Source organism: Pseudundibacterium arcticum (assembly GCF_042646465.1).
GTDB classification, from domain to species: Bacteria; Pseudomonadota; Gammaproteobacteria; order Burkholderiales; family Burkholderiaceae_D; genus Undibacterium_A; species Undibacterium_A arcticum.
Window position 1 is genome coordinate 169,694 of record NZ_JBHRTP010000008.1, and the last position, 56,787, is coordinate 226,480.

Genomic DNA, 56,787 nt, shown 5'->3' on the forward strand with positions numbered 1-56,787 from the left:
AGACCGCGATCGACAGTAACAGCAGTAGCATCATCCACAATAACAGCGCACGCCACACCAGTCCCACCGTGCTTTGCAGGGCCCTGACCGTCGGCTCTTCGCCCGGCAATGCGTCGGTTTCGCCGTTGCTCGAACCCACCATGGAGTCGACCGTGGCAGCATCGGCGGGCAGCACGGCGATCGCCTTTTCGGCCGGATTACCCAGCCGAACACCCATCGCGCCGCCACCGGACGACAGGATGATGCCGACTGCCTCATCCTGCCAGCGGCTGGCAAAATTGCGCCAGGCGTAAATCGCATCCTCGAAATTGCCAACCACGGCGAACGCCGCCGCAGTCAGCCGCACTGGTATCCAGTCGATCCAATAAAACGCCTTCGCGGCAAAGCGGCCAAACGCCTCGTTTCGCATGTGCTCCGGTTCGTTCCATGCGCGCGACAGGTATTCAGCGACCCGGTACAGCACCGCACCGGCCGGGCCGAGCGGCATCAGGAACCAGAAAAACACGCCGAACACATGGCGGTGCGTCGTCACCAGTGCCTTTTCGACCGCGATGCGCGAGATTTCAGCGGCATCCATATCGACCGTATCGAGCTTGGTCCATTCGGCCAGCAGGGTGCGTGCAGTCACCTCGTCGCCCGAATTGAGTGCAATCTGGATTGACGTGAAGTAATGGCTGTAATGCCGGAAACCCAGGGTCAGGTAGACGATCAGGATGTTCCAGCCCAGCGCCAACAGCGGATTGATGCGGTTGCACAGCCAGTAGATCAGCATCGTCGGCAGTATCAGCGCGGCCATCATCAGCAGCCAGCCGAGCCGACCGTGCCGCGCGCGACCGGCATTGAACCATGCCTCCATGCGCGCCGCCAGCGCCTTGATCTCGCCATAAATTGGATTATCGGCGCGCAGCGGCTTGAGTTGCTCGATCAGCAACGCGCAAAGAATAGAGAGAAAAGTCATCCGTAACGCCCTTTAGTTCAGTCAAGCCATACGATAGCGCAGGCTGTTGCCGGAATCAAACATGGTCCGGCGATGCAGCGGCCGTGAGCGTGCTCAGGCGCGCAGAAAATGGAACAGGTTGCGCAGCATCGCAGCGGTTGCACCCCAGATAAAGTAGCGATCATACGGCATCGCATAATAGGTGCGGCGCCCGAGCCCGCTCGGGAAATCGGCGCTGCGGCGCTGATGGTGCGCACCGTCCATCAGGAACGTCAGCGGCACCTCGAAGATTTCGGCGACTTCAGACGGATCGGCCCGCATCCCGAACGGCGGCTGAACCAGCGCCACTACCGGCGATACCAGGTAGCCGGTGGCGGTGAGATAGAGCGGCAGGCTGCCGATCACCTCGATATGGCGGCGGTCCAGGCCGATTTCCTCCTCGGTCTCGCGCAGCGCGGTCGCGATCGGTGACACATCATGCGCTTCCGCGCGTCCGCCCGGGAAGCTGATCTGGCCCGCATGATCGGTCAGATGCGCGGTGCGCCGGGTCAGCAACATGCTGGCGCCTGACGCATGCACCACGATCGGCAGCAACACCGAGGCAGCCGTCGGCGCACCGGTCTGCCGGCGCAGGCTGTGCTCGTCGGTGATTTCTGGCGTCCACGAAGGCGGGCTGGCAAACCGCGTGCGCAGCGCCGCCGGCGTCAGTCGCTCCGGCGCGACAGCGGCCTCGCCGGCGATCGATTCAACCGGAATCGCTTCGGGATCAAAAACGGGGATGATCAATATGATTCCTGGTTTCCATATGCAAAAAACAGATGCAAAAAGGGGCACCATCGGGTGCCCCTTTTGTGTCTCAACGACCGGCTATTACGCAGGTTGTTTGACTGCAACACGGCGGTTCGGCAGTTTTTCCTTGATACGTGCCGATTTGCCCGAGCGCTCACGCAGATAGTACAGCTTGGCGCGACGGACATCGCCGCGACGCTTGACTTCGATCGACGCGATCAGGGGCGAATACAGCTGGAACGTACGCTCGACGCCTTCGCCGGAAGAAATTTTCCGGACGATGAAGTTGGAGTTCAGACCGCGGTTGCGACGCGAAATCACGACGCCTTCGTAAGCCTGGGCGCGCTTGCGTGTGCCTTCAACCACGTTGACGCTGACGATCACGGTGTCGCCAGGTGCGAAGTCAGGGATTTTCTTGCCGAGACGTGCAATCTCTTCTTGCTCTAGTTGCTGGATCAGATCCATTTTTAGCTCCAATTACCATCTTGCTGGCGCTGGCAGTTTGCACTGGTGCCCAGTAGAGGATGGGGTTAAACATGCGAACTTGCGTTCGCGCTTTACTACATGGTTCTTACTACATGGCTACTACCGAAAACGCATTACAGACTGCTTAAGAACTTTTCATCGGCTGCTGTCAGCAATCCGCTGGCGCGCGCCTGCAGGATCAGATCCGGACGCTTTTGCAGCGTTGCCAGCAACGCTCGCTCGCGCCGCCACTTCTCGATCTCGGCGTGATTACCGCCCAGTAGCACCGGCGGCACTGCACGGCCCTGATACTGTTCCGGTCGCGTGTAATGCGGGCAGTCGAGCAAGCCATTGACAAAACTGTCTTCGACTGCCGACGCATCGTCATGCAACACACCGGGCAACTGCCGGATCACGGCGTCCATCAAGGCCATCGCCGGCAATTCACCGCCGGACAGCACGAAATCGCCGAGGCTGATTTCTTCGTCGACGCAGGAGTCCAGCAAACGCTGGTCGACCGCTTCGTAGCGTCCACACAACAACACCAGGCCCGGTTCGGCAGTCAACTGCATCACGCGCTGGTGCGTCAGCGGTCGGCCTTGCGGCGACAGGTACACCACGCGCGGCTCGGCGGAACCGGTCAAACCCAGTTCACGCTGGCGCTGCTTGGCGGCGCCGATTGCAGCCTCCAGCGGCTTGGCCAGCATGACCATGCCCGGACCGCCACCATACGGGCGATCATCGACGGTGCGATGCCGGTCGCTGGTGAAATCACGTGGATTCCACAGCGCCAGCCCACATCGCTGCTGTTCGAACGCACGGCGGGTAACCCCCGATTGCGTCAACGCGGCAAACATTTCGGGAAAGAGCGTGACGACGTCAAATTGCATCGCAACAACTCCACTGTGCCGCACACCATCGCGGCAACCGCGGCTTAATAATCCAGCCCCCAGTCCACCGTTATTTTTTTAGCAGCCTGATCGACCGTCTTGACAAATTGATCAACGAACGGAATCAACAATTCCGGCGACGCCTTGTCAGCGTCCTCGACTGCCGGCAGCGCGACCCGCAAGATCGGATGGGCGCCGTTATCCATCAGACCAACTACGCGGCCCAACTGCTCGGCTTGCAGATTCTCAACTGCCAGTCCGATCAAGTCGAGCCAGTAAAATTCATTGTCCGACAGCGCCGGGAAGCGGCTGCGCGGGATCTGTACCGTCGCGCCCTTCAGCGCTTCGGCCGCATCGCGCCCGACCACACCGACCAGTTGCGCCACCACATCGCCCGAATGCATACGGGCCTGCAACATATCGACGTCGCGCACCTCGGGCTTGTCCAGCCACCAGGTCTTGGCGTGCAATAACGCGTCGGCATCGGCCGAATGCGGTCTGATCCGCACCCAGCCATTGATGCCGTATGCGCCGGCGACATAACCGACCTGCACCAGATCTTCAGGGATAGGCATCCCTGCTGTAGTCTTATTTACCAAAATCAGGCAACAACATCAGGCAATAATCACGGACCAGACTTAGGCGGCTTTTTTGCCAGCCTGATTGACCAGGCGTGCAACGGTTGGCGACAATTGGGCGCCAATGCCTTGCCAGTAGGTCAAACGATCCTGGGCGATACGGACTGGCTCTTCAGCACCGGCAGCGACCGGGTTATAAAAACCGATGCGCTCGATGAAGCGACCGTCGCGACGATTGCGCGAATCAGTTGCCACGATGTTGAAGAATGGGCGCTTCTTGGCGCCTCCACGAGCTAAACGAATAACGACCATAATGATTCCAATAAGTGTTCGAATACGGAAAAAGCCGTAAATTATAGCGCGCTTTGTAGTGCATCCGCAATCTTAATACAGTAATAAAAGAACCGCGGCCCTTTACGCTGAAGCAAAGGACGGCGGCGGGACGGTGCCAAAAAGCACCGGAATGCTGTGCAACACGCTGCATCACACTTGTAATATCTATTTTTTGGGCGCGTACAAATCGGTAATGATGCCCAGGCCGAGTTCGGCCGCAAACATCGACGTCTCAGACAGCGTCGGATGCGCATGCACGGTCAAGGCCAGATCTTCCAGGTCGGCACCCATTTCCATCGCCAGCACGGTTTCCGCCATCAGTTCGCCGGCATTCACGCCGACGATGCCGGCCCCGAGCAGGCGCTTGGTGACCGGATCCCAGATCAGCTTGGTGATGCCGTCTTCACGTCCCATCGCCAGCGCGCGGCCGGAAGCGGCCCACGGAAAGTTGGCTTTCTGGTAAGCAATTCCTTGCGCCTTGGCCTCGGTTTCGGTCAGGCCCATCCACGCGATTTCGGGATCGGTGTAGGCCACCGACGGAATTGTCATCGCATCGAACTGGACTTTGTGGCCGGCGATCACCTCGGCCGCGACCTTGGCTTCGTTGGTCGCCTTGTGCGCCAGCATCGGGTCGCTGCAGATGTCACCGATCGCGAAAATGTGCGCGACATTGGTGCGTTGCTGCTTGTCGACCGGGATGAAGCCGCGCTCGTTGACGATGACGCCGGCCTTGTCGGCCGCGATTTCCTTGCCATTCGGGCGGCGACCGACTGCCGTCAGCACCATGTCGTACAACTGCGGCTCTTTCGGTGCGCTGCTGTCGGCGCCGACGCCCTCGAATGTGGCCAGCAAACCCTCGGTTCGCGCCTCCAGCTTGGTGACCTTGGTCTTGAGGTAAATCGCTTCGTAGCGCTTTTCTATGCGTTTTTGCAATGGTTTCACGATGTCGCGGTCGGCCGCCGGGATCAGGCCGTCGGCGAATTCGACCACCGTCACTTTGGTGCCCAATGCGTCATAGACGCAGGCCATTTCGAGGCCGATGATGCCGCCGCCGATGACCAGCATTGTCTTCGGGATCTGGCGCAATTCGAGCGCACCGGTGGAGTCGATCAGGCGTGGATCACCGTATGGGAAACCGGGTATTTGGGCGACCGACGAGCCGGCAGCGATGATCGCATGCTTGAATGCAATCACCTGGTTGCCATCCTTGCCGGCCACCGTGATGGTATTGGCCGAACTGAAGGCTCCGGTGCCTTCGACCACCTGCACCTTGCGCACTTTGGCCAGACTGCCGACGCCGCCGGTCAGTTTCTTGACGATCTTGTCTTTCCAGCCGCGCAATGCGTCGATGTCGATCTCCGGCGCCGACATCTTGATCCCGAAATGCGACATTTCCTCGGCTTCGGTGACCACTTTGGCGGCATGCAGAAAGGCTTTGGACGGGATGCAGCCGACATTCAGGCAAACCCCGCCCAGCGATGGGTAACGCTCGATCAGCACCACTTTCTGGCCCAGGTCGGCGGCGCGGAAGGCGGCGGTATAGCCACCGGGGCCGGACCCGAGCACCACCGTATCGCATTCGATGTCGGCGCTGCCTGAAAAACTGGCGGCGGCCGGTGCCGTCGCTGCTGCAGGTGCTGCAGCCGGGGTCGGCGCGGCCGCCGCTGGTGCGGGCGCCGGCGCCGCAGCCGGCGCGGATTCGGCAGCGGCGCTGTCGGATGCTTCCAGCATCAACAGCAGTGAACCTTCGGCCACCTTGTCGCCGATCTTGACTTTCAATTCCTTGACCACACCGGCATGACTCGATGGAATTTCCATGCTGGCCTTGTCGGATTCGACCGTGATCAGCGACTGGTCGACCTTGATCGTGTCGCCGACCTTGACCAGCAATTCAATGACTTCGACTTCCTTGAAGTCGCCGATGTCCGGGACTTTGACTTCCATTAAACTCATAGTGTTAACTCCGTTCTCGCCTTCCCCTGCAGGGGGACGGCCGGGATGGGGGTGGGTTGCGGCCGCAAGGAACCGAACCCACCCTGGCCCTCCCCTTGACGAGGAGGGAGCTCGTATTTATCAATTATTTCATTGCAAAACTGATCACCCGGAACGGTGCCGCGGAACTCTTGTCGAATTCGGCGCCGGCCTCAACTCCGGCCTCGGCCACTTCGCGCGCGCTGTCGACTCGGGTATAGGCCGCGTGCATCGCACCCAACGCAAAGCTGCGGCCGCTGCCGATGCCCCAGAAGCGCTCGAAGCAGAACACTTCACGGTACGAATAGACGCCGAAAATGCCGTAGGGATTGGCGATCAGCGAGGTCAGCTGCGACGACTCGTACGGATCATCGTCGTCTTCCTTGGTGTTCAAAAAATATTTTTCCTTCAATATTTCATGCACCTTGGAGAAGGTTTCGAACACCTGTTCGCGATCTTCCAGCTTGCAATCTTCGGCCATGGCGCTCAGCAGTTTGCGCATCACCGGAAAGTGCGCGGCGGTGCCGGCCAACGCGATGTAGGACTCGCCGACCTGGAAGATCTTGTTGTTGGCCTCGTATTCATGCGACAGTCGGGTATCGCCGAAGGTCACCAGCGAATCCGAGGCGATCGCGATTTCCTTGTTTTTCCTAACGACAACACAAGTAGTCATGCCTGATCTCCGTCCTCCATCTGGCAGTTCAGCGCGGCCAATCTGACTATCGCCGCGCCGACATACTCCCATAGTCACAAGTAAAATACCGCCCATAACAAGCTGGAATTCACCGCATACTGGCCAATCAACCAATGCGACGCCCAGCTACGGTGCCGCATTGCGCAAGGCCGGATTACAACAGTGTCTTGCGCAAATCGGCCAGCACGTCGGCCAGATACACGGTGAACTTGGCCGCCATCGCGCCGTCGATCACGCGGTGATCGTAGGACAGGGACAGCGGCAGCATCAGGCGCGGCGCGAAGACCTTGCCGTCCCAGACCGGCTTCATGCCCGATTTCGACAGCCCCAGAATCGCCACTTCCGGCGCATTGATGATCGGCGTAAACGCAGTGCCGCCGATGCCGCCGAGCGACGAGATGGTGAACGTCGCACCCTGCATGTCGGTCGGTTTCAGCTTGCCTTCGCGCGCCTGCGCCGACAGTTCGCCCATTTCCTGGGCGATCTGGGCCAGACCTTTTTTGTCGGCATCCTTGAGCACCGGCACCACCAGTCCGTTCGGCGTGTCGGCCGCGAAACCGATGTGGTAGTACTGTTTCAGGATCAGGTTCTCGCCCTTGGCATCCAGCGACGAATTGAAGGCGGGGAATTTCTTCAATGCGGCAACGCTGGCCTTGATTACGAAGGCCAGCATGGTCAATTTCACACCGGACTTGGCCATCGCGTCATTCGACGATTTGCGGAAGCCTTCCAGGTCGGTAATGTCGGCCTCGTCGAATTGCGTGACGTGCGGGATCATCACCCAATTGCGATGCAGGTTCGGCCCGCTCAGTTTCTTGATGCGCGACAGTGGCAGCAATTCGGTCGCGCCAAATTTGCTGAAGTCGAGCGAAGGCCATGGCAACAGGTCGAGACCGACGCCGCTGCCCTTGCCGCCAGCGGCGCTGGCACTGCCGATCGCGCCGGACATCACGCCTTTGACGAACTGCTGCACGTCTTCATGCGTGATGCGGGCCTTGGGACCGGTGCCGGTCACGCGCATCAGGTCGACGCCAAGTTCGCGTGCGAACTTGCGGATCGACGGCGATGCGTGCGGTTTGGCACCGTCGGCGGTCGCGACGGGCACCGCAGCTGCGGTCGGTGTCGCAATTTGGGCTGGAGCAGATGCGGCAGCGGGCCCAGGCGCGGCGGCCGGTGCCGGCGCTGGAACCGGCGCCGCCGGCGCGGCTGCTGCCGCGGCAGGGGTTGGCGCTGCAGCGTCACCCGCCGCTTCGACCAGCAACAGCAGCGAACCTTCCGCCACCTTGTCGCCGACCTTGACCCGGATTTCCTTGACCACGCCGGCATGACTGGACGGGATTTCCATGCTGGCCTTGTCGGATTCGACCGTGATCAGCGACTGGTCAACCTTGATCGTGTCGCCGACCTTGACCATCAATTCGATGACTTCGACTTCCTTGAAGTCGCCGATATCCGGGACTTTGACTTCAATACTACTCATAGGCTTTAGCTCCGTTATCTGCTTCCCCTTCTAGGGGAAGATCGGGATGGGGATGGGTTTCGGTAAAACTTCTGGGTATGCGTTGGGTACCCATCCCCACCCTACCCCTCCCCTTGAAGGGGAGGGAATTTTTAGTGGGGTTTTTAGGTGATCAAATTAAACATTCACCGGATTCGGTTTATTCGGATTGATCCCGTACTTGGCGATCGCCTGCGCCACCACGGAAGCGGAAATCACGCCTTCGTCGGCCAGCGCCTTCAGCGCGGCAACCGTCACATAATAACGGTTTACCTCGAAGAATTCGCGCAGTTTGGCGCGGCTGTCGGAGCGGCCGAAACCGTCGGTACCGAGCACCTTGTAGCTGCGGTCCTTCGGAACGTAGCCACGTATCTGCTCGGCGAAGGTGCGCATGTAATCGGTGGTCGCGATGATCGGGCCGGACGATTGTTCCAGGCATTGCGTGACATACGGCACGCGCGGCGCATCGGTCGGATGCACCAGGTTCCAGCGCTCGGCATCCTGACCGTCGCGCGCCAACAGCGTGAACGATGGCGCGGACCAGACGTCGGCGGCGATGCCCCAATCGTTTTTCAGCAGCTCGGCGGCGAAGATCGATTCGCGCAGGATGGTGCCGCAACCGAGCAGCTGGACCCGCTGCTTGCTGTCCTTGTCGCCTGGCTGCAGCAGGTACAGTCCCTTGATGATGCCCTCTTCCTGGCCTGGCTTCAGACCCGGATGGCTGTAGTTCTCGTTCATCAGGGTGATGTAATAGAACACGTCTTCCTGATTGGTCACCATGCGGCGCAGACCGTCGTGCATGATGACCGCGACTTCGTGGGCGAAGGTCGGGTCGTACGGAACGCAATTCGGGATGGTCGACGCCAGCACGTGGCTGTGGCCGTCCTCATGTTGCAGGCCTTCGCCATTGAGCGTGGTGCGGCCGGCCGTGCCGCCGAGCAGGAAGCCGCGCGCGCGCATGTCGCCGGCGGCCCAGGCCAGGTCGCCGATGCGCTGCAGGCCGAACATCGAGTAATAGGTATAGAACGGAATCATCACACGGTTGTTGGTCGAGTACGAGGTCGCCGCCGCGATCCACGAGCTCATGCCGCCCGCTTCATTGATGCCTTCCTGCAGGATCTGGCCGGCCTTGTCTTCGCGGTAGTACATCACCTGGTCCTTGTCGACTGGCTCGTACAGCTGACCGACCTGGCTGAAGATGCCGATCTGGCGGAACAGGCCTTCCATCCCGAAGGTACGCGACTCGTCGACCATGATCGGCACCACGCGCTGACCGAGACTGGCGTCGCGCAGCAGCGTAGTGAGGATACGGACGTAGGCGGAGGTGGTCGAGATTTCACGGCCTTCCGCAGTCGGATCGAGCATCGCCTTGAAGGTCGACAGCTCGGGCACGATCAATTGCTCGTCCGCCTTCTGCCGGCGTTGCGGCAGGTAGCCGCCGAGCGCCGCGCGCCGTGCGTGCAGGTATTGCATTTCCGGCGTGTCGTCGGCTGGCTTGAAGAACGGGATCTCCGCCAGCTTTTCGTCGGCGATCGGCAATTGGAAGCGGTCGCGCATCGCCTTGATCGCTTCGTCGTCCAGTTTCTTGGTGTTGTGCGCGGTGTTGCGTCCCTCGCCGGATTTGCCGAAGCCATAACCCTTGATGCTCTTGACCAGCAGCACGGTTGGCTGGCCCTTGTGTTCCTGCGCCACCTTGAAGGCCGCATAAATCTTGTGCGGGTCGTGGCCGCCACGGGTCAGATGCCAGATGTCGTCGTCGGACATCTTGCTGACCATTTCCAGCAATTTCGGATGCTTGCCGAAGAAATTGGCACGCACGTAGGCGCCGTCCTTGGCCTTGTAATTCTGGTACTCGCCGTCGACAGTGTCCATCATCACTTGCTTCAGGATGCCGTCCTTGTCCTTGGCCAGCAATTCGTCCCAGCCAGCACCCCAGATCACCTTGACCACGTTCCAGCCGGCGCCGCGGAAATCGGATTCCAGCTCCTGGATGATCTTGCCGTTGCCGCGCACCGGACCGTCCAGGCGCTGCAGGTTGCAGTTGACCACCATCACCAGGTTGTCGAGCTTTTCACGGCCGGCCATGCCGATCGCGCCCATCGATTCCGGCTCGTCCATCTCGCCGTCGCCGCAGAAGGCCCAGACCTTGCGGTTGGCGGTATCGGCGATGCTGCGGGCATGCAGATATTTCAGGAAGCGCGCCTGGTAGATCGCCATCAGCGGGCCCAGACCCATCGAGACGGTCGGGAATTGCCAGAAGTCGGGCATCAGCTTCGGATGCGGGTAGGACGACAGGCCCTTGCCATCGACTTCGCGGCGGAAATGCAGCAATTGCTCTTCCGTCAGCCGCCCTTCGAGGAAGGCGCGGGCATAGATGCCGGGTGAAGAATGGCCCTGGATATACAGCAGGTCGCCGCCGTGCTCTGCGGTCGGGGCGTGCCAGAAATGGTTGAAGCCGATGCCCAGCATGTTGGCCAGCGACGCAAAGCTGGACAGGTGACCGCCCAGATCGCCATCCAGGCGATTAGCCTTGACCACCATCGCCATCGCGTTCCAGCGCATCCACGAGCGCAACCGCTCTTCAATTTCCAGATCGCCGGGGCAGTGTTCGCCGATGTCGGCCGGGATCGTATTGACGTAGGCGGTATTGCTGGAGAATGGAATCTGGGCGCCGCGGCGACGCGCCAGATCGGTCATGCGTTCCATCAAATAGTGGGCGCGCTCCGGACCTTCGTTGTCGATCACCGCTTCGAGCGCGTCGAGCCACTCCTGGGTTTCCATCACATCGGGGTCGGTGGCGGCCTGGACCAGGATCTGGTCGAGTTGAGCTGACATGGTGCGTCTCCTGTTGGTTGCCCCGCGGCGATCTGGGAGGCTGTCGGGCTTACGGAATCGACGCGAAAAATGCGCTGAACGAAGACAGATTTGCCGGATTTGCACTGTCAATAGCGCGCTATTGATCAACAAGCCGTGACACTGGACCGTTCAGATAATTTTGCAGCCGATTCCCCGTAAGCCCGACAGCCGCCTGGCGTCGCTGCCGGCGGCAATTTAAAAATTGTTGTTCGGGTTACCACATGCGTGTTGCCATGCCCACCGCGGGCGTAACAAGTCACTGCATGGTGTGGACATTCTAGCAGCAGTTTTCTGATTTTCCAAATTGCGATATCGTTTTTTATAATATGAAATTTTATTGCTGCGCAACATACCGCGCCCTGGGCCGCGCTTGATACGCGACGCGCCGGCAACAGTTCGTCCCCCATGTCTGCAGACCTTATAATCTCGGTTTCAATACACTCCAGATTGATGCAAATCATGCCCGCCCAACTCATCGACGGAAATCTTCTCTCCCAACAACTGCGCGCCGAGGTCGGCAAGCGCGCCGCGGCCCTCACCGCGCAAGGCAAACAACCGGGCCTGGTGGTCATCCTGGTCGGTGAAAATCCGGCCTCGCAAGTCTATGTCCGCAACAAGGTCAAGGCCTGCGAGGCCCATGGCCTGTATTCCGCGCTGGAGAAATACGATGCCGACCTGAGCGAAGAGGATCTGCTGGCGCGCATCGACGCGCTCAATCGCAACCCGAAGATTCACGGCATCCTGGTGCAGCTGCCGCTGCCGCCGCATATCGATGCGCACAAGGTGATCGAGGAGATCGACGCCGACAAGGACGTCGACGGCTTCCATGTCAGCAATGCCGGCCTGTTGATGACTGGTCAGCCGCTGTTTCGCCCCTGCACGCCGTATGGCGTGATGAAGATGCTGGAGTCGATCGATTACCCGGTGCGCGGCGCCAACGCGGTGATCGTCGGCGCCTCCAATATTGTCGGCAAGCCGCAGGCGATGCTGCTGTTGCAGGCCGGCGCCACCGTCACCATCTGTAATTCGAAGACCCGTGACCTGGGCGCCCACACCCGCAACGCCGACATCCTGGTGGTGGCGACTGGCAAGCGCAACATCGTCACCGCCGACATGGTCAAACCAGGAGCGGTGGTGATCGACGTCGGCATGAACCGCGATGACGAAGGCAAGTTGTGCGGCGACGTCGATTTTGCCAACGTCAAGCAAGTGGCCGGCTATATCTCGCCGGTACCGGGCGGCGTCGGCCCGATGACGATCACGATGCTGCTGGTGAATACGATAGAAGCGGCGGAACGCAGCTGAAGTGATTGGGCCGGGGCGCGACCCCAACATATACTCCCGCCATCAATGGCCTGTTCCGCATAATAATTATGGCAGTTACTAATATACTGGCAATAACTACAGCAAAGCGTGCGGTTGAGCGGTCGCAGACTCACGGCCCGCAGCATGGCCGACACGGCAGTATCAATACGCAGTAAATCTTTCCCAGCCCACCAATCAAGATCGGCCAACATGAACCCCCTACTCGACTTCTCCGACCTGCCGCGCTTCGACCTGATCAAGCCGGAACATGTGACCCCCGCCATCGACAGTGTGCTGGCGCAAAACCGCGCACTGGTGGCGCGACTGGAAGCGCCTGCGGATCCGCAGTCGATCAGCTGGGACAACTTCGTCGCGCCGCTGGAAGACGCGACCGAACAGCTGAGCCGGGCCTGGGGCGTGGTCAGCCATTTGAACGGGGTGGCCGATACGCCGGAACTGCGCGCCGCGTATAACGAGAACCAGCCGAAGGTGACTGAATTCTGGACCGCGCTGGGGCAAAATCTGGCGCTGTTCGACAAGTACAAGGCGCTGAAAGATGGGCCGGAATATGCCGGCTACTCTGCCGCCCGCAAGCGGATCATCGACAACGCGCTGCGCGATTTCCGCCTCGGCGGCGCCGAGTTGCCGGACGATAAAAAGCAGCGCTTCGCCGAGATCCAGGAACAACAGGCGGCGCTGTCGACCAAGTTCTCGGAGAACGTACTGGACGCGACCAATGATTACGCGCTGATCGTCGCGACCGAAGCCGAGCTGTCCGGCCTGCCGGACGATGCGATCGCGGCGGCGCGCGCGGCAGCAGAGGCAGCCCAGGACGGCAAGCCGGGCTACAAGTTCACGCTGCACTTCCCGTCGTATTTTCCGGTGCTGCAATATGCGGACAGCCGCGGCCTGCGCGAGACCATCTACCGCACCAACGCGACCAAGGCGTCGGAGCTGGGCACCGTTTTCAGCCAGTGTGCGGCCTGGGACAATACCCGCAACATCACCGAATTACTCAAGCTGCGGGCCGAGGAAGCCCGGCTGCTCGGCTACGCCAATTACGCGCAGGTGTCGCTGGTGCCGAAGATGGCCGACAGCCCGGATCAGGTGATTGGTTTTCTGGAGGATCTGGCCCGGCGCGCGCGACCGTTTGCGGAACAGGACCTGGCCGAATTGCGCCAGTTCGGCCAGGACCAGCTGGGCCTCGATACGCTGGAAGCGTGGGACCTCACCTATGCGTCCGAAAAGCTGCGCCAGCAGCGCTACGCGTTTTCCGAGCAGGAAGTGAAGCAATATTTTCCGGAACCAAAAGTAATCGACGGCCTGTTCCGCGTGGTGCAGAGCCTGTTTGCGGTGCAGATCAAGGCCGACACGGCACCGGTCTGGCAGCCGGACGTGAAGTTTTACCGGATCGAACGGGATGGCCGCCTGATCGGCCAGTTCTACCTCGACCTGTATGCGCGCACCGGCAAGCGTGGCGGCGCGTGGATGGACGATGCGCGCAACCGCCGCATTACTGGCCACGGCGTCCAGACCCCGGTGGCCTATCTGACCTGCAATTTCACCGAACCGGCCGTCGTCGACGGCGTCAAAAAGCCGGCGCTATTCACGCATGACGAGGTGATCACGCTGTTCCATGAATTCGGCCACGGCCTGCACCAGATGCTGACTGAAGTCGATGAACTGGGCGTGTCCGGCATCACCGGCGTCGAATGGGATGCGGTCGAGCTGCCATCGCAATTCATGGAAAATTTCTGCTGGGAGTGGGACGTGCAGCAGCACATGACGGCCCACGCCGACACCGGCGCCGCACTGCCGCGTGCACTGTACGACAAGATGGTCGCCGCCAAAAATTTCCAATCCGGCCTGCAGATGCTGCGCCAAGTCGAAATGTCGCTGATCGACATGCACCTGCATGACGATTTCGATCCCAACGGCGCCATCACGGTGCAGCAACTGGTCGACGATATCCGGCGCCGCTTCGCGGTGCTGACACCGCCGCCGTTCAACCGCTTCCTGCATTCGTTCGGCCATATTTTTGCCGGCGGCTACGCGGCAGGCTACTATAGCTACAAATGGGCGGAGGTGTTGTCGGCCGATGCCTATGGCGCATTCGAAGAAGCGGCCGCCAGCGGGTTGCCGCTGCAATCGGAACAGACCGGCAAGAAGTTCCTGGCCGAGATCCTGGCAGTCGGCGGTTCCCGCCCGGCCATCGATTCGTTCCAGGCCTTCCGCGGTCGCGCGCCGAGCATCGACGCGCTGCTGCGTCATAACGGCATGGCGGCCTGAACCGGCAGTCAACAACCAGCAAAAACGAGTTCCAAGGAGAGCAGATGAGCAATAAATCGACACGCCCTATCCTGATCATCGCCGGCCTGCTGTGCGCCGCCAGCGCCCACGCGCAATTGTACAAATCGGTCGGACCTGACGGCAGGATCACGTACAGCGATACGCCGCCGGCCGCGGCCAAGCGGGTCGAGCAGAAAGCGCTCGGCGGCAGCGGATCCGATACCGGCAATCTGCCGTATGCGCTGGCTGAAGCAGTCAAGACCAGTCCGGTCACGCTATTTAGCAGCGCCAAATGCCTGCCCTGCGACGACGGCCGCACCCTGCTGAAGAATCGCGGCATCCCGTTTGCCGAGAAAACCGTCAACAACAACGACGACCTGATCAAGCTGCGCCAGGCCGGCGGCGAAGGCCAGTTGCCGATGCTGCTGGTCGGTCGCAGCAAACTCAGCGGCTACGAGGCAGGCGCATGGAGCAGCGCGCTGACCGCGGCCGGCTACCCGGCGAGCAGTCAATTGCCGAATACCTATCAGAACCCGCGCGCAGAAGCAGCCGCACCGGTGGTGGCCGCCGACCCAACGAAAAGCGCCAATCCATCGGACCACCAGCCCGAGCGTCCGGCGGCCAGCCCAAAGACTGCCGAACCGGGTTTCCGGTTTTGAGGCCGGCCGCGTTCCGATCTCGCTTTCCACCCTATTTTAAGGGAGTATGCTGAAAAATCACGCCATCCCGCTGGATTTACAAGCAGCAATAAAAATACTGGAGCCAGTATATTTTAAGACTGGGGCTACCTTGCAATCCCGGCGCGCCGCTCCCGGCCCCCAGATACTATGACCCGCATCGACTTTCACACCAATATCGCCGACAAGATCGGCTACGCCTGCCGGCTGGTGCGCAAGGCGCGCGCCCGCAGCGCCAACTGCCAGATCGTGCTGCTGGCCGAACCGGCGCAACTGCAGGCGCTGGATCAGGCGCTCTGGACGTTTTCCGACACCGATTTCCTGCCGCACGTGGTCGCCGGCGACGCGCTGGCGTCGCAGACGCCGGTCATCCTGACCGATGATGACGCGGCCGATCTGCCGCATCACGAGATGCTGCTGAACCTGTCGAATCGTACGCCGGCGCATTTCGCCCGCTTCGAACGCATGTTTGAAATCATCTCGTCCGACCCGGCAGATACCGCGGCCGGCCGCGCGCGCTATGCGTTTTACAAGCAGCGCGGGTATCCGCTGACCCATTTTGTGGCAGACCAGGCATGAACCATCACACCATCGACACCTTCGACACCAGCATCCCGACCCTGACGGAAATCATCGCTCCCGCAGCCGCACCGGAGCCATCGCCGCAGCCATCACCGCAGCCAACACCGCGGCCGACGCTGGAACAGCTGCTGGAGCCGACCACCTGGTCGACCGATGGGCCAGATCCGGAGTCAGCGCCGGCACCGAAGACGGAATTGAAGCCCGCCGTGCGGCTTGAATCGGACTTTGCATCACGTTTCGAATCGCGCTTCATCCCGGCATCGGAGCTAGACGCTGAGGCGCCGCTGCTGACCGAGCAGATGGTTGCCACAACTGCCGCGCAACCGGCTGCAGAGCCTGTTGCAGAATCGACTGTCACGGAACCGACCATCGGCTGGAGCGCCGAACAGCGCGAAATCCTGGAACTGCAACTGAACGAACGCATCCTGCGCCAATTGCAGGGACGCATCGATTTCGTGCTGGAACAGCGGGTCCGCGACAGCTTGGCCGATGTGCTGCAGAGCGCGATCGAAGGGCTCACCAGTGAGATCCAGCGCGGCTTGCAGCAAACGCTGGAAGAAGTCGTCGGGCGCGCGGTAGCGCAGGAAATCGCGCGCTTGCAGACGCAAAAAAAATAAATTGCGCCAGTTTATTTTGCATAAATAAACACCCGGTTCTTTTCCACGTTGATTAATAAAATTTCCAACTGCGTCATTGAACACCTAAACGACCGCTAACTTCCTACAATCTCCGCTGTTAACTTTTGCATCAGCAATCAACACTTCGGAGATCGTCATGAAAGTCATCGTTTTGGGTTCAGGCATTATCGGCACGTCCTCCGCCTGGTTTTTGAAACAAGCCGGCCACGACGTTACCGTGATCGATCGCCAGCCTGGCGCGGCACAGGAAACCAGCTTCGCCAATGGTTGTCAGATCTCGGTCTCGCATGCTGAACCCTGGGCCAATCCGGCGGCCCCGATGAAGGTCCTGAAATGGCTGGGTCAGGAAGACGCGCCGTTGCTGTTCCGTCCGCGCGCAGAATGGCTGCAATGGATCTGGGGCCTGAGCTTCTTGCGCGAATGCACACCGGCCCGCACCGCCGACAACATCCGCCAGATCGTCGCGATCTGCGAATACAGCCGCCGGACGCTGCAACAAATACGCGCGGAAACCGACATCCAGTACGACTGCCTGACCAAGGGCATTCTGCACTTCTACACCGACCAAAAAGAATTCGACGATTCCCTGCCGGCCGCGAAACTGATGCGCGACCTCGGTTGCCCGCGCGAGTCGATCGGCGCCGATGAAGTCATCCGCATCGAGCCGGCGCTGGCCAGCAGCCGCGACAAGATTGTCGGCGGCGACTTTACCAAGACCGATGAATCGGGCGACGTCTACAAGCTGACCACCGGCTTGGCCAACAAGGCGGCCGATGCCGGCGTCGATTTCCAGTTCAACACCACCGTCACCCGTCTGTTGACCGAAGGCGCCGGGGTCGCCGCCAAGATCACCGGCGTCGAGATCATCGATGCCGCCGGCACCCACAAGGTACTGCGCGCCGATGCCTATGTGGTCGCCATGGGCAGTTTCTCGCAGCCACTGCTGAAGCCGCTCGGCGTCAATCTGATGATCTATCCGGGCAAGGGCTATTCGGCCACTTACCAGATCACCGATCCGGATCAAGCGCCGACCGTATCGCTGACCGACGATGGCTACAAGCTGGTGGTGTCGCGTCTGGGCGACCGTCTGCGCGTGGCCGGCACCTGCGAAGTGAACGGCTATGGCCGCGATCTGAACACCGCCCGTTGTGAAGCGATCACGCGCCGCACTCGCGAACTGTTCCCGGATGCCTGCGACTACGACAATCCGGTGTACTGGACCGGCCTGCGTCCACTGACGCCGTCCAACGTGCCCTACATCGGCAAGACCAAGATCAGCAACCTGTTCCTGAACACCGGCCACGGCACGCTGGGCTGGACCATGGGCGCAGGTTCGGGCCGCGCGATCGCCGAAATCATTTCCGGTCGCCAGCCGGAAGTCGATTTCGCATTCACCGGCATGCCGCGCCATCAGACCAACACATTGTCCGGCGCGCTCCCGGTCAAAGCCTGATCGAAGCCTGAACAAAGTCTGATCAGCGGCTGATTAGCGGCTGCTCAGCGGCTGCTCAGCGGCTCATTAACTGCGCACGCTAACCAGGGCCGGTGCGCCCCGCTACCCTGCCACTGGCCGGGATAACGGGGCGCACAGGTCCTGGTTGCAGTGAAGCGCGGTCTGCGGCAAAAATGGCGCGAATCGGATTGCAACGCTAGGGGAAACTACCTATCCGTTTGTGAGCGTCATTATTGACGCCGTCTGCAGCGCAAAAATGGCCGGAAACCCGCACCAAATCATGGTGCGCCATTTGTCATCCTGCATGTGCGACGACACGTTTATGCATTAGGTTGTGCTGATGGAGAGCGGTGATGAACCCAATTATTTCGCAATTCTGACCTGCAGTTCGGCGGCTTTTTCGTCGAATGCGATACGGGTCGCGAACTTGGCGCACTTCATTGGAAAACGGGACTGGAAATGGCGCACATTGCCCGATCCGGAAATGGCACGCCGCACAAACTGGTAGTAGGCGTCCATGTCGATCACGTGCACCACCAGGAAGTAATCGTAATCGCCGGAGACAAAATAGCATTGCATGACTTCCGCTTCCTTGGCCATGCGGGCCTCGAAATCCTGCATATGTTCGTCCGACTGGTTGGTCAGCGACACTTCGAGGAAGGCCAGCATGCCGTAACCGAGGGCGAAAGGATCGATCATCGCGACATCGGCGCTGATGATGCCGGTTTCACGCAAGTCGCGGATACGGCGCAGGCAGGTCGGCTGCGAAATATGGACTTTGTCGGCCAGCATCCGGGTCGGAGTCTGGTTGTCTTTCTGCAAGAGGTTCAGCAGCTTGCGATCGACCTTGTCTAGCGTATGGAATTTGGGCATATGAAAGTTATTTGAAAATCGGGAAAACCACATAAATTGCTTTGCTAACTATTTTTTATGTTGTACCTTTGACTTGTTCAGGACTCTGAATAGGTAGTGTTGCAGTAACCTTGTATTTTTTCAATCCTTAGGAGGTTGTATATGCAGTTCAAGACAAAAATGATTCCACTGGTGGGCGCAATTGCATTTGCATTTGCAGGTGCTGCTTCCGCACAGGAACAGGTCGTCAAGATCGGTCACGTCGGCCCAATCTCGGGCGCAATTGCTCACCTCGGCAAAGACAATGAAAACGGCGCCAAGATGGCGATCGAAGAACTGAACACAAAAGGCGTCACCATCGGTGGCAAAAAAATCAAGTTCGAACTGCTGGCTGAAGACGACGGCGCCGATCCGAAACAAGGTACTGCTGCAGCGCAGAAACTGGTCGACGCCAAGGTCAATGGCGTGATCGGTCACCTGAACTCGGGTACCACGATCCCAGCGTCGAAGATCTACAACGAAGCCGGTATTCCACAAATCTCGCCATCGGCAACCAACCCTAAATACACCCAGCAAGGCTTCAACACCGCGTTCCGCGTGGTGGCCAACGACGGCCAACTGGGCGGCACACTGGGCCGTTACGCTGTGCAAATCCTGAAGGGCAAGAAACTTGCCGTCATCGATGACCGTACCGCTTATGGCCAGGGCGTTGCTGAAGAGTTCATCAAAGGCGCGAAGGGCAAGGGCGGCGGCGTCGAAATCGTTGCGCAACAATACACCAACGACAAGGCGACCGACTTCAATGCGATTCTGACCGCAATCAAGTCCAAGAATCCTGACGTCATTTTCTTCGGCGGTATGGATGCAGTTGCAGGCCCGATGCTGCGCCAGATGAAGCAGCTCGGCATCAATGCCAAGTTCATGGGCGGCGATGGTATCTGTACTGAAGCGCTGGTTAACCTGGCTGGCGACGCCATCGGTGACGACAAGGTAGTGTGCGCCGAAGCCGGCGGTGTGGTCGAGGCCGACAGGAAAGGCATGGAAGACTTCAAGGCTGCCTACAAGAAGAAATTCGGCACCGACGTGCAGATCTATGCGCCGTATGTGTACGACGCTGTGATGACGATGGTCGACGCCATGAAAAAGGCTAACTCCGTTGAACCTGCGAAGTACCTGCCTGCTCTGGCCAAGATCAAGCACAAAGGCGTGACCGGCAATATCGAATTTGATGCCAAAGGCGACATCAAGGACGGTACGCTGACGCTGTACACCTACAAAGGTGGCAAGCGTCAACTGCTGGCTGTGACCAAGTAATTCGTCCAAGCCTGATAAAACGCCCGCTCTTTGGAGCGGGCGTTTTTTTGGTACCTATGGGTGTTATTGGATGCCATTCGCGCCTGCGGTTCAAAGAAACCCCAACCAAAGAGCTGCGAACAAACGAATAAGCATCAGCATTGGCGCCCTCAGAAGCAACAACAACAACAAAAAAAGCGCTCGATCGAGCGCTTTTTGCTATGGTGTCTTGCCGACTATTTCAGCGACAGGATCCATTTGACCAGGGTGCGCGCCTCCGCTTCCGACACTTGCGCATTGGCCGGCATCGGGACTGCGCCCCAGGCACCGCTGCCACCTTTGAGCACTTTTTGTGTCAGCTTGTCCTCAGCGTCTTTCTGCCCCGCGTATTTCGCGGCGACATCCTTGTATGCCGGACCGACCACCTTGTTACCCACCGCATGGCAGGCCATGCAATTCTTCGCTTTCGCCAAATCGGCATTTGCCATCGCGACGCCTGACGTCAGCGCCGAAACAGCCAGACAGACCAACAAAGAACGTTTCATTGTTTTCTCCAAAGGAATATGCATATCATTTTACAGCGCTTTTTCACGCGCCTTCGATGCCCTACGTTGTAAAACGCATGCAACACCGAATCCGTTGACCGCATTGATTGACGGCAATGTCCTTTCACCCTATGCTCCTTCGAAAGGAGTCGCCATGCCCATCATTATTACTATCGTTTTATTGTCAATATTGAAATATTTTGAAATCGGCCCATTCGCGAACATGTCATGGTGGTGGGTCGGCGGTCTGACCGTGTTTGCCTTCATCTGGTTCGAATTTGTCGAGCCCATATTTGGATGGGACAAGCGCAAGGCGCACAAGGAAATGGAAAACATACGCGATGAGCGGGTCAAGAAGACGTTCGATACCAGCAAGAATAAGGCGAAGCGGCGCTGATTTCCGAACCTGCAAACCGAACGCGGAAAATACGCACAAAAAAGCCGGAGCAGATCCGGCTTTTTTATTGCTGTGGCGCGCCATCAGCGCCTGATAAATTCATATACTGGCTGCACAGGCGCTAATTACCGCGCAAGAATAAATGATGTGAATTACATACTCCGTCATTCATCATCGATCATTCTTCAGAGCCGTGGATCGCTTCGCGCCGCATCACCCTGGCACGGTGCGACCGCACCGCTTCCGGCCCACTCAGCCAGTCACTGCGCCCTTGCTGGCCGATGATGCCAATGCCGCAAATTTCGCCAGCACGCCGCGGGTGTAACGTGGCGCCGGCGCCTTCCAGGCAGCGCGGCGGCGCGCGATTTCATCATCGCCGACATTCAGCTGGATCAGCAAGCGGTGCGCGTCGATCGTAACCGAATCGCCCTCCTGTACCAAGGCGATGGTGCCTCCGGCGTAGGCTTCCGGCGCCACGTGGCCGACCACCATGCCCCAGGTACCGCCCGAAAAACGGCCATCGGTGACCATGCCAACCGACTCGCCCAATCCCTTGCCGATCAGCGCCGAAGTGGGCGCCAACATTTCCGGCATGCCCGGCGCGCCTTTCGGTCCCAGATAACGCAGCACCAGCACGTCGCCAGCCTTGATCTGGTCGGCCAGGATCGCGTCCATCGCAGTGTATTCATCGTCGAACACACGCGCAGGGCCGGTGATGACCGGATTTTTCAGGCCGGTGATCTTGGCGACGCAGCCTTCGGGCGACAGATTGCCTTTCAGGATTGCGAGATGGCCCTGTTTGTACAAGGCGCGATCGATGCTGCGGATCACATCCTGATCGGCGGGCGGCTGATCGGGCACCGCCGCCAGTTCTTCGGCCAGGCTGCGGCCAGTAATGGTGATGCAGTCACCGTGCAGCAGGCCGGCGTTCAGCAGCAGTTTCAGCACCTGCGGAATGCCGCCGGCCTGGTGCAGGTCGGTTGCGACGTACTGCCCGGATGGCTTCAGATTGCAGATCACCGGCACCTTCTGACGCACCCGCTCGAAGTCGTCGATCGTCCATTCCACCTCGGCGGCATGCGCGATCGCCAGATAATGCAGCACCGCATTGGTCGAGCCGCCGGTGGCCATGATTAGCGCCACCGCGTTCTCGATCGACTCGCGGGTAATGATGTCGCGCGGTTTCAGGTCGCGCTTGACCGCCTCCACCAGCACGCGCGCCGATTCGGCAGCGGAGCCGGTTTTCTCGTCGTCGGGATTGGCCATGGTCGACGAATACAGCAACGACATGCCGAGCGCCTCGAACGACGACGACATGGTGTTGGCGGTGTACATGCCGCCGCAGGAGCCGGACGACGGGCAGGCGTTCTTCTCGATGCCGTCGAAATCCTCCTGCGACATGCGCCCTGCAGTGAATTCGCCGACTGCTTCGAACGCCGATACGATGGTCAGGTCCTTGCCCTTCCAATGACCCGGCTTGATGGTGCCGCCGTAGACGTAGATGCCCGGCACATTGGTGCGCGCCAGCGCGATCATGCCGCCCGGCATGTTCTTGTCGCAGCCGCCGATCACCACGCAGCCGTCCATCCATTGGCCGTTGACTGCGGTTTCGATACAGTCAGCGATCACTTCGCGCGAAATCAGCGAGTACTTCATGCCCTCGGTACCCATCGACATGCCGTCGGAAATGGTCGGCGTGCCGAATACCTGCGGATTGGCGCCGGCTTCCCGGATGGTGTTGATCGCGATATCTGCCAGCTTCTGCAGGCCGGAATTGCACGGCGTGATGGTCGAATGGCCATTCGCGATACCGATCATCGGCTTGTCGAAGTCGGCCTTCTCGTAGCCCATCGCGTAATACATCGACCGGTTCGGGCTGCGAGCCACGCCCTGGGTGATGTTTTTCGAGCGACGGTTGTATCCGTTTTGCTTGGGCTGGTCGGCCATGACGATCTCCTGAATAAGCAATGATTAAGTAAAGAGCAAGAGTGCCTTGCACAAAGCCATGTGTCAAATATATGATTCGTTTCTTATTAATATGAAACAGATATGAATCGCTGCAAACGAAGATTGCAACTGCGTGTTGCGGCGATGCTCTGATGAAACCGATCCATGAACATTGATTTACGGCAGTTGCGTTACTTTGTCGCGGTCGCCGAAGAACAGCATTTCGCGCGCGCCGCGCTGCGCCTGCACATGACGCAGCCGCCGCTATCCCAGACCATTCAGGCGCTGGAGGCGGCGCTTGGCTGCGCGCTGTTCGACCGCAGCAAGCGCAGCGCGGTGCTGACCGCAGCCGGCGCCGCGCTGCTGCCGGAAGCGCGCCGGCTGTTGCTGCAGGCCGAGGCCCTGCCCGATCTGGCCCGCCGCGCGGCATCCGGCGAAAGCGGCCGGCTGGCGCTGGCCTTCGTGTCGAGCGCCGACTACAGTGTGTTGCCGCCGCTGCTGCGCGAGTTTCGCGGCCGCTATCCGCAGGTGCAGATCGATTTGCGCGAAGCCACCACCGACATCCAGCTCGACGAATTGTTGCAGGGCCGAATCGACGCCGGCTTGCTGATCCCGCCGCTGCCGGAAAAGGCGCTGGCCGAGCTCGATTATCTGCCATTGCTGCGCGAACCGCTGGTGCTGGCGGCGCCAAAGAAAACGCCGGGCTTGCGCGGCACCACGACAATCGCGCTGGCGACACTGGCCGCGCACAGCGATCTGCCGCTGATCATCTTTCCGCGCCGGCTGGCACCCGCGCTGTACGATGCGATCCTCGGCTGCTTTCGCGCTGCCGGCCTGACGCCGCAGATCGGGCAGGAAGCGATCCAGATGCAGACCATCGTCGGCCTGGTATCGGCCGGCATGGGCATCGCCCTTGTGCCACAATCGGTATCGAATTTGAAACGTCCCGGTGTCGAATACCGGGCGCTGGCGGGCGACACGCCGCTGGTCGAAACCGGCTTGGCCTGGCGCCGCGATAATCGTTCGCCGGTATTGCGTGCCTTTTTAAAACTATTAGGAAAGACTTCGTAAATGCTGACCCACCCGATGCCCGACCCCGTTGCGTTGTCGCTCGGCCCGCTGGCCGTGCGCTGGTATGGACTGATGTATCTGCTGGCATTCGCGCAATTTCTGCTCCTCGGCCGGCAGCGCATCCAGCAGCCGCATATTGCCGCGATCGGCTGGAAAAAGGAAGACCTGGACGACATGCTGTTCTATGGCGTGCTGGGCGTGATCATCGGTGGCCGTCTCGGTGAGGTGCTGTTTTACCGGCCGGCATTTTTTCTGGAGCATCCGCTGGAAATAGTGCAGGTCTGGCATGGCGGCATGTCCTTCCATGGCGGATTTCTTGGCGTGCTGATCGCGATGGCATGGTGGGCGCGCAAGATCGACCGCAATCTGCTCGATGTGCTCGATTTCATTGCGCCGTTGGTGCCGCTCGGCTATGCCGCCGGCCGGATCGGCAATTTCATCAACGCCGAACTGCCGGGCCGGCTGGCAGATCCGTCACTGCCATGGGCCATGATCTGGCCCAACGTCGATAACCTGCCGCGTCACCCGTCGCCGATCTATCAGGCGCTGGTCGATGGCGTGCTGCTGTTTGTGGTGCTGTGGCTGTTCTCGCGCAAGCCACGACCGCGGATGGCCGTCAGCGGCCTGTTCGCGCTCGGTTATGGCTGTGCACGCTTCTTCACCGAATATTTCCGTATGCCAGATTATGAGGTGAGCTTCGCCGGCATCACGATATCGGCCGGTCAGATGCTGTCGCTGCCGATGATTGCACTGGGGCTGGTGATGTTGGGATTGGCTTACCGGAAAACAGGTTCGCGCCCGGCCTGATCGTCAGGCACGCTATCGGACGCCAACGCGAACCATGGCGCCAGGATTGTTACGCGACGGGCCGGCGGGCTCCGGGGTCGGTTAGCCGGCAGCGTCTTCCATCGCTTCGCTCAACGCCCGCCCGACCAGCCCATCAAGTACCATCCGTTGCGCGTGACCGTCGCGAAACGACTGCTCGAGCTGCTGGGCCGACATCGAGAACGCTTCCTGCCGCGCTTTGGTGGTGAAGATGAACAGGCTGCGCAACGGGCTGACCCAGGCAATCTTGACCTTCTTCGGAGCATCGCCTGCTGGCGTGAATTCGAGCCAGGCGCCGCGCTCCAGACCGGCGACCGTGGCGACAAACTCGTCATCCGGCACCACCGTTTGCTGCTGTGTCTGGGCCCGCTTCTCGAGCCGCCTTTCGGTGGCCTTTTGCGCCGCCTCGACCGCGATTTCAAGCTGGCGCTGCGGCGACAATTCGAGCGGCGCCCGCACGATCGAGGCGTGGCATTCGGCCAATTCGGAGAAGAAGCGCAGCCGATCGGCATCTTCCCATTTAATGACATTGAGCCATTTATTGACCATCGTCAGCAGAGCTGGCAGCTTGGTGATCAGCTCCTTGCGCTGCTCCTGCGAGATCTTCGGCTTGACGCTCCAGATCAGCTCGTCCATGGTCTGCAGCGCGTGTTGCAGCGCCTGTGGCTTCTCGTCCCTGACGCTGTAGGCCAGGGATAACACCGACACCCATTTCGCCTCGAGAAAAGTCTCGACAAACGGCACCACCTCGCCGCTGCCGATGCGCTGCGCGACTTCGCTTTTGGCTGCAGTGTGGGCCTGCGCCAGTTTTTCCCGCTGCAGTGCTTCGGTGATCGGTGTTCTGAGCACGCCGGCCGCGGCCTGCTCTTCCTCCTCTGCCAGGAAGCGTTCGAGGTCGCTGACAACAATCGAGAACAGCGAGATTTCGCGATCAAACTCTTGCTGCACGCGACCGACATTGCGCTTCATGGTCTGGTACAGCGGATCGTCGTAGCCTTTGGTCGGATCCCACGCCACGCTCGACTTGCTGAGCAGTTCGATCAGGCGTCGCGCCGGATGCGCCTCCTCGAAGAAGAACTCCTTGTCGATCAGCGCCGCCTTCAGGATCGGGATCTGCAGCAGGCCGATCAAGTCCTTGATTTCCGATGGAATATTGGTATCGCGGAAGACCGTATCGAAGACCTTGGTCAGCAGATCGATGGTGTTTTCATCGAACTGCGTCAACGCATGCCGCGGCACCTGACCCTTGATCTCTGCCAGGCGTGAACTATGCGGCGGTACCGCGCCAGTGCCCGAGGCGTCGCCGCCAAAGCCCTGATCAGCGATGCGCTGTTGCAGATCGGCCAGAAACCCATACAGTTGACGGGTCGCGCCCGATGCCTGCGGCGCCGGCCCGGGATAATCGGCCCGCAGCATATTGGCCAGGCGCAGGCCGGAGTCGCCGCGTTGCTCAAACACATCGGCAGCAGCGGATGTGGCGGCAGCGGCGACGATGTCGTCGGGTGCCTCGGGCGCGGCAAACATGCGTTTCAGTTTTTGCAGCAACGCGGTCTCGGCGCTATCGTCCTTGCGCGTTGCGTCGGAATGGCCGTCGGTTTTCTTGATGCGGTACGATTCCTGCAGATCGGGCAGAATGCCGTCCGCAATCAGCGCGTCGTTCAGGGCCTGCAGCAGCGGCGACAACTGCAGGAACACGTCGGGACGCAACAATGGCATCACAAGATGGTGCGATTCGGGATCCGGGTCGAAGTTGCGCCAGGCGAGGTTAATGGCGGACAGAAACACTTCAGGGCGGAACGGATTCTGCGACAGCGACAGTTCGTCCCGCTGCAGCAGGTTGGCGAGCCGGATGTTCAGTGCGTGGTAGGCATCCGCATGCTGTTGCTCGAATGGTCGGCTGCCGGCACCGATTTGCAGCTTGTTGTCCATTTCCTCATACGACACCAGCGACAAGGCGCCATCGGTTTTCGCCGCCGCCGGATACGAACCGCGCTCGAGCATGCCCAGTTCGCGCTGCAGGTTTTCCTTCAAGAAAGCCGCTGCCAGATGCTGGAAGGCATAACTATTGTTCTTGAGCAGATTGGACACGTTGAAGCTCAGATTGGCTTCGCGCGAGTCGGTACTGGTTTCCGATTGCTGCATCAGGGCATCCGCCAGTCGCGCCGAGAACGCGTCGTGCTGGGCACCGGCGAGATTCAGCGCCACCGGCAACAGGTCGCGCAGAATCTCGCTGCGGCGCGATTGCGCCGTAGCCGCGTTGGCCGACATACTGCTCGTTTGCCCTGAGGAAGTGAAAGCCATGATGTTGCCAATTCCGAAGAATTTTTAAATGTCGATCTGGCGTCTGGCGCGTCCTGCGTGGCGCCTGCTTCGCGATTGTCCGTTTGCTATACAGACTGCGACGAGACGACGGATGATTCATGATCCAAGGTAAAAATATTCGCAGCAGCTGTGAACTCTTTCCATATACTCATGCCATCGGCAAGGCATTGCGCATATATTCTGAGCGATCACTGCACATACTCACAAACTGCACCCCTGTCAATATCCCAGCAATGGCCCTATTTTCGAGCGTAAATAGGCCCCAAATATGGACCCGTCAGCGTGGAATAGTGTCGATTATGCGCTTAATTTAGAAAATATTTCCGTAGAGCATTAAAATATTAATGCCTGTAGCAAATCGATCACTTTAAATTGCAATTGATGCAAGAATCGGTCATGACGTGACAGAAATGGCTCGCGTGCGACATTGGCCCCGAGGCTCGACCCTGCGCCTCACTTGGCAGCGCCGAAGTCCGACGCAGGCGCACTTCCCCCCTGGCATCAGCCAGTCTGCAGATCGAAGCATTCCGATCGGCCAATCCGCTCAAATGGCTTTGCCAAAGCGGCTTGCCGCGCCGGAATGAACTTCCTTAGCCGTCAGGCGGCCTGCTGAGCGGGCGCCTCAAGCGGAGGCGTGCCGCTCTTGAACAGCGTCATTAATTGCTGCCGCAATTCCGGCGTGTCCTGATGCTTATGCACCGCGACCGCATGTTGAACCGCAGCGTCGAGCAGCTCGGCGTCGCTGTCCGCACACAGTGCCACTGTGCATTTGCTGTCGCTCGGAAATTCGCGACAATCGATGTATTTCCGCGCCATGATGGGCTCCTTATTCGACGGGGTTAAATTGAAACGCTGGTCGTTTCCAGCAAATGGCAGCCGTCGATCTTCCATTTGCCGTCCGTCTCACGTTCCATCCGATAAATTGCGATCCAGACATGGCTGTCCGGACTGGTCAGGCGCACGATCAGCAAGGTATCGGCACCGATGACTTGCGCTCCCGAAAACAACACCGCCCGGTGTCGGTAGATCGGGCCGTATTGCTCCTTGACCAGACGCATGAAATCGTCCGGACTACCCAATCTGCGACGGCTAGCCTGCGTCGTCAATGCAAACGCCGCCGGCGCATCATCGTCCTCGAATGCATCAAATTGGGATTGCACCACCTCGCGAATGGCTCTGGTGTCGGCTGCACTGAGCTCGGAGACAGATGCAGAAACCGGAGCCAATGCCAGCATTGGCACCCACACCAGCCCCGCCATCAAGAATGATCTTCGCCTCATGTTGCCGCCAGATTCACTTTGCCGGAATCGGCCCAGACTGTTGGCGGCCCGAGGCCGCCAACTCGTGCAGAAACGCCATCCAATTGCAGCTGCCACGACTGACTAATTGGAGTGCGTATCTGCCGCCAATATCCGTCGCTCCAGATGATATTTCGCAAGCCAAAAAACAAAAAAGCAGCCTGCAGGCTGCTTTTTTGTCGGTTGCGCTGGTCCGCTGCGCTGCAGCACTTCCTTAGAACTGATCCTCGCTCAATGCCAGAACGCCGACGCTGCCGTCCACGATTGCGGTGCGGTAGCTGGCCGCCTGCGACAGGAAGTGCTCGGCAAAGAAGCGCGCGGTAGATATCTTGGCCTGGTAAAAACTGGCGTCGCCTGTACCCGATTGCAGCTGTTGCGCAGACACCAGCGCCGCACGCGCCATCTGCCAGCCACCCAGTACGATGCCGGCCATTTTCAGGTAGGGCACGCTGCCGGCGAACACCGCCTTGATGTCGGACTTCATGTTGCCGGCAACATAGTCGACCACCTGTTCCAGCGCTACCGCGCCGGCTTCCAGCTGCTGCGCAATCACCTGCAAATCGGCAGCATGGGTCCCGGCACCGGCCTTGATGGCCACCAGTTCGGCGACGGTTTGCTGAACCTGGGCCAGGATGGCCTTGGCCGTGGCACCACCATCGCGCACCGTCTTGCGACCGACCAGATCGTTGGCCTGGATGGCGGTGGTGCCTTCGTAAATCGTCAAGATCTTGGCGTCGCGATAGAGCTGGGCGGCACCGGTTTCTTCGATGAAACCCATGCCACCGTGCACTTGCACGCCGGTCGAGGTAACGTCGAGCGACATTTCGGTCGACCAACCCTTGACGATCGGCACCAGGTATTCATAGACCGCCTCGTTGCTCTTGCGCACCTCGGCATCGGGATGGTGATGCGCCACGTCACTGGCCGCGGCGGCAACGTAAGCCAGCGCGCGCGCCGCTTCCACCTGCGACCGCATCGACATCAACATGCGGCGTACATCGGGGTGGTGGATGATGGTGACCGGACCGGCAGACCCGGCCAGATCGCGCGACTGCACGCGGTCCTTGGCATACGCTACGGCCTTTTGGTAGGCGCGTTCCGCCACTGCCACGCCCTGCATGCCGACCGCAAACCGCGCCGCGTTCATCATGATGAACATGTATTCGAGACCGCGGTTTTCCTCGCCGACCAGGGTGCCGATCGCACCGCCGTGGTCGCCGAACTGCAATACCGCTGTCGGGCTGGCCTTGATGCCGAGCTTGTGTTCAATCGATACGCAATGGGCATCGTTGCGTGCACCCAGCGTGCCGTCGGCATTGACCAGGAATTTCGGCACGATGAACAGGGAAATCCCCTTCACGCCGGCAGGCGCCTCGGGGGTGCGCGCCAGGACCAGATGGACGATATTCTCGGCCATGTCGTGTTCGCCGTAGGTAATGAAGATCTTGGTGCCGAAGATCTTGTAGGTGCCATCGTCCTGCGGCACCGCACGGGTGCGCACCGCCGCCAGATCCGAGCCGGCTTGCGGCTCGGTCAGGTTCATGGTGCCGGTCCATTTCCCGGTAATCAGATTTTGCAGATAGGTACTCTTCTGCGCGTCGGTGCCGGCTGTCATCAAAGCCTCGATCGCGCCATCGGTCAGCAGCGGGCACAGCGCGAACGACAGGTTGGCCGAATTCAACATTTCGATGCACGGTGCGGCAACCAGCTTCGGCAAACCCTGACCGCCAAATTCGACCGGATGCTGCACGCCCTGCCAGCCTGCGTCACCATAGGACTTGAAAGCTTCCTTGAAACCCGTGGTGGTGAAGACCTGGCCGTCTTTCCAGTAGCTCGGCTCCTTGTCGCCGGCAAAATTGAGCGGCGCGATGACTTCGCCGGTGAACTTCGCGTTTTCTTCCAGCACCGCTTCGACCGTTTCCGGCGTCGCGTCTTCGCAGCCGGGCAAGGCATGGACTGCGGACAGGTCGGCCAGTTCGTTGATGACGAACAGCATGTCTTTCAGTGGGGCGTTGTAGCTCATTTGTGTCTCCAAAAGAATCAAGCCACAGAGATCACAAAGGCACCGCGCATTTCCTGTGCGTGCATTTGCAGCCCCTGTGGCTTGTTGTTACCTGTCTGTCTTGTAGATTAGCCCAGTTCGGCTACCAGTTGCGGCACCAGTTCGAACAGATCGCCGACGATCCCGTAGTCGGCCACCGAGAAGATCGGCGCTTCCGGATCCTTGTTGATGGCGACGATGGTCTTCGAATCCTTCATGCCGGCCAAGTGCTGGATCGCGCCGGAGATGCCGACCGCGATGTACAGCTGCGGCGCCACGATCTTGCCGGTCTGACCGACTTGCCAATCGTTCGGCACATAGCCGGCATCGACCGCTGCACGCGAGGCACCCATCGCCGCGCCGAGCCGGTCGGCCAGCGGTTCCAGGATCTTGAAGTTGTCGGCGGAACCCATGCCGCGGCCACCGGAGACGATCACCTTGGCGGCCGTCAGCTCGGGCCGGTCGGACTTGGCGACTTCGCGCGACACGAAGCGCGATGTGCCGGAGTCGGCCACCGCCGCCACGTTTTCGATCGCGGCGCTGCCGCCGCCGGCAGCCGAATCAAAACCGGTGGTGCGCACCGTGATGACCTTGACCGGGTCGGACGATTGCACGGTGGCGATCGCGTTACCGGCGTAGATCGGGCGCTCGAAGGTATCGGGCGCGTCGACCTTGGTGATTTCGGAAATTTGCGCAACGTCGAGTTTGGCCGCCACGCGCGGCAGGATGTTCTTGCCGTAGGCGGTGGCCGGGGCCAGGATGTGCGTGTAGTGTCCAGCTGCGGCGGCGACCAGCGCCAGCACCTGCTCGGCGACGTTTTCGGCCAGGCCATCGGCAAACGGCGCCGCGTCCGCCACCAGTACCTTGGTGACGCCGGCGATTTGGGCGGCGGCCTGGGCCGCCGCGCCGCAGTTGGCACCGGCGACCAGAATGTGGACTTCGCCACCGCATTCGATCGCGGCGGTGACGGTATGGTGGGTGCTGCCTTTCAGCGTAGCGTTGTCGTGTTCGGCAATGACTAATGCGGTCATGATATTTTCCTGACGGTTCTAGGGTGGCGCAGGCGGCGCAGGGAATGAGCGGCGTCCGGCCTGGCGCGCTGGTTAAATGACTTTCGCTTCGTTCCTGAGCTTGGCGACCAGGGTCGCGATGTCGGGCACCTTGACACCGGCGGAGCGCTTCGGCGGCTCCACCACTTTCAGGGTCTTGACGCGCGACGCGACGTCGACCCCGAGATCGGCCGGCTTGACGGTATCGAGCGGCTTTTTCTTGGCCTTCATGATGTTCGGCAGCGTCACGTAACGCGGCTCGTTCAGGCGCAAGTCGGTGGTGATGATGGCCGGCAGCGTCAAGCTCAGGGTTTCCAGGCCGCCATCGACTTCACGCGTGACGCTGACCTTGCCTTCTTCCAGCACGACCTTGGACGCGAACGTCGCTTGCGGCCAACCGAGCAAGGCCGCCAGCATCTGGCCGGTCTGGTTGCAATCGTCGTCGATCGCCTGCTTGCCGAGGATGATCAGTTGCGGCTGTTCTTTATCGGCCAGCGCCTTGAGCAGCTTGGCCACGGCCAGCGGCCCAATGTCGGACTCGGTGTCGACCAGGATCGCGCGGTCGGCGCCGATCGCCATCGCGGTGCGCAGGGTTTCCTGGCATTGCGTGACGCCGCACGAGACCGCCACCACTTCGGTGACCTTGCCGGCCTCTTTCAGGCGCATCGCTTCTTCCAGCGCGATCTCGTCGAACGGGTTCATCGACATTTTGACGTTGGCGATATCGACGCCGCTGCCGTCGGGTTTGACGCGTACCTTGACGTTATAGTCGACCACGCGTTTGACTGGTACCAAGACTTTCATAGCTCTGCCTTTGGGAAAATACAATTGACGTTAACGTAAACTAAATCGGATTATAAAAGAGATTGCGCAGTTGCACAGGAATTTAGCACGGTCGTGCGATTAATGGCTAGAATTATTCCACTAACCGCCCGACTGGAGCGCGCACCGTTCACCAGCAATCCCCGCGCGCGCGGATATCCAGGCAGTTGAAACTCTGCGAGTTCTGGCCACCCCGGCGACTACAGAACGTTGCTTTGAGGAAAGCCATACCAGCGTCATCGAAGGCTGCGATTGCGGCACCAGCACGCCGGTCATTTGCGCTTCATGAAAAATTCGAAATTGTTCTCGTGGCTGGTTTGTGACAACAACTCGTTGCCGGTCTGCTTCGCGAAAGCCTGAAAGTCACGTACCGAGCCCGGATCGGTCGCCAGGATATGCAGCACCTGCCCGCTCAACATGTCCGTCAGCGCTTTTTTGGCTTTCAGGATCGGTAGCGGACAATTCAGGCCGCGCGCATCGACTTCCTTATGAAATTCCATGATCGAGTTTCCCAGTGTGATTCAGTTATTCAGTTATTCAGTGATTCATTGAACTAGCGACGACGCTCGTGTGCCATACAGATAATCTTGCCTTAAGCGGAAAGCGCCTCTCGGCCACACGCGCTATTTTTCAACAGCAGTGTGGCTGGTGGCAGTACTTTGAAAGTTCTGATCCACATACACCACCGGCAAGCCGCGCGAGCGCAGCCAATCGGCCGTCGCCTCGCCGGTGGTGCCGCGCCACGGCCGCAGCGTTTCGGGGGCGATCAGCCGATATTCGAGCAATTCTTCCGACAAGCGAATCTCGCCCGATGCCTTTACATGATAGGCAATGATCAGCTCGTTCTTGCGGATGAATTCATAGACCCCGATCAAGCTGACCACATCCGCGTCAAGATTGGTTTCTTCCTTCAACTCGCGCGCGACGCCCTGCTCCGGCGTTTCGCCGCGCTCCATGAAACCGGTGATCAGCGAGAACGTCTTTTCCGGCCAGGCGGCATTGCGTGCCAGCAGGATTTTTTCGTCAAACTCGACCAGTGCAGCCAGCACCGGCAACGGGTTATCCCAGTGCGTCCAATGACCATCGGGACAGGCGAGGCGGATTTTTTGGCTATCACCATTGTCGGCTCGCAATACCAGGGAGCCGGCGCACACCGGGCAAAATTTAAAATCCATCAGACTGTGGAGGCCGGCAATTGCGGCGGATGCGGGTGAAGACGCGCCATCGAATACCCATCTACAAGCTTGCCATCACGCAGCACATCCGCGCGATGGGTTCCTTCGATCTCAAAACCAAATTTTCGGTATAACGCAATTCCTGATGCATTGTCGGTAAATACCGTCAATTCTATACGCAGTATGTGTAGCCAGTTATCGGCCAAATTGACTAGCTCAGCCATTAAAGCCGTACCAATACCCTTGCCAGCAAAATCGTCCGCGACGGCAATGCCAAGCGAAGCAACATGGCGACGTCGCATATTGGCTTCGAGATGGAGTCCTGCGGTGCCAACAATAACCCCATCGACCAGCCCGACCAGCAGGTACCGATTCGGATCCGGCTGGGTCAGGCGCTCATGCCACATGTCGATCGATGGGTGGGGTAACTGCAAGGTCCCGGTATAAGCCCCGGCACCCGCATGCACGCGCTGGATCTGTGCCGCGTCAGAAATTTCTGCCCGTCTGATTTCCAGCGAACCAGGTACCGGAGTCGTCATATTCATTGCCTTTCGCCGACCCAATTGGCGACACCAGCCAGCGCTTTTGCCAGCCCGCTCGGATCGGTGCCGCCGGCCTGCGCCATATCGGGCCGGCCGCCACCCTTGCCGCCGACCTGTTGCGCGACGAAATTGACCAGTTCACCGGCTTTCACTTTCGAGGTGGCATCGGCGGTGACGCCGGCGATCAGGCTGACCTTGCCGTCGGTCACGCTGGCGAGCACAATCGCGGCAGTTTTCAGCTTGTCCTTCAGCTTATCCATGGTTTCACGCAGGGTCGCGACGTCGGCACCGTCGAGCGTCGCCGCCAGGACCTTGATGCCCTTGACATCGACGGCCTGATTCAGCAGTTCGTCGCCCTGACCGGAAGCCAGTTTCGATTTCAGCGCGGCGACTTCCTTTTCCAGCGACTTGATCTGATCCTGCACCTGCACGATGCGTTGCGTCAGTTCGTCCGGCTGCGCTTTCAATGCGGCAGCCGCCTCGTTGACGCGGCGATTGAGCGACTGGATCAGCGCCAGCGCGCCCTCGCCTGTTACCGCCTCGACGCGGCGGATGCCGGCGGCGACACCGCCTTCCGCGGTGATCTTGAACAGGCCGATATCACCGGTGCGGCTGACGTGCGTACCGCCGCACAGTTCGCGCGACGAACCGATGTCGAGCACGCGTACCTCGTCGCCGTATTTCTCGCCGAACAGCGCCATCGCACCGTGCTTGACAGCATCGTCGAACGACATCACCTGCGCCCGGGTGGGCAAGTTGGCGAGAATCTCGCGATTGACGATGGCCTCGACTTCACGAATCTGCTCGGTGGTCATCGGTGCATTGTGGCTGAAATCGAAACGCGTCTTGTCGGAGTCGACCAGCGAACCTTTTTGTGACACGTGGCTGCCCAGCACTTCGCGCAGCGCCTTGTGCATCAGGTGCGTCGCCGAATGGTTGCGCACGGTGCGCGCGCGCAGCGCCAGGTCGACTTGCGCATTGACTTGATCCCCGACCGACAAGCTGCCCTTGCTGACGGTGCCGTGATGACCAAACACCTCGGGTTGAATCTTCAACGTATCTTCGACCACAAAGCCCGCCGACGCCGACGCCAGCACGCCACGGTCGCCGGCCTGGCCGCCGGATTCCGCATAAAACGGTGTCGTGTCGAGCACCACGATCGCGTCCTGGCCTGCGGCCACGCTCTGCACCGCAGTGCCGTTCAGGTACAGCGCCACCACTTTGGCATCTTGCTGCAAGCTGTCGTAACCGACAAACTTGTTCCTTGCGCCGCTGTATTCGATCGCGGCCGCGGTCTTGAACTTGCCGGCGGCACGCGCGGCAGTCTTTTGCCGTTGCATCGCGGCGTCGAATCCAGTTTCATCGAGCATCACATTGCGTTCGCGGCAGATATCGGCGGTCAGATCGAGCGGGAAGCCGAAGGTGTCATACAGCGTGAATGCGGTCTCGCCATCGAGGTGCTTGCTATCCCTGGCCAACGCCTGCTCCAGGATCTTCATGCCGTTTTCCAGCGTCTCGCTGAAACGTTCTTCTTCCTGCTGCAGCACCTGTTCGACCCGTGACGCCGCTTCGGTCAGTTCCGGATAGGCTTCGCCCATCTCCAGCACCAGATCCTTGACCAGCCGGTAGAAGAACGGTTTGGTCTGACCCAGCTTGTGACCATGCCGCAGCGCGCGGCGGATGATCCGGCGCAGCACATAGCTGCGACCTTCATTACCGGGAATGACGCCATCGACGATCAGGAACGAGCAGGCGCGGATATGGTCCGCGATCACTTTCAGCGAATTGTTGGCCAGATCCTGGGTACCGGTTTCGCGCGCGGCGGCCTTGATCAGGCTCTGGAATAGATCGATATCGTAATTGCTGTGACCATGCTGCAGCACCGCGGCCAGACGCTCCAGACCCATGCCGGTGTCGACGCACGGTTTCGGCAGCGGCAGCAGGCGCGCCTCGCCAGTGGCGGCGTCGATCTGGCGGTCAAACTGCATGAACACGTTGTTCCAGATTTCGATGTAACGATCGCCGTCCTGCTCCGGGCTGCCCGGAGGACCACCCCAGATTTCCGGGCCGTGGTCGTAGAAAATTTCGGAGCAGGGGCCGCACGGGCCGGTCTCGGCCATCTGCCAGAAGTTATCCGACGCATAGGGTGCGCCCTTGTTGTCGCCGATGCGCACCACGCGCTCTTTCGGCAGGCCGATCACGTTGACCCAGATGTCGTAGGCCTCGTCGTCGGTTTCATACACGGTCGCCCACAGCTTTTCAGCCGGCAGGCCGTACACCTTGGTCAGCAGTTCAAAGGCCCAGAGCAGCGAATCACGCTTGAAGTAATCGCCGAACGACCAGTTGCCGAGCATCTCGAAAAACGTATGATGGCGTGCGGTGTAACCGACATTTTCCAGATCGTTATGTTTGCCACCGGCGCGCAGACAGCGCTGCACCGATGCCGCGCGCACGTAATTGCGTTTCTCGGTGCCCAGAAATACATCCTTGAACTGCACCATGCCGGAATTGGTAAACAGCAGCGTCGGGTCGTTGCCCGGCACCAGGCTGGACGAACGCACGACCGTATGGCCTTTGGATTCGAAAAACTGCAGGAATTTGTCGCGGATTTCGGAAGATTTCATATTTTCGGCAAAAAAGAGTGACGCAAGAGAATGGCGCAATACCGCAAAATTTCGATTATACGTGATCTGGCTGACCTGAAATATGGGGCAAATCGGGGCTATTCAACGCGAATCGCGGCCCAGCCACGATGTTTTTCCGACAACAATCGCCACAATCGGCCGGCAGCCATTTTTCGCGATCAGCAAACAAAAAACCCCGCCAGTCGCCTGGTGGGGTTTTCGGTCAAACGAATTGCTGTCCTGAATCTACCGCACCAAATCTGCGGCGTGCAGCGCGATCGCAGCTCAGCCGCGTTGTTGGGCGTCGTGTTTTTGACGATGGATGCGGCGCGATTGGCGATTTTCGGTCCGTTGCACGCGCGCCTGTTCGGCGGCGCTGACATGCCCATCGTGACCGGCAACCGCTTCTTTCGCATCGATTCTGGCCTGACCACGCTCCAGCTTGGCCACTTCATGGTTGGTCAATGAACCGTTCTTGACGCCGGCCTCGATCCGCTGTTCCTGATTCACATTGCGCTGCACGTCGGCCTGCATCCGCTTGCTCGAGGTCGAATCCGGATTGCCGGTCTGGGCGTTGGTCCGGTCGGCGTGGATATCGTTGCTGACCTTGTTTTGCATCTGTTCGATCCGTGCCTTTTCGGTCACGCTGAACTTGCCGTCTTTCAGCGCATTCGCTTGGGCGCGGTCCACCCTGGTTTCTTCATGCTCGAGTTTGGCGGCTTCGCGGGTATTGAGCTGGCCGGATTTCAGGCCGTTCTCAATCCGTTGCTGCTGATTGACATCGCGTTTGACCTCAGTCGCGGTCGATTGCGCAAACACTGGCGCGGCCAGAAAGCTTACCAGCAGCAGCGGAATCATTTTTGCGGTTTTCATCATCGGTTCCTATCGGTTGTGAGTTGTTGGGTGTCGTGTATCGTCATCGATGAGCGCGTTTGCTCATGGCTCGATTAACGAGCTTGCAGCAAGTCTGACGACACGTCATTTGTAAGGCGTGTAACGAAAGGTAACGCGAGCGATTTTATTTCAGCCATTGCCGCCAATGTCCAGCGTGAGAGTCGTGGGCACGCGTCACGCAAAATCAGCCGCGATCAGATCGATCCGATCGGTACAGAAGCCGTCGACGCCCCATCCCAGGATCTCGTGCGCGCGCGCCGGATCATTGACGGTGTAGCAGAACAGGCCAAAGCCGCCCTGCTTCACGGCACGCGCCAGCTGCGGCGTCAGTGTGCGGTGATTGGTATTGAGCGAAACGGCGGCGAGCGCGTTCAGGCGGGCCTGCCAGTCGGGCGGAATGACGTCTACCAGCAGCGCGCGCGGAATTTCCGGGGCGACCCTGCGCGCCGCTACCAGCGCCAGTTCCGAGAACGAGGACAGCAAAGGGAGGCTGCTGCGCGCATGCGCGCCTGGTCCGAACTCAGCGGCGAACCGCTGCCGCAGCATCTGTCCGACGATGCGTCCGGTGACCTCTTCAAAGCCGGGCGCCGGCTTGATCTCGACATTCATCCAGATCCCATTTTCCTGGCAGAAGTCGATCACCTGTGCCAACAGCGGCACCGGCTCGCCGCGATACGCGTCGCTGAACCAGGCTCCGGCATCCATCGCGCTCAACTGCCGCGCAGCGCAATCCGACACCGCACCGACGCCGCTGACGGTGCGACCGAACTGATGGTCGTGCATCAGCACCGGGATCTCGTCTTGCGACAGCATGACATCGAATTCGACCGCATGAAAGCCGCGCCCCAGCCCCGCCTGCATCGCGGCGAGCGTGTTTTCGGGGGCAAGAATGCCGGCGCCACGATGGGCGACTATTTTCGGATAAGGCCACATGGTTCGCTATTCTTTGACACATTTTCTGGAGCGCATCGACAAGCCTTGCGATGCGTTTTACACTTGCCCGTAACGCTAACACCTTTAGGGAACACCGTGCAGCCAATCCAACCAACAGCCGATGCCGCCTCCAGCGCACCATCCCAAAAATCGCTCGGCCACATCCGCGTGCTGGACCTGACCCGGGTGCTGGCCGGACCGTGGTGCGCACAGAATCTGGCCGATCTGGGCGCCGATGTCATCAAGATCGAACGCCCCGGCGTCGGTGACGACACCCGTACATGGGGCCCGCCGTACCTGAAGGATGCGCAAGGGCGCGATAGCAGCGAGGCCGCCTATTATCTGGCCGCCAATCGCGGCAAGCGCTCGGTGACAGTCGATATCGCCAGCGCGGAAGGCCAGGCGATCGTGCGCGCACTGGCGCTGCAATCGGATGTCGTGCTGGAAAATTACAAGGTCGGCCAGTTAAGGAAATACGGTCTGGATTATGAATCGCTGAAGCAGATCAAACCCGATCTGGTGTACTGCTCGATCACCGGCTTTGGCCAGGACGGCCCCTATGCCGAGCGCCCCGGCTACGATTTCATCGTGCAGGGTATCGGCGGTTTCATGTCGATCACTGGCGAGCGCGACGACCTGCCGGGTGGCGGCCCGCAAAAAGCCGGCGTCGCGATCTGCGACCTGATGACCGGCATGTATGCCAGCATCGCCGTGCTCGCCGCGCTGACCCATCGGGACCGTACCGGAGAAGGCCAATATATCGACATGGCCTTGCTCGACGTCCAAGTCGCGATGCTGGCCAACATGGGCGCCAATTTTCTTGCCAGCGGCACGGCACCCAAGCGCTGGGGCAATGCGCATCCGAATATCGTGCCCTACCAGACTTTTGCCACTGCCGATGGCCACATCATCGTCGCAGTCGGCAATGACGGCCAGTTCCGCAAATTCGTCGAAGTCGGGGGACGGCCGGAACTGGCCGACGATGAACGTTTCGCCAGCAATCCGATGCGGGTGCGCCATCGCGATATCCTGGTGCCGCTGCTGGCTGAGATGGTCAGAGAAAAATCCAGGCAGGCATGGATCAGCGAACTCGAGGCGGCTGGCGTACCTTGCGGACCGATCAACAATCTTGGTGAGGTGTTCGACGACCCACAGGTCAAGGCGCGCGGCATCTGCGTCGACCTGCCGCATCCGGTCACCGGCCACGTGAAATTAACGGCCAGCCCGATGAAGCTGTCGGTCACGCCACCGCAATACGACGCGGCGCCGCCATTGCTGGGACAACATACCGACGAAGTGCTGCGCGATTTGCTGGGATACCGGCAAGATCAGATCGCCGGCTTGCGTGAGCAGGGCATTCTTTGACGAAACTGTACGGTATTCCCCTTCCAAATTGACGACAAAAACGGCGCATCCAGCGCCGTTTTTTATTGCTTGCCAGACTGCTCTATCTATAGCGCGTAGCTACTAAATCGAGCGAATCAATGCAATTGATGCTTCAACTCAGATAGCTCACTATGCACTTGCATCACCGAACTTTTCAATGCGTCATCGAGTTTACCTGCACGTTGACAAGCATCGCGCGCCTGATCGCCATACATTTCCAATTGATCGACACATTTGCGGATTTGCTTTTCATCCTGCGACTGAAAAACTGGTTTTGCACGGTCGGTTTCCGTGCTGAGTTTGTGAATACTGTCCTTCAAATCTTTCGGCACGCCGGCGCCGGCTTGGCAGGCCTTTTCAGCCTGCATGATAGATTGTTCGATGTGGTTAAAGCGTTGTTTGATATCGCTGGTATTCAACATAATCATCGCTCCTTTTATTTAAAAACCTTACACAAGCCACATTCTTTGGCCCATGTACGGGACTATTGGATTACATATGGTGAACGAAGTTCACACGAATTTCATTACCCGAGGTCCTGGGAATTCACCGCCAAACGGCGCGCTCATTCGCGTTCATGCAGCGCCACTAGTACGCCACTAGCGGTCACCCCGCCGTTGTAATAACTAGTTCAGAAAACGTGACACACCAAGTGGAGCTGTGAGGCCTATGAGGCCCGTGAGGCCGATTAAGATGCGTAAATAATAGACCTTGTCCCTCGGTGTATAGAAAATTGTATTTGCAATGAGTGCCATATCGACTACGCTGAAATTGCGCAGAGCACATGAGGGTCATCGATAGGTGATTCAGGATTATGGAAATCGTTTTCGCGCTGGCATTACTGGTTCCATTCGCAATGATTGCGTACTGGATAGTGGATGAAGTTCATGAAGAATATGTACATCATCATTACTATTAACATGCGGCGACGCGATTTCCGATGATTCGGAAACCGTCCTGACCCAGATAAGGAAGTTATTTCAGGAAGACACGCCTAACATTGCAGAACAGCACATCGGATTTTGATCCACTTGGAATCGTCACGATTTCAATGATGGGATGAGGTACAGGGGTTTTCCTGTAGATCATCCCATTTGCATTTCCGGCTTATGCAATTGTTCTGCGGTTTATCCCCCGCACAACGGTTGCATTAGTGCCTGCAGTATCTCGCCCTGATTCGACTGCAAGAAAGCCACCACGCCCAAATTTCCGGCCGTCGCGCCTGACGGCAATGGCACGTTGGTTACCAACGACGCCTTGCGATCTGCCAGCGCAATCGGTCCCAGCCATTGCCGCACCACATAATCATGTTTCAGCGTAACGCCGCGATTCTCGCCCGCCTTGACTACTGACCGGAGCCCGTTCTCCACCACAGCGACGAACAGTTTGCCGCTCTGTGCGTCCTGTGTTGTGATCGCACTGACCTCCACCGGCAAGTTGCCGGCGGCCGGCCGGCCCAACGCGATGCTGATGTCGGCGCGGGCCGGCCTGTCATTGATGCGCTTTACCGCCGCCGGCACAGCACCGCGCCAGCCACCAACGCCACCACGCAATTCATGGCCGCCGATGAACAGTTCCGGCGTATAGATGGTGCGGCTGCCGGCGTTGTTGGACAACCAGCGCTGCCGCTCGGTGAAGGCAGCTTTTGCAAATAAATCCTTCCAGCCTATATAGTCCCAATAATCGACATGCATTGACAGCGGCACCACCTGCTCTGACGTCATGCCCGATCCGCGTAGGCCGCTGACGAATGTGTCGGCCGGCGGACAGCTGTCGCAGCCTTCCGACGTGTACAGCTCCAGCAACGCAACCGTGTGGGCCGGACTATGCTTGCTGCAAGTCTGGGCGATGGTGTCTGCCTGCACGGCGCTGCACACCAGCAATGCCGCGACGGCCAAAATTGAAGTCTTCACGATGCCTCCAAGTCCGGCCGGGTGATCCGACCGCTGCTGCTTAGTCAGACGCGGCGCGGCAAGCTTACAACTTCGCTCGACATTCAGGAAACCGGCAAGCGCGTCAGCGCCGCTGCAACGGCCCTTCCAGCCTGACCCGCACATGTCGGACCCGCCCGGCACCCAACCCGGCCGCGGCCGCACCGAGTCCGATCAGCACAAACAGTGCGCCGGTCGCGTTGAAGCCGCCGGTCCAGCCATGGATCAGCCCCACCATTAGCGGGCCGCCGGCCGCCAGCACATAACCGACGGTCTGCGCCATGCTCGACAAATGCGCGGCCACATGGGCGTCCGGCGAGCGCAACACGATCAGCGTCATCGCCACCGCGATCAGGCTGCCCTGCCCTGCGCCTTGCAGCACCGCCCACAACCACACCGATGACAGCGGCGCAAACAGGCAGCCCAGCAGCCCGAGTACCGCCATGCCGACCACGATCACGTTGATCCCACGCTGGTCTTTGCAGCGGACCGCTAGCGACGGTGCCGTCAGGCAGGCCGCCATCTGGGCCAGCACCGAGACCGACACCACCAGCCCGGCGTTGACGCCACTCAAGCCGCGTTCGCGCAGAATCGGTGCCAACCAGCCGAACACGCAATATGCCAACGCCGATTGCAGCCCCATGAACAGCGTGACCTGCCAAGCCAGTGGATCGCGCCACAGGCCCCGCACTATAAAACCCACCGAGCGGCCCGCTGCCGGCCGCACCAGCGCCTGCGGAATCCATAACAACAACACCGCCAGTACCGGCAGCGCCCATGCCGCCAGCGCCAGCGACCACGAACCGAACAGCCGTTGCAGCGGCACCGTGAATCCGGCCGCACTGGCGGCACCGGCGCACAACGCCATCGTGTACATCCCGGTCATCAGCGCGGCCTGCGGCTGAAAATCGCGTTTGACCAGTCCGGGCAGCAGCACGTTGACGGCTGCAATGCCGGCCCCGGCCAGAATCGAACCCAGCAGCAGCGCCGGCACCGTCGCCAGCCCGCGCAGCGCGGTCCCGAGCGCCAGCAATGCCAGTAATCCGATGATGCTGCGCTCGGCGCCAAAGCGTAGCGCCAGCCGTGGCGCGAGCGGTGCGAACAAGCCCAGACACAACACCGGCAAGGTCGTCATCAGGCTGGCGCCGGCCGGCGTAATGCCATCGTCGCGCATCACTTCCGGCAGCACCGCCGACAAGCTGGAAAACACCGGCCGCAGATTGAACGCGATCAGCACCAGGCTGGCGCCCAGAATGATTTGGCCGCGACGGCCATGCACCGGCGTCGGCCCCGGCGTCGGGAAGGCGTCGATTTCGGCATCGATCAGCTGCTCGTCGGCCAGATCCAGCACCGCTTTGTGCGCGGTATCGGGATGCGCGACGGATCTGTTGCCTGTGCCGTGCCGGCTTTTGATGAGGTGGGTCATGGGTGCGGGATGAGGTATCAGGGGCGTCGCTGTCGCAGGTGGTGCAGCACCTTTCGGTCGGCGCGCTATCGGCTGCATGGGAAACCAGCTGTTTATAAACGCAATTTGAAGATCCTGCCCGCTTGCTGGCTAAGCTACCGCAATAAAACCGGCTTGCCGGTACGCCAGATCAATATACTCCCAATAACAAATCGTTAATCCGCAATATTTAATTGAAAAAATTGCATATACTCACCACTATTAAAATGCCAATACTTTAAATGAAAAACAGTTGCCACTTGTTGGCCGCATTCCAGCGCCGCCGCTTTGGGTAGCGTGCCCCCTGCATCGATCCAGCCGCCGCTGCGCTGCTCTACGGTAGAATGCCCTCAACCAAATCTTTCAAATTGCACTCTGAAGAACCCACATGAGCAACGACTCCAAAAACGGCCCGCACGCCGCTGACCACGCCCCCGTCATCTCCAATTTTCTGCGCACCATCATCGAGAACGACCTGAAAGACGGTGCCCATCTGCGCCCCGGTCTGCCGCAGGTCATCACGCGCTTCCCGCCGGAACCTAACGGCTACCTGCACATCGGCCACGCCAAGTCGATTTGCCTGAACTTCGGCCTGGCGCGCGACTATGACGGCCGCTGCCATCTGCGCTTTGATGACACCAATCCGGAAAAAGAAGAACAGGAATACGTCGACACCATCATCGACAGCGTGCACTGGCTCGGCTTCTCCTACGAGCACGACGCCAAACAGCATCTGTACTTCGCCAGCGACTATTTCGACCAGCTGTATGCGATGGCCGAACACCTGATCGAATTGGGTCACGCCTACGTCGACAGCCAGAACGCCGAAGAAATGGCCGCCAACCGCGGCAACTTCGGCGAGCCGGGCAAGAATTCTCCCTACCGCGACCGCACCGTCGCCGAATCGCTCGACCTGTTCCACCGCATGAAGGCCGGCGAGTTCCAGAACGGCGAACACATCGTGCGCGCCAAGATCGACATGGCCTCGCCCAACATGAACATGCGCGACCCGGCGATCTACCGCATCCGCCACGCACACCATCACCGCACCGGCGATAAATGGTGCGTCTATCCGATGTACGATTTCGCGCACCCGATCGAGGACGCGATCGAAAACGTCACGCACTCGGTCTGCACGCTGGAATTCCAGGACCATCGCCCGTTCTACGACTGGGTACTGGAACATTTGGCCGATGGCGGTTTCTTCCAACGGCCGCTGCCGAAGCAATATGAATTCTCGCGCCTGAACCTGACCTACATCGTCACCAGCAAACGTAAACTGCGTCAGCTGGTCGAAGAAAACATCGTCGACGGCTGGGACGACCCGCGCATGCCGACCCTGGTCGGCATGCGCCGTCGCGGCTACACACCCGAAGCGATCCAGCTGATGTGCGAACGCACCGGTGTCACCAAATCGGACGGCTGGATCGACTACAGCGTGCTCGAAGGCTGCCTGCGCGAAGACCTCGACCCCAAGGCACCGCGCGCCACCGCCGTGCTGCGCCCGTTGAAACTGGTCATCGACAACTTCCCGGATGAACTTTCCGTCGAATGCAGCTCGCCAGTGCACCCGCACCACCCGGAACGCGGCAACCGCCATTTCCCGATCACCAAGGAGCTGTGGATCGAGCAGGACGACTTCATGGAAACGCCGAGCAAAGGCTATTTCCGTCTGTTCCCAGGCAACAAGGTACGGCTGCGCTATGGCTACGTGGTCGAATGCACCGGATGCAACAAGGATGCCGCCGGCAACGTGATCGCGGTGCATTGCAGCTACTTCCCCGACAGCAAATCCGGTACCGAAGGCAGCGCCAACTACAAGGTCAAGGGCAACATCCACTGGGTCAGCGCGCATCATGCCGTGGTGGCCGAAGTGCGCCTGTACGACCGCCTGTTCACCGACCCGCACCCTGACGCCGGCGGCAAGGACTTTCTACAAGTGTTAAACCCAAACGCGAAGGAAGTCGTGACCGCGTACCTGGAGCAGGGCATCCACGCGGCCCAACCGGGCGACTGCTTCCAATTCGAGCGGCATGGGTACTTTGTCGCCGATCGGGTCGATTCGGTGGCCGGGAAGCCGGTGTTCAATCGGGTGGTGACGTTGAAGGATTCGTGGGGTAAATAAAGTTTACAAGTCCGCGTAGGGTGCGCCGTGTGCACCGGATCATCCACCGGCCTGCGATAAATTCTTGTTGTTGAGATTGACGTATTGGTGCGCACGGCGCACCCTACGGTTTTTCTGACCGTCTGCCATATCAAATATGTCGAACTATCGGCGTGCAAACATCCGCGGCGGCGCTTACTTCTTCACCGTGAATACCTTGCGCCGCATGCCGATTTTGACAGAGCTGACGATGCGTGCGGCATTGCGCGATGCGATTGCGCAAACCCGTTTATCCCATCCGTTTACTATCGATGCCTGGGTTTTATTGCCCGATCATTTGCATTGCATCTGGACCTTGCCGCAAGGGGATGCGAATTTTTCTGCACGCTGGTCCATGATCAAGCGCCTTGTTTCCCAACGCTGCGGGGCGGAATTTGGCGCCGCCGACCTATCCGCCTCCCGCGCCAGCCGCAAGGAAACTGGTATCTGGCAACGCCGTTTTTGGGAACATCAAATCCGCGACGACAATGACTTTTCCCGGCATGTCGATTACATTCATTGGAACCCGGTGAAACATGGTCTTGTGACGCGGGCGATCGATTGGCCGTATTCGACCTTTCATCGTTACGTCGCGGGTGGGATGTATTTAACGGACTGGGGACTTAGCGAAGCGACAGAATTTGCAAATAATCTTGGCGAGTGAATCTGGCTCTGAATGTAGGGTGCGCCATGCGCACCGAATCACCCACCGGCCATCGATAAATTCTTGCCGTTGATGTTGACGTTCCGGTGCGCGCGGCGCACCCTACGGCGCTCAATACGGTACCCGACGCATCCTGCACCTGCAATATACTCCACGCCGTATTTTTCCAGACGCAATGAAATCATGCGGGAAATGGCTATTTCCCAACATACTCCCTGTTTTTTATGAATGCAGCGGTTAGTCGGAGTTGCCGCCCTGCCTAGCTTGTCTCAACTCCCCCTTGCGACCTTGCGTGATATTGCTTGCACAGCACCGCCCGATGCGGGCGGCGGCTGCCGCCTTGTCGTCTACAATGCCTGCCGTGCGCGATTGACGTCCAATAAACGTCATCTGCGAGGTCAACTATGCGCATCGGATCTGAAGGCGAACGCCCTTGCAGCCAGCGCGGATCAATTCAACAGGAAAGAAAACATGAGCATCACCATCAACGAACAACTGCGTGCCTACATCGACCCACTGACCGCGAACGAACATGCGGCGCTGGAGCGCAGCATGGTGGCCGAGGGTTGCCGCGATGCGCTGGTGCTGTGGGGCGAGGTGCTGATCGACGGTCATAACCGGTATGCGATCTGCCAGCAGCACGATATCGCGTTCAAGACGGCGCAGAACGACAGCTTCGCGAGCATCGAGGATGTGCAGCTGTGGATGATCGATAACCATCTGGCGCGGCGCAGCGTATCGGATTTCCAGCGCGGGGTGCTGGCCTTGCGCAAGAAAGAGATCGTGGCCGCGCGCGCCAGGGTGCCGGACGACAGCAAGCCCGATGCCGCCGAGGCAGCGGATGCCGCTACGCCGGCAGGTAAACCGTTCCAGACCCGCCAGGACATCGCCAGGGTCGCCGGCATCAGCAGCAATACCATCAGCCAGATCGAGAAAATCCAGAAAACTGCCGCACCGGAATTGGTCCAGGCAGTGCGGTCCGGCACCATTTCGATCAATGCCGCCGCCGCGGTCGCGTCGCTGCCGAGTGCAGAACAAGTTGCTGCGGTCGCCGGCGGCCGAAAGGAATTACAGCAGGCCGCCAGACAGGTACGGGAACAGGTGCGCGAGTTGAAGTCGTCTGCCAAGCCGGTTGCGGCTGCGGCCACCCCAACGGCGCCAGACGCAGCCGGCCAAGCGGACAGCGATGTCGATGCCCTGCGCCGCAAAATTGCCGCACTGAGCGCAGAAAACGCGGCATTGCGCCAGCAGCTTGCCGCGTTAAGCGCCGCGTTGGAAGCGACCAAGGGGCTGGTTGATACCGTTTGATGCCGTTCTTGCTGCCGCAGGCGTGCGCGATACTGGCGGTACGCGGCAGCTTGTCGTCTACAATGCTGCCTCGCTTGCTTGAAGTCGACAACATCCCACCAAGAGAACCGATGAAATATTTTTTTAGACTGCTACGCCTGATTCTTGGACCTTTCATGCTGCTGACCGAGTGGCTGACCAGACCACGAGGCGTGGTGCGCGCTGCGGCTGAACAGGCCAGCGTCGATGCCGCCTGCCGGCAATTGACCTTGTATCAATTTCGCACCTGCCCGTTTTGCATCAAGGTACGGCAGGAGTTGCGCCGTCATTCATTGAAGGTCGAATTACGCGATGCGCAGCATTCGGCAGAAAACCGTCAGGCCTTGTTGGCGCAAGGTGGCAGCGGCAAGGTACCTTGCCTGAAAATTACCGATGAACACGGCACGGCGCGGTGGCTGTATCGGTCCGCTGAAATCATCAGCTATTTGCAGCAGCGGTTTGCTGTTGGCACCTAAGCATTAAGCAGGGAGCACCCTGCCGACGGCGCCAGACGGCCTTGAACGCGCACCTGTGTGGGGAAGCAACGGCGATTCCTGTTCGCGGGTTTAATTTCTTTGCCGAAATAAATTTAGCTGGTAGAGTAAGTTTTGGTTTCCGGCCAATGCAGCGGCGCGGATCTCACCGCATCGAGTTCGACGCCGCTATCCTCTCCCATGAAAATCCTGCTCCAAGCCTGCGCACTCCTTTTGACGATCATTGCCGGCGCATCTTTCGCCGGGCCGGCCGACTATGTGTACCGCACCTACGATAATGCCGGACAGCGCACGTTCGCCCTGAATGCGGGCAGCACCGCCATCGAAGACGAAGCGCGCGCCAGCAGCGCTTCTTTGGCGTTTGGCTACGGCATCAGCGAATCCTGGTTTTCGAATCTGTATTTCGAGTACGAGCGCGAAGGCGGCAACGGCACCAAGTTCGAGGGCGTGGAATGGCAGAATATTTTCAGGCTGACGCACGGCCAATACCCGGTCGATGTCGGCTTGTTTACCGAGCTGGCACGTCCGCAGGAGCGTGACGAGGGTTATGCACTGACCGTCGGCCCGCTGTTCGAGACCGAAATCGGTCGCACCCAGCTCAATTTCAACCTGCTGTTGTCGCGCTCTTACCGCGCCGTTGGCGACAATCCGATGAAGATGGGTTACCAGTGGCAGGTCAGGCATCACTGGAAGCGGCTGTTTGAGCCCGGCCTGCAAGGATTCGGCGACATGGGGCAGTGGGATCATTGGGACCCCAAGCGCGAGCAATCACACCGATTTGGTCCCGCGCTGTTCGGAACGCTCGATCTCGATGACCGGCGCGCGATCCAATATAACTTGGCCTACCTGTTCGAAACGACCAATGCACGGCAGCAAAACACGATCAGACTGCAAACCGTGTTTGAGTTCTAAGCCGGATAGTCGGCGCCATTACGAGACTGCGCGGCTGCAACCTGGCAGCCGGCGTATTGACTGCGGCGCAATGCGGACCGGATCGGGCAGAGTTGTGCCACTTCGACTACACTCTGCCCTCTCGTCACCTTCAATCTGGAAACCCTCATGACCATCTCCATGTACACCGCATCGATCCCCGTTTTCAAGCAAATACTCGGCGGCCTGCACGACGTGCTGGCCAAGGCCGAAGCACATGCGACGGCCAAGAGCATCGAACCGAACGCGTTGCTGCAGGCGCGTCTGTTCCCGGACATGTTTAACCTGGTCCGCCAGGTACAGATCGCTGCCGATTTCGCCAAGAGCGTGTCGGCGCGACTGGCCAATGCCGACGTGCCGGCATATGAAGACAACGAGCAGACATTTGCCGACCTGCAGGCGCGCATCGCCAAAACGTTGGCCTTCATCGATGGCCTCGCCGCCACCCAATTCGACGGCAGCGAATCGCGCGAGATCGTGCTGCGTCCCGGTACGCCGAAAGAGAAAAAACTGTCCGGCCAGGCTTATCTGCTGTCCTATGGTTTTCCGCAGTTTTTCTTCCATGTCACCACCACCTACGACATCCTGCGCCACAACGGTGTGGAAATCGGCAAGCGCGACTTCATGGGCAGCTATTAAATCAAGGGACTGTAACTCGGTCTGCACGCTGTAATTCCAGCACCACGGTCCGCTCCAGGACCGGGCTGCTGGAACATTTGGCCGATGGCGCCTTGTTCCAGACACCGCTGCCAACGCCATACGAATTCTCCCGCCTGATGCTGACCTGCATCGTCACCCGCAATCGTAAGCCGCGCCACCTGGGCGACGACAACATCGTCGACTGCCGGGACGCCGCGACGATGCCCCTTCGATCCTGAACCCTCGCAACTGACTGCGGACTCGACATTCCGATCCGCACAACACGCGCGTAGTCCAACCAGCAGCCGCTGACGGCAGCGCTCAATCCGGCCGGTGCTGACCTTGACCTATCGCGCACGGCACTTCCATTCTGACGCCGGACCGGCCGACAACACAGTCAAATAGACAACAATAGTCGCGGATTGGCAGGTTCAGCCGACGCCCGCTCGCCCCGCATGCGCCCCGTTTTATTTCACTTTTGACATCAAACCGTTGTCTGTGGCCGCGCTGCGCCCGTAATTTCCAGTTAAAAACACAACCCACTGTCAACCGAATCGGCGCGGTCAGCGTCATTAGTCTTGTGGCCACGCCACTACTTTTGCCAAAACTGCTCCGCAGATAAAAGATCACCACCATGATTTATGAAATACAGCTTCGTCCCGCCAGCAACCAACAGATGTCTTCTGATCAACTAATCTGGATCGAGTCTGCTCTGCCCACGCGAACATTTGAACAGTGGCTGGTCAGCAAATCGCTGTTGAACGGCACCAGCGACGCACCCGTCGTGCGCTGGAGCGTCGTGCAATCGGATCGCCCGGCGCATTTTCAGCTAGAGACAGAAATGGCGGCGCTGGAGAATCACATCGATGATCTCATCACCGGCAGCCCGGAAATCCGCGAGATGCCCGAAGCAGTGACTGCGTTGCGCGCGTATCAGTTGTACACGGCTGCGGCCCATTCGTGACCCGGCTTGCGCCAGAGGTGGCGTGCGCGCCCTTGCTTGCGCCGCTTGCTGATATCCCGTTTGGCGCCATCCCGTTCACGTCTCATACTCGATTCGTTTAAGATTGGCGTCCGTGGCACCTTCCGTGCATCGCCGATCTTTTATGTCCGACCCGTCTTCCTTCCCGACTCTCCATACGGCCAATTTCCTGCTGCGCCAGATCGCACAGGACGATCTGGCTGACATCTTTCGCGGATTGTCCGATCCGCGCGTGACCGCCTACTATGGCGTCAGCTACGCCACGCAGGAAGCGGCGCAGATGCAGATGCAGTGGTATCGCGCGATTGAACAACAGCACAGCGGCATCTGGTGGGCGATCTGCCGCCCCGATGCGCCGGCTGCGCTGCTCGGCACCTGCGGTTTCTATGACTGCGACCGGGAGAACCGTAATGTCGACATGGGCTATTGGCTGCTGCCCGAGCATTGGGGTACCGGCGTCATGCGCGAATCGCTGCCGGCGATTTTGAGCCATGCGTTCTCGCAGATGAGACTGCATCGCGTGGAGTGCGAAGTTGAACCCGCCAATCTCGCCAGCGGTCGGCTGCTGCGCGGGCTGGGCTTTGTCCATGAAGGCAGGCGGCGGCAGGTCGCTTTCAAAAATGGCAGCTTTGTCGACATGGAGTATTACGCACTGCTCGAGCACGAACTGCGCTAGTCGCCTACCCGATGGCGCCACGCCAACGCGTCGTTTTTGCTGATTCGGTTCCGCGGATTTTTTTCTCCAAACGCGCTCGCAGACGCACCGTCGCTGCAATGTGATTCCCGCCCTCTTGTTGTCGCCATGCCCACGATCGGATATATTGGGGCGCTAATCAATGACGGACATTCGAACCATGCACGACGACCCGATCTGGATGCCGGTTGCCTTGGCCGAAACAGGTGTAAGCCAGTATCCGGCAGGGCTGAGCAACCCGCGCATCACGGCGTATCACGACGGCACGAATATCCGCGGCTACGATGACAAGGCATCCTGGTGTTCGTCATTTGTGAACTGGTGTCTGGCACAGGCCGGCATTGCCGGCACCGGTTCGGCGCTGGCGCGCTCCTGGCTGGAATACGGGCAACCGCTGTCCGCACCGATCTCAGGATGCATCGTGGTACTGCAGCGCGACGAGCCAGACAGCTGGAAGGGCCACGTCGGATTTTTCTTGCGCGCGGATCGGGAGCATGTCTATCTCCTTGGCGGCAATCAGCTCGGCCAGGTACGCGAACATTCCTATCCGCTGGCACACGTGCTCGGCTATCGCTGGCCGAGTCCCAATCGATGATCGCCGACGCCGGCGATGCCGTGTATCTTCTCACTTCAACAGTCATTCTCAGGAGACCCGCATGATTCTCGGTTTGCGCAGCGCCATCTATCCGACACCCGATCTGGCCGGTGCCAGAATCTGGTATGAGCATGTCCTGGCCCGAAAGCCGTATTTTGATGAACCGTTTTATGTCGGCTTTTCGGTCGGCGGCTTCGAACTGGGACTGGTGCCCAATGGGACGCCGGGCATCACCGGCCCGCAGCCGCTGTGGGGCGTGGCGAATGCCGATGCCGAGTTCGCACGACTGCAACAGCTCGGCGCCACTGCACTGGAAGCGGTGACCGATGTCGGCGGCGGCATCCGGGTCGCGGCGGTGACCGATCCGTTCGGCAACCGCTTCGGCATCATCGAAAATCCCCACTTCAAGCCGTCGGCAATGGCGTGATCATCGTAAACGAAAGGTCGGTCAAGCCTGTGATGCTGACAACGTGGTTCGACACCAGCCAGTAGTCTTGCGAGAATAATTCCATGATCATCGTTCACCACCTGAACAACTCGCGCTCGCAGCGCATCCTGTGGCTGCTCGAAGAGCTTGGCCTCGCATACGAGATCAAGCGCTACCAGCGGGATCCAACAACCATGCTGGCGCCGCCAGAGCTGCGTGCGGTCCATCCGCTCGGCAAATCGCCAGTCATTACCGACGATGGGCTGACGATCGCGGAGTCGGGCGCGATTGTCGAATATCTGGTCGAGCGTTACGGCAACGGACGATTGATACCGGCCGCGGGGTCGCCCGACAAGCTGCGCTACACCTACTGGCTGCATTACGCGGAAGGTTCGGCGATGCCGCCGCTGTTGATGAAACTGGTGTTCGACCGTATCGAAAAGGGACCGATGCCCTGGCTGGTCCGACCGGTTGGACGCGCCATCGCGCGCCGCGCCAAGAGCTCGTTCATTGAACCGCAGATCCGGCAGCATCTCGATTATCTGGAAGCGGAGCTGGGCAAGACCTCATGGTTTGCCGGTGACGCGTTGACCGCCGCTGATATCCAAATGAGCTTCCCGCTGGAGGCAGCGGCTGCGCGTGCCGGGCTGGATGCGAGCCGGCCCAGGCTGATGGATTTCCTGCAGCGCATCCATGCACGTCCGGCCTATCAACGCGCGTTGGAGCGCGGCGGTGAATACGGCTTGCTAAGGTAACACGTCTCAATTCAGACCCATTCACCGCGAGCGGGAAGACAAATGACCGGACCGCCTGGTGGCAACTCCGCTGCCTTGCAGCCCGAACCATATAGCGGCCACAACCGGATGGAGAACAATATGGCATGCTGGAACGGCAACCAACGGATCAGCATCGGTCTGGCAGCGCGCTAAATTACAATAACCTTACCAGCGATCTCTCATGAGCAAATCCTTAAGACTGTCCGAAAAATGGTTCCGCCGTGGCCTGTGGCTGGTGGCGTTGGTGTTTGCCGGCTTCCTGATTGGATTGGGTGGCACCGTGGTGCGCAATCTGCCGCAGGTGGAGCATCGCTACACGCTGGAAGACTTCATCGATCACAGCGGCGCCGCGAGCGCACGGGATGCGATCGGCTCCGCGCAGAGTACCGCACAGACCGCCAGCGATGCGCTGGAGCAGGCGGAACTCAAGCGCAAGGTCGCGCAATCGGATTACATCGCGGCGCGCGAGACCTTCAGCAGCTGGCTGGCGACGCGCCATGTCACCGAACGCGCCGACCAGGACAGTGAGCTGATCGCGCGCACCAGACAGCTCGAAGCACTGAAGACGGCCGACCGCCAGGCATTGGCCGGCGTCCAGGCGCAACAACAGATCGCGACCGACGCCCGCCAGGCCGAGCAACGAGCGCAGACCCAGTTGCGGGAACTGGAGCGTGTCGCCGGCGACGGCCTGCGACAGGCCCAGCGACGTCAGGAATTGCGGGTGTTCTTGTATCGGCTGGCGCTGACCTTGCCGCTGCTGGTGGTGGCCGGCTGGCTGTTTGCGAAGCAAAGAAAAAGCACCTACTGGCCGTTTGTCTGGGGCTTCATTCTGTTCGCGCTGTTTACCTTCTTCGTCGAGCTGGTGCCTTATCTGCCCAGCTACGGCGGTTACGTGCGCTACCTGGTCGGGATCGTCATCACGGTACTGGTCGGACGGCAGGCGATCATATCGCTGACCCGTTACCTGGAGCGGCAAAAGCAGGCCGAGCAAATGCCGGACGTGCAGCGCCGCGAGGAGCTCAGCTATGACCTGGCACTGGCACGGCTGGCCAAGGGTGTCTGCCCCGGTTGCGAACGCCCGGTCGACCTGAAGGACCCGACCAACGACTTCTGCCCGCATTGCGGCATCGGGCTGCACGATCATTGCGGTCATTGCAATACGCGCAAGGGCTCGTTCGCCAAGTTCTGTCACGCTTGCGGCACGGCAGCCAGCTTCAACATGAAAGCCGCCGAATAATGTGTTGGGTAACCACCGTTGGGTGCCGGCGCGCGGCACCACAAATCTGGAGTTAATTGTGATCCGTTCCGCCCATAGCAGCGACGCTGCTGCCATCGCCCGCATTTACAACCATTACGTGGTCAATACCACGGTGTCGTTTGAAGAGCAGCCGGTGTCGGCCGAAGAAATGCGCGGCCGCATCGCCGAAATCACCGGCGCTGACCTGCCCTGGCTGGTGATCGAACAGGACGGACAGCTGGCCGGCTATGCCTACGCCAGCAAATGGAAGGGGCGCTGCGCTTATCGATTTTCGGTCGAGGTATCGGTCTACCTCGATGCTGCCGTTGCCCGGCGAGGATTTGGCACCCGCCTGTATCAGGCCTTGTTTTCCACGTTGCGCGAGCGCGGGGTGCACGTGGCGATGGGCGGTATTGCGCAGCCCAATCCGGCCAGCGTCGCGTTGCACGAAAAATTCGGCATGCAGAAAGTCGCTCATTTCAAGGAAGTCGGTTTCAAATTCGATCAGTGGCTGGACGTCGGCTACTGGCAGATCGTATTATCGGATCCCACCAGAAGCATCAACTAACGAAAACGGAATGCAAGCCAGCGTATCGGAATGCTGAACCAGCCGCCGTTCAAACTACGCACCGCACAGGCGTCCGATTACGCGATTGTCGGTTCGTGGATCACCGACGCTGATGGTTGCCGGCGTTGGGCCGGCCCGCGACTGCCCTTCCCCTTTGAAGTGACCGATCTGCCGGCGCTTTTGAATGCCACGCTCGATACCACGTTCTCCCTGCTCGATGCCGATCGCTTAGTCGGCTTTGGTCAGATCCTGACACCGGCGCCCGGCACCGTGCATCTGGCGCGAATCATCGTCGACCCCGCCGCGCGCGGCCACGGTCTCGGCGCGACGCTGTGCCAGTTGCTGATGGCGCACGCGGTCAGCACAATGGCGCCAAGCCGCTTTACCTTGCGTGTCTACTCCGATAACGCTGCGGCGGTCAAGACCTACACCGGGCTCGGCTTCGTCACCGTTGATGCCGACCCGGCGACCGCTGTCCTGCTGATGCAGAAGCTCGTGGATCGCTGAGTCTCACTAGCGGGATCGTGCCCCAGCCCTACCCAGTGGCAACGGCTTGGTTTATAGTCTCAGGCTTCGTCCTTCTGCAGCCGCTCGCACTGGCGTGCCCGCTATTTCATGGCCCCGATCGCCAATTTATACTACACCCTGTATTTTTTATTGCCGTTTAAAGTAAGGGGTGATAACGGGCATTTCTGCCTATACTCCCAATATTATTGATACCAATCCGTTAAAAAAACCAGCAAGGAACACTCCAATGAAAACCACAATCCTGGTAGCGATTATCGTTCTTGGTCTGGTACTGGGCGCATTGGCCGGCGCCGCCATCGCATCGGGCTGGTTTCCGCTGTGGTTCGGCGTAGCACTGGCGGCCGTGGTCGGCATCGGCGCCGGACTGTTGCTGCGGCGCGCCAAGAAACGCCGTCAACCCTGATTGGCATCCGCGATTCGGCCGTAGTCAAGGCTGGGGTGCGCGTCTGTTACTGCTATGTCTGGCAACTGGAATCGGTCAGAACGCCGTCGTATGCTCATGCCAAATCCCAACCGCCGCATGCTCACCCAAAAGACCTGCCGATGAATAAATTCGTGGAAATCCGCAGTTACCATCTGAAGCCCGGCACCCGCGCCGAATTCGATCGCGTGGCGCGCGAAATGGCGGTCCCGATGCTGCTGCGCTGGGCGGTCGACGTGGTTGCCTTTGGCCCGTCACCGCATGACGACGAGTCGTATTACCTGATGCGCGCGTACGGCAGCCTGGCCGAACGACAACAAAGTCAGGATGATTTTTACGGTAGCGATGAATGGAAATCCGGTCCGAGAGAGGCTATTCTGGCGCTGATCGACAGCTTTACCTCGGTCGTCATCGAGATGGCCAAGTGCAGCACGCACCGGCGCAGGTATCGCAATTTGTCGTTTTGACGTAATACAACGACTAGAGGAAGAGACATGGAACCAAAACCGCTTGGAAGCACGGGCGAACGAGGTATGATTGCGGCGTTTGAGAAGAGCCCCACCCAAAGCTGAGCAAAACGCTGTATGCGCTGATCAAGGCTACACAAGTTCGGGTGATCGACACGCGCTCCCTGAAGTTGTCGATTGATCAAGCCTGCATGATTTGATCGAAATGAGTCGTCGAATGCCGGCAAAGCGCATCGTCACTGACTCCTTGTCTGGATTTGAGCTTGGCGCTGGCACCTGCGTTTAGCGAAGATATTTGCGGATCACGGTACAGGATCATTGCCGAGCTTACTGCAATCGGCGTGGCCATATTAATGACCTCGGAACTGGAAGACCGCTACACCGATTTGCGCTTTAATCGATTTGGGAGCGCTTTTCTCGCTGACGCATTTATCGTGCAGCGCTATATCGAAATGCTGGGCCAATTCACACGCGTGGTCTCGGTCGTTACAGTCCGCGGCAGTGAGCACAGCAAGGACATTCAATTGTTTGACATTACAGACGAAGGCAT

The 56,787-nt window shown here is 59.7% G+C and carries 58 protein-coding genes (2 of these 58 only partly in view); 29 read left to right on the forward strand and 29 right to left on the reverse strand.

The window, feature by feature from the left end; all coding sequences use genetic code 11:
* The 10 genes from ACFOFO_RS03750 to aceE all read right to left on the reverse strand — a co-directional run.
* A protein-coding gene (locus tag ACFOFO_RS03750; RefSeq protein WP_390330882.1) for a CobD/CbiB family protein crosses the window boundary here: on the reverse strand, positions 1–958 show its 5' portion. 11 nt of this gene lie to the left of the window's left edge; 958 of the gene's 969 nt are visible here — the first part of the coding sequence; the start codon lies at positions 956–958; its stop codon lies beyond the left edge, outside the window.
* 93 nt (positions 959–1,051) lie between these two features.
* Positions 1,052–1,723 carry a CoA pyrophosphatase gene (locus tag ACFOFO_RS03755; RefSeq protein WP_390330884.1) on the reverse strand — a complete coding sequence of 224 codons (672 nt, stop codon included), beginning with the start codon at positions 1,721–1,723 and terminating at the stop codon, positions 1,052–1,054.
* Between the two features lie 84 nt (positions 1,724–1,807).
* The gene (gene rplS, locus ACFOFO_RS03760) at positions 1,808–2,191 is read right to left on the reverse strand and encodes a 50S ribosomal protein L19 (RefSeq protein ID WP_390330886.1); all 384 of its coding nucleotides are present in this window, start codon (positions 2,189–2,191) and stop codon (positions 1,808–1,810) included.
* Between the two features lie 134 nt (positions 2,192–2,325).
* A complete protein-coding gene (trmD, locus tag ACFOFO_RS03765) occupies positions 2,326–3,081 on the reverse strand; it encodes a tRNA (guanosine(37)-N1)-methyltransferase TrmD (protein ID WP_390326378.1) in 756 nt (251 codons plus the stop codon).
* A 44-nt stretch (positions 3,082–3,125) separates the two neighbouring features.
* Entirely contained in the window at positions 3,126–3,656 is a 531-nt protein-coding gene (gene rimM, locus ACFOFO_RS03770) for a ribosome maturation factor RimM (protein WP_390326380.1), read from the reverse strand.
* A gap of 63 nt (positions 3,657–3,719) precedes the next feature.
* Positions 3,720–3,971, reverse strand: coding sequence for a 30S ribosomal protein S16 (gene rpsP / locus ACFOFO_RS03775; protein WP_390330888.1), 252 nt, complete (start codon positions 3,969–3,971; stop codon positions 3,720–3,722).
* 186 nt (positions 3,972–4,157) lie between these two features.
* Complete coding sequence (gene lpdA, locus ACFOFO_RS03780) at positions 4,158–5,945, reverse strand: dihydrolipoyl dehydrogenase (RefSeq protein WP_390330890.1); 1,788 nt, start codon at positions 5,943–5,945, stop codon at positions 4,158–4,160.
* A 124-nt stretch (positions 5,946–6,069) separates the two neighbouring features.
* A complete protein-coding gene (locus ACFOFO_RS03785) occupies positions 6,070–6,636 on the reverse strand; it encodes an Ntn hydrolase family protein (RefSeq protein ID WP_390326383.1) in 567 nt (188 codons plus the stop codon).
* 175 nt (positions 6,637–6,811) lie between these two features.
* Positions 6,812–8,137 carry a dihydrolipoyllysine-residue acetyltransferase gene (gene aceF, locus ACFOFO_RS03790; protein ID WP_390326386.1) on the reverse strand — a complete coding sequence of 442 codons (1,326 nt, stop codon included), beginning with the start codon at positions 8,135–8,137 and terminating at the stop codon, positions 6,812–6,814.
* Between the two features lie 156 nt (positions 8,138–8,293).
* On the reverse strand, positions 8,294–10,990 hold the full coding sequence (gene aceE, locus ACFOFO_RS03795; protein WP_390326388.1) for a pyruvate dehydrogenase (acetyl-transferring), homodimeric type: 2,697 nt from the start codon (positions 10,988–10,990) through the stop codon (positions 8,294–8,296).
* 480 nt (positions 10,991–11,470) lie between these two features.
* On the opposite strand from aceE, the gene folD reads away from it, so the two are divergent.
* The 6 genes from folD to ACFOFO_RS03825 all read left to right on the forward strand — a co-directional run bounded on the left by folD (position 11,471) and on the right by ACFOFO_RS03825 (position 17,955).
* Entirely contained in the window at positions 11,471–12,316 is an 846-nt protein-coding gene (gene folD, locus ACFOFO_RS03800; RefSeq protein ID WP_390326389.1) for a bifunctional methylenetetrahydrofolate dehydrogenase/methenyltetrahydrofolate cyclohydrolase FolD, read from the forward strand.
* Between the two features lie 210 nt (positions 12,317–12,526).
* Positions 12,527–14,605, forward strand: a complete 2,079-nt coding sequence (locus ACFOFO_RS03805) for a M3 family metallopeptidase (RefSeq protein WP_390326391.1) — start codon at positions 12,527–12,529, stop codon at positions 14,603–14,605.
* A 44-nt stretch (positions 14,606–14,649) separates the two neighbouring features.
* Positions 14,650–15,264 carry a glutaredoxin family protein gene (locus ACFOFO_RS03810; protein WP_390326394.1) on the forward strand — a complete coding sequence of 205 codons (615 nt, stop codon included), beginning with the start codon at positions 14,650–14,652 and terminating at the stop codon, positions 15,262–15,264.
* A 168-nt stretch (positions 15,265–15,432) separates the two neighbouring features.
* Positions 15,433–15,861 (forward strand): DNA polymerase III subunit chi, encoded by a 429-nt coding sequence (locus ACFOFO_RS03815; protein ID WP_390326396.1) that lies wholly within the window; start codon positions 15,433–15,435, stop codon positions 15,859–15,861.
* Positions 15,858–16,481 carry a hypothetical protein gene (locus ACFOFO_RS03820; RefSeq protein WP_390326398.1) on the forward strand — a complete coding sequence of 208 codons (624 nt, stop codon included), beginning with the start codon at positions 15,858–15,860 and terminating at the stop codon, positions 16,479–16,481. Before ACFOFO_RS03815 ends, ACFOFO_RS03820 begins: the two co-directional genes overlap by 4 nt.
* 157 nt (positions 16,482–16,638) lie before the next feature.
* Entirely contained in the window at positions 16,639–17,955 is a 1,317-nt protein-coding gene (locus ACFOFO_RS03825) for a D-amino acid dehydrogenase (RefSeq protein ID WP_390326401.1), read from the forward strand.
* A 363-nt stretch (positions 17,956–18,318) separates the two neighbouring features.
* On the opposite strand, the gene ACFOFO_RS03830 is transcribed toward ACFOFO_RS03825, so the two are convergent.
* A complete protein-coding gene (locus ACFOFO_RS03830) occupies positions 18,319–18,828 on the reverse strand; it encodes an Lrp/AsnC family transcriptional regulator (RefSeq protein WP_390326404.1) in 510 nt (169 codons plus the stop codon).
* A 141-nt stretch (positions 18,829–18,969) separates the two neighbouring features.
* Here ACFOFO_RS03830 and ACFOFO_RS03835 point away from each other — a divergent pair, with 141 nt between their 5' ends.
* Entirely contained in the window at positions 18,970–20,121 is a 1,152-nt protein-coding gene (locus ACFOFO_RS03835) for a branched-chain amino acid ABC transporter substrate-binding protein (protein WP_390326406.1), read from the forward strand.
* A gap of 215 nt (positions 20,122–20,336) precedes the next feature.
* Here the strand turns inward: ACFOFO_RS03835 and ACFOFO_RS03840 are convergent, their stop codons facing one another.
* A complete protein-coding gene (locus ACFOFO_RS03840; RefSeq protein ID WP_390326409.1) occupies positions 20,337–20,645 on the reverse strand; it encodes a c-type cytochrome in 309 nt (102 codons plus the stop codon).
* Positions 20,646–20,799: 154 nt separating this feature from the next.
* On the opposite strand from ACFOFO_RS03840, the gene ACFOFO_RS03845 reads away from it, so the two are divergent.
* Positions 20,800–21,042, forward strand: a complete 243-nt coding sequence (locus ACFOFO_RS03845; protein ID WP_390326412.1) for a TIGR04438 family Trp-rich protein — start codon at positions 20,800–20,802, stop codon at positions 21,040–21,042.
* Positions 21,043–21,294: 252 nt separating this feature from the next.
* On the opposite strand, the gene ilvD is transcribed toward ACFOFO_RS03845, so the two are convergent.
* A complete protein-coding gene (gene ilvD / locus ACFOFO_RS03850) occupies positions 21,295–22,989 on the reverse strand; it encodes a dihydroxy-acid dehydratase (RefSeq protein WP_390326414.1) in 1,695 nt (564 codons plus the stop codon).
* Between the two features lie 165 nt (positions 22,990–23,154).
* Here ilvD and ACFOFO_RS03855 point away from each other — a divergent pair, with 165 nt between their 5' ends.
* Together ACFOFO_RS03855 and lgt are read left to right on the forward strand one after the other, a co-directional pair.
* Positions 23,155–24,060 carry a LysR family transcriptional regulator gene (locus tag ACFOFO_RS03855; RefSeq protein ID WP_390326417.1) on the forward strand — a complete coding sequence of 302 codons (906 nt, stop codon included), beginning with the start codon at positions 23,155–23,157 and terminating at the stop codon, positions 24,058–24,060.
* Positions 24,061–24,867: a prolipoprotein diacylglyceryl transferase gene (lgt, locus tag ACFOFO_RS03860; protein WP_390326418.1), complete on the forward strand. Its 807-nt coding sequence runs from the start codon at positions 24,061–24,063 to the stop codon at positions 24,865–24,867.
* 81 nt (positions 24,868–24,948) lie between these two features.
* On the opposite strand, the gene ACFOFO_RS03865 is transcribed toward lgt, so the two are convergent.
* From ACFOFO_RS03865 to ugpQ, 12 genes are all read right to left on the reverse strand, one after another.
* Positions 24,949–27,186 carry a DUF1631 family protein gene (locus ACFOFO_RS03865; RefSeq protein ID WP_390326420.1) on the reverse strand — a complete coding sequence of 746 codons (2,238 nt, stop codon included), beginning with the start codon at positions 27,184–27,186 and terminating at the stop codon, positions 24,949–24,951.
* A 618-nt stretch (positions 27,187–27,804) separates the two neighbouring features.
* A complete protein-coding gene (locus tag ACFOFO_RS03870; RefSeq protein WP_390326421.1) occupies positions 27,805–28,023 on the reverse strand; it encodes a DUF1059 domain-containing protein in 219 nt (72 codons plus the stop codon).
* 23 nt (positions 28,024–28,046) lie between these two features.
* Positions 28,047–28,487, reverse strand: coding sequence for a DUF4864 domain-containing protein (locus ACFOFO_RS03875; protein ID WP_390330891.1), 441 nt, complete (start codon positions 28,485–28,487; stop codon positions 28,047–28,049).
* A 232-nt stretch (positions 28,488–28,719) separates the two neighbouring features.
* Positions 28,720–30,528, reverse strand: a complete 1,809-nt coding sequence (locus ACFOFO_RS03880; protein WP_390326426.1) for an acyl-CoA dehydrogenase — start codon at positions 30,526–30,528, stop codon at positions 28,720–28,722.
* A 107-nt stretch (positions 30,529–30,635) separates the two neighbouring features.
* Positions 30,636–31,577, reverse strand: coding sequence for an electron transfer flavoprotein subunit alpha/FixB family protein (locus ACFOFO_RS03885; RefSeq protein ID WP_390326428.1), 942 nt, complete (start codon positions 31,575–31,577; stop codon positions 30,636–30,638).
* A gap of 72 nt (positions 31,578–31,649) precedes the next feature.
* Positions 31,650–32,399, reverse strand: a complete 750-nt coding sequence (locus ACFOFO_RS03890) for an electron transfer flavoprotein subunit beta/FixA family protein (RefSeq protein ID WP_390326431.1) — start codon at positions 32,397–32,399, stop codon at positions 31,650–31,652.
* 290 nt (positions 32,400–32,689) lie between these two features.
* Positions 32,690–32,917, reverse strand: a complete 228-nt coding sequence (locus ACFOFO_RS03895; RefSeq protein ID WP_390326433.1) for a sulfurtransferase TusA family protein — start codon at positions 32,915–32,917, stop codon at positions 32,690–32,692.
* Between the two features lie 123 nt (positions 32,918–33,040).
* On the reverse strand, positions 33,041–33,595 hold the full coding sequence (locus tag ACFOFO_RS03900; RefSeq protein WP_390328227.1) for an NUDIX domain-containing protein: 555 nt from the start codon (positions 33,593–33,595) through the stop codon (positions 33,041–33,043).
* Complete coding sequence (locus tag ACFOFO_RS03905; RefSeq protein WP_390326436.1) at positions 33,592–34,137, reverse strand: GNAT family N-acetyltransferase; 546 nt, start codon at positions 34,135–34,137, stop codon at positions 33,592–33,594. The genes ACFOFO_RS03900 and ACFOFO_RS03905 overlap by 4 nt, the downstream gene beginning before the upstream one ends.
* Positions 34,134–36,758 carry an alanine--tRNA ligase gene (gene alaS, locus ACFOFO_RS03910; RefSeq protein ID WP_390330892.1) on the reverse strand — a complete coding sequence of 875 codons (2,625 nt, stop codon included), beginning with the start codon at positions 36,756–36,758 and terminating at the stop codon, positions 34,134–34,136. The genes ACFOFO_RS03905 and alaS overlap by 4 nt, the downstream gene beginning before the upstream one ends.
* 285 nt (positions 36,759–37,043) lie before the next feature.
* Positions 37,044–37,631: a hypothetical protein gene (locus ACFOFO_RS03915; RefSeq protein WP_390326439.1), complete on the reverse strand. Its 588-nt coding sequence runs from the start codon at positions 37,629–37,631 to the stop codon at positions 37,044–37,046.
* A 195-nt stretch (positions 37,632–37,826) separates the two neighbouring features.
* Complete coding sequence (gene ugpQ / locus ACFOFO_RS03920) at positions 37,827–38,585, reverse strand: glycerophosphodiester phosphodiesterase (RefSeq protein ID WP_390326442.1); 759 nt, start codon at positions 38,583–38,585, stop codon at positions 37,827–37,829.
* Between the two features lie 105 nt (positions 38,586–38,690).
* Between ugpQ and ACFOFO_RS03925 the strand changes: the two genes are divergently transcribed.
* A complete protein-coding gene (locus ACFOFO_RS03925; RefSeq protein WP_390328230.1) occupies positions 38,691–39,950 on the forward strand; it encodes a CaiB/BaiF CoA transferase family protein in 1,260 nt (419 codons plus the stop codon).
* A 116-nt stretch (positions 39,951–40,066) separates the two neighbouring features.
* Here the strand turns inward: ACFOFO_RS03925 and ACFOFO_RS03930 are convergent, their stop codons facing one another.
* From ACFOFO_RS03930 to ACFOFO_RS03940, 3 genes are all read right to left on the reverse strand, one after another.
* Positions 40,067–40,393: a hypothetical protein gene (locus ACFOFO_RS03930; protein ID WP_390326444.1), complete on the reverse strand. Its 327-nt coding sequence runs from the start codon at positions 40,391–40,393 to the stop codon at positions 40,067–40,069.
* A gap of 705 nt (positions 40,394–41,098) precedes the next feature.
* The gene (locus ACFOFO_RS03935) at positions 41,099–41,884 is read right to left on the reverse strand and encodes a DUF1223 domain-containing protein (RefSeq protein WP_390326446.1); all 786 of its coding nucleotides are present in this window, start codon (positions 41,882–41,884) and stop codon (positions 41,099–41,101) included.
* Positions 41,885–41,987: 103 nt separating this feature from the next.
* Entirely contained in the window at positions 41,988–43,328 is a 1,341-nt protein-coding gene (locus ACFOFO_RS03940) for a CynX/NimT family MFS transporter (protein ID WP_390330893.1), read from the reverse strand.
* 406 nt (positions 43,329–43,734) lie between these two features.
* Here ACFOFO_RS03940 and ACFOFO_RS03945 point away from each other — a divergent pair, with 406 nt between their 5' ends.
* The gene (locus ACFOFO_RS03945; RefSeq protein WP_390326450.1) at positions 43,735–45,471 is read left to right on the forward strand and encodes a glutamine--tRNA ligase/YqeY domain fusion protein; all 1,737 of its coding nucleotides are present in this window, start codon (positions 43,735–43,737) and stop codon (positions 45,469–45,471) included.
* A 136-nt stretch (positions 45,472–45,607) separates the two neighbouring features.
* Positions 45,608–46,153 carry an REP-associated tyrosine transposase gene (locus tag ACFOFO_RS03950; protein ID WP_390326452.1) on the forward strand — a complete coding sequence of 182 codons (546 nt, stop codon included), beginning with the start codon at positions 45,608–45,610 and terminating at the stop codon, positions 46,151–46,153.
* 38 nt (positions 46,154–46,191) lie between these two features.
* Here ACFOFO_RS03950 and ACFOFO_RS03955 read toward each other — a convergent pair whose 3' ends face one another.
* On the reverse strand, positions 46,192–46,338 hold the full coding sequence (locus tag ACFOFO_RS03955) for a hypothetical protein (RefSeq protein WP_390326454.1): 147 nt from the start codon (positions 46,336–46,338) through the stop codon (positions 46,192–46,194).
* Positions 46,339–46,624: 286 nt separating this feature from the next.
* Here ACFOFO_RS03955 and ACFOFO_RS03960 point away from each other — a divergent pair, with 286 nt between their 5' ends.
* The 16 genes from ACFOFO_RS03960 to ACFOFO_RS04035 form a co-directional block, all read left to right on the forward strand.
* Complete coding sequence (locus ACFOFO_RS03960) at positions 46,625–47,461, forward strand: hypothetical protein (RefSeq protein WP_390326455.1); 837 nt, start codon at positions 46,625–46,627, stop codon at positions 47,459–47,461.
* Between the two features lie 110 nt (positions 47,462–47,571).
* Positions 47,572–47,955, forward strand: coding sequence for a glutaredoxin family protein (locus ACFOFO_RS03965; protein WP_390326457.1), 384 nt, complete (start codon positions 47,572–47,574; stop codon positions 47,953–47,955).
* A 198-nt stretch (positions 47,956–48,153) separates the two neighbouring features.
* Positions 48,154–48,885: a hypothetical protein gene (locus ACFOFO_RS03970; protein WP_390326459.1), complete on the forward strand. Its 732-nt coding sequence runs from the start codon at positions 48,154–48,156 to the stop codon at positions 48,883–48,885.
* 147 nt (positions 48,886–49,032) lie between these two features.
* Positions 49,033–49,542, forward strand: coding sequence for a DUF1993 domain-containing protein (locus ACFOFO_RS03975; protein ID WP_390326461.1), 510 nt, complete (start codon positions 49,033–49,035; stop codon positions 49,540–49,542).
* A gap of 676 nt (positions 49,543–50,218) precedes the next feature.
* The gene (locus tag ACFOFO_RS03980) at positions 50,219–50,506 is read left to right on the forward strand and encodes a hypothetical protein (protein WP_390326467.1); all 288 of its coding nucleotides are present in this window, start codon (positions 50,219–50,221) and stop codon (positions 50,504–50,506) included.
* Between the two features lie 142 nt (positions 50,507–50,648).
* The gene (locus ACFOFO_RS03985; protein ID WP_390326469.1) at positions 50,649–51,200 is read left to right on the forward strand and encodes a GNAT family N-acetyltransferase; all 552 of its coding nucleotides are present in this window, start codon (positions 50,649–50,651) and stop codon (positions 51,198–51,200) included.
* A 160-nt stretch (positions 51,201–51,360) separates the two neighbouring features.
* A complete protein-coding gene (locus ACFOFO_RS03990; protein ID WP_390326472.1) occupies positions 51,361–51,813 on the forward strand; it encodes a TIGR02594 family protein in 453 nt (150 codons plus the stop codon).
* A gap of 61 nt (positions 51,814–51,874) precedes the next feature.
* Entirely contained in the window at positions 51,875–52,240 is a 366-nt protein-coding gene (locus ACFOFO_RS03995) for a VOC family protein (RefSeq protein WP_390326475.1), read from the forward strand.
* An 83-nt stretch (positions 52,241–52,323) separates the two neighbouring features.
* The gene (locus ACFOFO_RS04000) at positions 52,324–52,995 is read left to right on the forward strand and encodes a glutathione S-transferase family protein (RefSeq protein WP_390326478.1); all 672 of its coding nucleotides are present in this window, start codon (positions 52,324–52,326) and stop codon (positions 52,993–52,995) included.
* Between the two features lie 42 nt (positions 52,996–53,037).
* A complete protein-coding gene (locus ACFOFO_RS04005; protein WP_390326480.1) occupies positions 53,038–53,169 on the forward strand; it encodes a hypothetical protein in 132 nt (43 codons plus the stop codon).
* A 28-nt stretch (positions 53,170–53,197) separates the two neighbouring features.
* Positions 53,198–54,253 (forward strand): serine endopeptidase, encoded by a 1,056-nt coding sequence (locus ACFOFO_RS04010; RefSeq protein ID WP_390326482.1) that lies wholly within the window; start codon positions 53,198–53,200, stop codon positions 54,251–54,253.
* 58 nt (positions 54,254–54,311) lie between these two features.
* Positions 54,312–54,821, forward strand: a complete 510-nt coding sequence (locus ACFOFO_RS04015) for an arsinothricin resistance N-acetyltransferase ArsN1 family B (RefSeq protein WP_390330895.1) — start codon at positions 54,312–54,314, stop codon at positions 54,819–54,821.
* A gap of 30 nt (positions 54,822–54,851) precedes the next feature.
* Entirely contained in the window at positions 54,852–55,328 is a 477-nt protein-coding gene (locus ACFOFO_RS04020; RefSeq protein ID WP_390326488.1) for a GNAT family N-acetyltransferase, read from the forward strand.
* A gap of 247 nt (positions 55,329–55,575) precedes the next feature.
* A complete protein-coding gene (locus ACFOFO_RS04025; protein ID WP_390326491.1) occupies positions 55,576–55,752 on the forward strand; it encodes a hypothetical protein in 177 nt (58 codons plus the stop codon).
* 140 nt (positions 55,753–55,892) lie between these two features.
* The gene (locus ACFOFO_RS04030) at positions 55,893–56,237 is read left to right on the forward strand and encodes an NIPSNAP family protein (protein WP_390330897.1); all 345 of its coding nucleotides are present in this window, start codon (positions 55,893–55,895) and stop codon (positions 56,235–56,237) included.
* A 263-nt stretch (positions 56,238–56,500) separates the two neighbouring features.
* Positions 56,501–56,787, forward strand: partial view of an ATPase domain-containing protein gene (locus ACFOFO_RS04035; RefSeq protein WP_390326498.1) — the 5' portion only. 67 nt of this gene lie beyond the right edge of the window; only the first 287 of its 354 coding nucleotides appear in the window; the start codon lies at positions 56,501–56,503; its stop codon lies beyond the right edge, outside the window.

Coding starts and splice junctions, on each gene's coding strand:
- ACFOFO_RS03875 (WP_390330891.1), bottom strand. CDS start 28,487: ATGAGGCGAAGATCATTCTTGATGGCGGGGCTGGTGTGGGTGCCAATG.
- ACFOFO_RS03865 (WP_390326420.1), bottom strand. CDS start 27,186: ATGGCTTTCACTTCCTCAGGGCAAACGAGCAGTATGTCGGCCAACGCG.
- ACFOFO_RS03805 (WP_390326391.1), top strand. CDS start 12,527: ATGAACCCCCTACTCGACTTCTCCGACCTGCCGCGCTTCGACCTGATC.
- ACFOFO_RS03810 (WP_390326394.1), top strand. CDS start 14,650: ATGAGCAATAAATCGACACGCCCTATCCTGATCATCGCCGGCCTGCTG.
- ACFOFO_RS04010 (WP_390326482.1), top strand. CDS start 53,198: ATGAGCAAATCCTTAAGACTGTCCGAAAAATGGTTCCGCCGTGGCCTG.
- rpsP (WP_390330888.1), bottom strand. CDS start 3,971: ATGGTCGTTATTCGTTTAGCTCGTGGAGGCGCCAAGAAGCGCCCATTC.
- ACFOFO_RS03845 (WP_390326412.1), top strand. CDS start 20,800: ATGCCCATCATTATTACTATCGTTTTATTGTCAATATTGAAATATTTT.
- ACFOFO_RS04020 (WP_390326488.1), top strand. CDS start 54,852: ATGCTGAACCAGCCGCCGTTCAAACTACGCACCGCACAGGCGTCCGAT.
- ACFOFO_RS03890 (WP_390326431.1), bottom strand. CDS start 32,399: ATGAAAGTCTTGGTACCAGTCAAACGCGTGGTCGACTATAACGTCAAG.
- ACFOFO_RS03945 (WP_390326450.1), top strand. CDS start 43,735: ATGAGCAACGACTCCAAAAACGGCCCGCACGCCGCTGACCACGCCCCC.
- ACFOFO_RS03975 (WP_390326461.1), top strand. CDS start 49,033: ATGACCATCTCCATGTACACCGCATCGATCCCCGTTTTCAAGCAAATA.
- ACFOFO_RS03815 (WP_390326396.1), top strand. CDS start 15,433: ATGACCCGCATCGACTTTCACACCAATATCGCCGACAAGATCGGCTAC.
- ACFOFO_RS03785 (WP_390326383.1), bottom strand. CDS start 6,636: ATGACTACTTGTGTTGTCGTTAGGAAAAACAAGGAAATCGCGATCGCC.
- ACFOFO_RS04025 (WP_390326491.1), top strand. CDS start 55,576: ATGAAAACCACAATCCTGGTAGCGATTATCGTTCTTGGTCTGGTACTG.
- ilvD (WP_390326414.1), bottom strand. CDS start 22,989: ATGGCCGACCAGCCCAAGCAAAACGGATACAACCGTCGCTCGAAAAAC.
- ACFOFO_RS04000 (WP_390326478.1), top strand. CDS start 52,324: ATGATCATCGTTCACCACCTGAACAACTCGCGCTCGCAGCGCATCCTG.
- aceE (WP_390326388.1), bottom strand. CDS start 10,990: ATGTCAGCTCAACTCGACCAGATCCTGGTCCAGGCCGCCACCGACCCC.
- ACFOFO_RS03990 (WP_390326472.1), top strand. CDS start 51,361: ATGACGGACATTCGAACCATGCACGACGACCCGATCTGGATGCCGGTT.
- ACFOFO_RS03835 (WP_390326406.1), top strand. CDS start 18,970: ATGCAGTTCAAGACAAAAATGATTCCACTGGTGGGCGCAATTGCATTT.
- ACFOFO_RS04030 (WP_390330897.1), top strand. CDS start 55,893: ATGAATAAATTCGTGGAAATCCGCAGTTACCATCTGAAGCCCGGCACC.
- lgt (WP_390326418.1), top strand. CDS start 24,061: ATGCTGACCCACCCGATGCCCGACCCCGTTGCGTTGTCGCTCGGCCCG.
- ACFOFO_RS03960 (WP_390326455.1), top strand. CDS start 46,625: ATGAGCATCACCATCAACGAACAACTGCGTGCCTACATCGACCCACTG.
- lpdA (WP_390330890.1), bottom strand. CDS start 5,945: ATGAGTTTAATGGAAGTCAAAGTCCCGGACATCGGCGACTTCAAGGAA.
- ACFOFO_RS03905 (WP_390326436.1), bottom strand. CDS start 34,137: ATGAATATGACGACTCCGGTACCTGGTTCGCTGGAAATCAGACGGGCA.
- ACFOFO_RS03955 (WP_390326454.1), bottom strand. CDS start 46,338: ATGATTTCATTGCGTCTGGAAAAATACGGCGTGGAGTATATTGCAGGT.
- ACFOFO_RS03970 (WP_390326459.1), top strand. CDS start 48,154: ATGAAAATCCTGCTCCAAGCCTGCGCACTCCTTTTGACGATCATTGCC.
- ACFOFO_RS03885 (WP_390326428.1), bottom strand. CDS start 31,577: ATGACCGCATTAGTCATTGCCGAACACGACAACGCTACGCTGAAAGGC.
- ACFOFO_RS03840 (WP_390326409.1), bottom strand. CDS start 20,645: ATGAAACGTTCTTTGTTGGTCTGTCTGGCTGTTTCGGCGCTGACGTCA.
- trmD (WP_390326378.1), bottom strand. CDS start 3,081: ATGCAATTTGACGTCGTCACGCTCTTTCCCGAAATGTTTGCCGCGTTG.
- ugpQ (WP_390326442.1), bottom strand. CDS start 38,585: ATGTGGCCTTATCCGAAAATAGTCGCCCATCGTGGCGCCGGCATTCTT.
- alaS (WP_390330892.1), bottom strand. CDS start 36,758: ATGAAATCTTCCGAAATCCGCGACAAATTCCTGCAGTTTTTCGAATCC.
- ACFOFO_RS03995 (WP_390326475.1), top strand. CDS start 51,875: ATGATTCTCGGTTTGCGCAGCGCCATCTATCCGACACCCGATCTGGCC.
- ACFOFO_RS03880 (WP_390326426.1), bottom strand. CDS start 30,528: ATGAGCTACAACGCCCCACTGAAAGACATGCTGTTCGTCATCAACGAA.
- ACFOFO_RS03830 (WP_390326404.1), bottom strand. CDS start 18,828: ATGCCCAAATTCCATACGCTAGACAAGGTCGATCGCAAGCTGCTGAAC.
- ACFOFO_RS03940 (WP_390330893.1), bottom strand. CDS start 43,328: ATGACCCACCTCATCAAAAGCCGGCACGGCACAGGCAACAGATCCGTC.
- ACFOFO_RS03895 (WP_390326433.1), bottom strand. CDS start 32,917: ATGGAATTTCATAAGGAAGTCGATGCGCGCGGCCTGAATTGTCCGCTA.
- rplS (WP_390330886.1), bottom strand. CDS start 2,191: ATGGATCTGATCCAGCAACTAGAGCAAGAAGAGATTGCACGTCTCGGC.
- ACFOFO_RS03870 (WP_390326421.1), bottom strand. CDS start 28,023: ATGGCGCGGAAATACATCGATTGTCGCGAATTTCCGAGCGACAGCAAA.
- ACFOFO_RS03930 (WP_390326444.1), bottom strand. CDS start 40,393: ATGTTGAATACCAGCGATATCAAACAACGCTTTAACCACATCGAACAA.
- ACFOFO_RS03855 (WP_390326417.1), top strand. CDS start 23,155: ATGAACATTGATTTACGGCAGTTGCGTTACTTTGTCGCGGTCGCCGAA.
- ACFOFO_RS03825 (WP_390326401.1), top strand. CDS start 16,639: ATGAAAGTCATCGTTTTGGGTTCAGGCATTATCGGCACGTCCTCCGCC.
- ACFOFO_RS04005 (WP_390326480.1), top strand. CDS start 53,038: ATGACCGGACCGCCTGGTGGCAACTCCGCTGCCTTGCAGCCCGAACCA.
- ACFOFO_RS03985 (WP_390326469.1), top strand. CDS start 50,649: ATGTCCGACCCGTCTTCCTTCCCGACTCTCCATACGGCCAATTTCCTG.
- ACFOFO_RS03950 (WP_390326452.1), top strand. CDS start 45,608: ATGTCGAACTATCGGCGTGCAAACATCCGCGGCGGCGCTTACTTCTTC.
- aceF (WP_390326386.1), bottom strand. CDS start 8,137: ATGAGTAGTATTGAAGTCAAAGTCCCGGATATCGGCGACTTCAAGGAA.
- ACFOFO_RS03980 (WP_390326467.1), top strand. CDS start 50,219: ATGTCTTCTGATCAACTAATCTGGATCGAGTCTGCTCTGCCCACGCGA.
- rimM (WP_390326380.1), bottom strand. CDS start 3,656: ATGCCTATCCCTGAAGATCTGGTGCAGGTCGGTTATGTCGCCGGCGCA.
- ACFOFO_RS03820 (WP_390326398.1), top strand. CDS start 15,858: ATGAACCATCACACCATCGACACCTTCGACACCAGCATCCCGACCCTG.
- ACFOFO_RS03965 (WP_390326457.1), top strand. CDS start 47,572: ATGAAATATTTTTTTAGACTGCTACGCCTGATTCTTGGACCTTTCATG.
- ACFOFO_RS03915 (WP_390326439.1), bottom strand. CDS start 37,631: ATGAAAACCGCAAAAATGATTCCGCTGCTGCTGGTAAGCTTTCTGGCC.
- folD (WP_390326389.1), top strand. CDS start 11,471: ATGCCCGCCCAACTCATCGACGGAAATCTTCTCTCCCAACAACTGCGC.